The organism is Collinsella sp. HCP28S3_B9 (assembly GCF_052066095.1).
Taxonomy (GTDB): Bacteria; Actinomycetota; Coriobacteriia; order Coriobacteriales; family Coriobacteriaceae; genus Collinsella.
The window spans coordinates 1-42,983 of record NZ_JBQHST010000019.1; the positions used below are offsets into that span (position 1 = coordinate 1).

Sequence of the window (42,983 nt, forward strand, 5' to 3'; positions counted from 1 at the left end):
CCGATACAATACGGAGAGGCGCAGCGATGCGCTCGGCGGCCGCACGCCGGCCGAGTTCCGCGCCGCGCTGGGAAGGGCCGCGTAACGGTCCAAGAAATCGTCCGCAGTCCCAAGCCCCAATGGGAAAGCGTGTCCCGTTCCGAGAGCTCATTCCGGGATGCAGTTTCCGGTTGAGGGCTGATCCGGAAAGCGCGTCCCATTCCGAGCGGCAATTCCGGGTCACAGTTTCCGCAGATACAAGACGACGATCCACAGCCCTTATCACATGCCTTCAAATATGCGATCCAGAAACACGAAACAGTAGATAGAATGCTCTTTTTCAAAAAAGTACACGTCCCGAAACTTACCAAGGCTTCAAATCTAGCTACCGTTCAAGGTCGCCGATTACCTCCCACCGATTCGGACGTAAAAATGCCGCCGAAAACAGGCCATCTACCTGCATGGTTAGATTTTGGCCAGCTTTTGGTCAGCTGAGCGGCAAGTTCCAGCTGATACGTTTTTGCTACCCAAAAGGAGGCGGTAGCTCATGACCCATTGCAATGACCAACTCATCGACCAACTGCTGACGCAAGCCGAACAGGAAGGACGATGCCTGATTCCCCCGAGCACGGCGATCCGAAAAGCGCTCCTTCGGCGCATCGGTAGCACGGTCGTCTCCCCCATGCCGGGACTGTTCGCGCGCAAAATGCACTGGGATGAACTCAACCGAGCGCAGCGTCATTGCGAAATCCTCCGCGCCCTTGCGATCATCCACCCCGATTGGACGTTCTGCTCGTTTTCGGCCGCCTGCCTGCTGGGGCTCGAGGTCTCGTGGCGACACCTGAATGTCGTGCATGTTTGCAGCTCGACAAAGCCGTCGGCTCGTCCGGGCGCGCATATTCAGCGGCACCAGATTGAGCCGGCCGGAGCAATCCGTCTATCCGGCATATCGGTAACGACGCCCATCAAAACGGTCACAGATTGCCTGCTGCAAACTGGTTTTGCCGACGGTATGCCCATTGCCGATTCGGCGATCTTAAAGCTCGGCCTTGCGCGGGAACAGCTGATGGAGGCCGTTGAGCAACGAGCGACTGCCCGCAATGGTCGCGCGATTCGTACCGCCCTCACAACGCTTCGATATGCCGACGCTCGCGCCGAGAGCGGCGGAGAATCGGTCGCCCGAGCCGTCATGATCGAGACGGGCTTTGCGCCCGACTGGCTTCAATACGAGTTGACGGACCCCTTCGATTCGGCCAAGCCTATACGAACGGACTTTGCCTGGGAGCACCAGGCACGGGAGCTCACGTTGGGAGAACTCGACGGGTTCGTCAAATATACCGACCAGGCCATGCTAGCCGGGCGTACCACCGCCGAGGCACTCGTTGCCGAACGGCAGCGCGAGGCGCACCTGTCGCTCTACGGTCACCCTCTGCTGCGCTTTACCATGAGTGAAGTCCGCTCGGCAGGAATGCTCGGCAAAAAGCTGCAGACGGCAGGCATCCGGCAGACCGCACTGCCGACATGGCTCAACGATATTGAGCTGTAGGAGCTGCTGAGCTTATGCCCACCTGCCCACCAAACTGGGACACACTTGCCGGTTGGCAGCACCTGCGGAAACCATGTCCCAGATTGAGCACTCAAAACGGGATGCGCTTTCCAGATGGCATGCCTAGCGGAAACGGCATCCCAGAATCAGGCCTCAGAACGGAACAGACTTTCCGGATGAATCGCCCAGCGGAAACTGCACCCCGGATTAGACGCTCAAACTGGGACGCAGTTTCCGCTGAGATTCCATCCGGAAACCGTTTCCCACCCCGAGCGTCAATTCTGGGATGAACTTTCCGCCAGAGGGTTCAGCCGGAAACGGCATCCCACTCTGGAGCGAAATTCTGGGACGCAGTTTCCGGTTGAGGCCCGTTCCGGAAAGTGCGTCCCATTCCAGGCGCGGATTCCGGGATGCGCTTTCCGCTAGAGGCTCTACCGGAAAGCACGCCCCATTCTGAGCGCCAATTCTGGGACGCAGCTTCCGCATGCGGAGGCGCTCCAAACAAAAGGCCCCGGCTCGCGATGGAGCCGGGGCCAAAGATGCAGCGTACGCAGTTGGACTGCTGCTCAAGATTCTCCAGGAAGTTGGTGGGGTTGCAGCCCTTAATGGCAAGGCCGCGGGCCAGACCCGAGTAGATGTGGGTGTGGCAGTTGATAAGTCCGGGCATGATGAGGTTGCCCTGGGCGTCGACGTACTCGGCATCCGGGTACTTGACCTTGAGCTCGCGCTCGGGGCCCACTTCGACGATCGTATCTCCGTCAATGGCGACCGCACCGTTTGGAATGAACGGGGTCTGAGCGTTGCGGGTAAAGACGGAACCGTTAGCGACCAGAAGCATAAATGCTCCCTTCAACATCAGGGGCGGGGTTTGACACCTCTGACATGGCGGAGTGCGAAGCGCCGGCCTACACCGGAAACGGGCCCTCTCCCGTCAACGCTTCACCAAAGGGACAAACCCTTTGAAGTGCGGCTTGGCGCCGCATGACGTCGGCGGACGAGGCGATACGTCCGCCGACGAATAGCACCAAATTGGTTACTTCTTGCTCTCGGGCAAGACCAGATCCACGGCAGCATCCTTGGCGGCATCGATGTGCTGAGCCACGACCGGCGTCTGCGGAAGGATCAGGTTGAGCGCGATGGCCATGATGGCGGTGGGGGTTACGGCATTGGAGCCGATGACGGTGGACACCCAGGTGGGCATGCCCTCGCCGGCAAGGCAACCGCTGGCCATCCAGATACCCAGGCCAAAGACGACGGAGGTGCCGACGATGGTGGTGGTGCGCTGCGTAAGGCCCTCGCGGGTGAACATGCGCACGCCATTCATGGTGATGGTGCCAAAGACGCCGACGGTCGCGCCGCCGATGACAGGCTGCGGGATGGCGGAGAGCACGGCAGAAAGCTGCGGGAACAGGCCGGCGATGGCAAAGACGGACGCGATGATCACAAAGACCCACTTGTTGACGACCTTGTTGGAGCAGATGATGCCCACGTTCTGGCCAAGGGCGCTGGTGGGAAGACCGCCCAGCAGGCCGCCGGCCATAGAGGTGAGGCCCTGAGACACGATAGCGCCGGAGAGCTCGCGCTCGGTGGGCATGCGGTCGATGGAGCCCAGGCAGGCGGCGGAGACATCGCCGATAACCTGGATGGCAACCATGGGGAACACGACGGCGAGGGTGATGCAGACCTCGGGATCAAACTCGAGTGCGTAGGGCATGAGCTTGGGAAGGGCGAAGACCTGAGCGGTGGCGACGCTGGAGAAGTCGATCATGCCAAAGGGAATGGAGACGATCATGCCAACGATCATGCCAAAGAACACAGATCCCAGCTTGAACGTACCCTTGCCAAAGTTGGCGAGCGCGAAGACCACGGCGAAGGTGATAAGAGCGACGCACCAGGCCTGCGGGGTGCCCCACAGCGGCGTGCCCATACCGCCGGCCATATACTTGACGGCCGTGGGATACAGGGAGACGCCGATGGAGAAGATGACCGTACCGGTCACGACGGGCGGGAACAGCCACTTAATCTTGCTGTAGGCCAGACCAAAGAGGACCGCGACGGCACCGCCGACAATCTCGCCGCCCAGCAGCGCACCAAAGCTAAAGCCCGAAGCACCCATAGCCTGCAGGGCCGGCAGGAACGCGAACGAGACGCCCATGACGATGGGCAGGCCGCCGCCGATGCGACGGAAGGGAGCGAAGGCCTGAAGGGCCGTGTCGATTGCCGAAAGAATGAGCGCCACCTGAATGATGTCGGTGCTCTGCTGGCTGTTAAAGCCGTAGACGCCGGCCATGATGACCGCCGGGGTAATGATGCCGGCAAACGATGCCAGTACGTGCTGAAGGGCACACGGAATCATTTCCTTAACGGGCGGCATGCCTTCGCGAGTGAACAGGGCTTCAGTGCCGTTCGTAACCGTCTCCTGGGCCATTTGACCACCAATCCTCGAAGTAGTTGTTTTCGCATCTAGCGCTCTATTGTGACGCAGTGCGGGGTTGAGGTTGTGCCTTCGGTGAATATCGTATTAAAGAATTTTCTCATTCTCAATAATAATTTTTTGTTATCAGACTATTTTTCAGCTTAGACAACGCATTTCCGCAGGTCAGGAAAGTGTCTGGTCAAAATAACATCTAACTTTTCTTTTGGTCGACCGCTTACCGCCAAAATCCTACCGTTCGTCTGTATTACGCAATGTACCTGCGAATATACGAGTCAATAGACACCGTGTTACCATGAGAAAAAATTGTTATGAAACTTCCGATTTCATCCAAAGGAGTTGCCCGTGAACGAGACTGTACGTCGCTTTTTGCCGATGGTCGATTTCCTGGAGCAGATACTCGGCAAAAACAGCGAAATCGTGCTGCACGATTTCTCGGATCCCGACCACGCCATCGTCGATATCCGCAACGGCATCGTGAGCGGCCGCAAGGTCGGCGGTCCCGCCACCGATCTGGCACTCAAGATCATGCACGATCCCAAGTATCGCGACCTGCCGTTTATTACGGGCTACGAGGGGCGCGGTGCCGGTGGCAAGACGTTGGAATCCGCAACGTACTTTATTCGCGAGGATAACGAGATCGTCGGCATGCTCTGCGTCAACACCGATCTTTCCACGGTACGCTCCATCAACGCCATGGCTCAGCAGCTCATGGCCTGCTTCGACGCCGCGCCGGTCCGCACGGAGCCCTCCCCCATCGAGATCGAAAGCCTTTCGGAGTCCACGCAGGAGCTCATCGACCACAGCATTTCCGAATTGCTCGAAAGCCGCGGCCAGGATGTCGCCTCGCTTGGGCAGGCCGATCGCGTGGACGTTATTCGCCACCTTAACGGCAACGGCGTATTTATGCTCAAGGGCGCTGTTGCCTGCGCTGCCACCTCGCTGGGCATCTCGGAGCCCAGCGTCTACCGCTACCTGCAAAAAGTTCGCAAGGAGGGCTAACGAGCAAAATGGAGCGCGGGCAGTCTTTTTGGGACGGGGCTCTTTTAGCTACCCTCCCTCTGCCCACGATTTCGATGAGCCGCAAGTAAAATCAATCCTGCATATAGGGGTAGCTAAAATGGCCCCGTCCCAAAAAGACTGCCCTTGGTGGCTCCGCAAGCGATCCGTCACGTGACAAAAGACCCTGCAGCTCACACGCGCTGCAGGGTCTTTTTGCATGTCATGTTTAGTTGTTGCCAACGCCTTAGAGAGCGGCGACGACCTCGATCTCGACCAGACCGCCAGCCGGAAGAGCGGCAACCTGGAAAGCGCTGCGCGCGGGGAACGGGGCCTCAAACTTGGAGGCATAAATCTCGTTCACGGCGGCAAAGTCTGCGATGTCAGCCAGGTAGACCGTGGTCTTGACGACATCGGCAAACGTAGCGCCGGCAGCGGTCAGCAGGGCCTCGACGTTAGCGAGGGACTGCTTGGCCTGGGCCTCGATGCCCTCGGGCAGCTTGCCGGTCGCGGGATCGATGCCCAGCTGGCCGGACAGGAACACCATGTTGCCGGACTGGATACCGGGAGAATACGGGCCGATGGCTGCGGGCGCGTTATCGGAAGACACGACGGTCTTGCTCATGTTTTTCTCCTTACGATCAAATAGAGAGCGTGAGCGCGGCGTTCGCACCGGGAGGCACAGTTCGGTCTGAACACCACGCTTGATTGGGATAGTAGGGGATGATTTTGCCCGATGCAAGATAATTATCAGATTGCGATAATATTTTATCGCCCAACGGTTTCCCCGAACCGCCGAACGGTTCTCCACCGGGTCAGCCAGCCCAGGCTACTGAAGACTTTGTCCTGCTTAGACTGCGGGCATCGCCCATCGCGACGGTGCCACTATACTTTTGTGTATCTGAGCATTTTGAAAGGCAGGATATGACCGCAACCGCCAGCCGAACCACCAACCGCAGGCCCGAGCTTCTGGCCCCCGCCGGAGGCCCGGAGCCCTTTGCCGCCGCGCTCGCCGCCGGGGCAGACGCCATCTACTGCGGCATGGGCAGCTTCAACGCCCGCCGCAAGGCCACCAACTTTACCGATGAGGCCTTTGAGCAGGCCTGCCGCGCTGCGCACCTGGCCGGCTCGCGCGTCTACGTCACGGTCAACATCGTCATCAAGCAGTCCGAGATGAGCGATGCACTGCAGCTCATCCACCGCTGCTCCACGCTGGGCGCCGACGCCTTTATCATCCAGGACTGGGGCCTGTTCTTTGAGGTCAAGCGCACCATGCCCGGCATCGAGACCCATATCTCGACCCAGGCGAACATCCACGATGACCGTGGAACCATCTGGTGCCGCGAGCAGGGCGCCGACCGCGTGACCCTCTCGCGCGAGCTTTCCATCGACGAGATCGCCGCCATCCACGACGCCGCGCCCGACGTTGACCTGGAGGTCTTTAGCCACGGCGCCATCTGCTTTTGCTACTCGGGCCTGTGCCTGCTCTCGAGCTTTGCCATGGCGGGCCGCTCGGCCAACCGCGGCATGTGCGCTCAGCCCTGCCGTCTGCCCTACGAGCTGATCGACGAGAACGGCCGCACGCTCTCCCCCGCCGGTCGCGAGCGCGCGCTATGCCCGCGCGACACCAACACTTCACAGCTTGTTCGCCGCCTGTATGACGCCGGCGCCGCATCGCTCAAGCTCGAGGGCCGCATGAAGGCGCCCGATTACGTGTACTCCATTGTCGATGTGTATCGTCACCAGATCGATGACATGCTGGCCGGGGCCGTCGTAGATAAGGACGAGGACGCCGCTCGCCAGCGCCAACTCAAGCGCTGCTTTAACCGCGACTTTACGCACGCCTATCAGGACGGCACCTCGGGCGACGAGATGATGAGCTACGAGCGCTCCAACAACCGCGGCCAGATCGTGGGCACGGTGCTGGGCAGCCGTATGGCCAACCGCGACGTGCGCGGGCTCAAACCCGACGACCGTCGTCGCCGCGCCGCCATCGCCCGTATTGAGCTGTTTGAGCCCGTGGGCAAGGGCGACTTGTTGGAACTTCGCCACGACGACGAGTTCGACCAGTTCCTGACTACCATCGCCGCCGATGATGCCGCCGCCGGCGACATCATCGAGTGCCGCGTTCCCCGCAGCATGCCCGAGGGCTGCCGCGTGCGTGTGATTCGCAGCCAGCGCGCCATTGACGCTGCCGGCGCTGCGCTCAAGCGCGACGTGCTACGCCGCCGCGCCGTAGACGTGTCCGTCGTGGCGCGTCTGGGCGAGCCGTTTACCGTCACGCTCACCTGCTGCGACGACCCCACGCTCACCGCCACCGCCACCGGCTTTACCGTCGAGGCCGCCAAGACCCGCGCGGTTGAGGCGTCCGATCTGGTGGAGCACGTGGGCCGCATGGGTTCCTCGCCCTTTGAGGCCGCGAGCTTTGACGTGGCGCTCGATGAGGGCTGTGGCATGGGTTTCTCCGCTGTGCACAAGGTGCGCGCCGCCGCTTGCAAGGCGCTCGAGGAGGCCATTCTGGCGCCTTACGAGGAGCACGCGAAAACGCTCGAGCTGCCGGCGATTGTCACCAGTGATTCCCGCCCCGTGCCCGAGCACTACCGCGATGAGCCGCAGATCTGCGCCACCGTCACCTCGCTCGACGCCGCCGAGGCAGCGCGCGCGGAGGGAGCCGCGCGCATCTACATGACCACCGACGCGCTCGATGCGGCCGAGCTCTCCCCCGCCGATGCGTTTGAGCAGGGTATTGTTCCCGTGCTCGATGAGGTCTGCCGCGCCGTCGACCACGCGCGCGTCGACCCGTGGGTCGTTGCCGGTGCCACGGTCGCTATTGGCAACATCTCTGAGCTTGCCCTGGCCGCCCAGGTTGGTGCCACGGCCGAGATTCGCTCTTGCCTGCCCGTGCACAACACGCCTTGCATGGAGGCACTCGCCGAGCGCGGAGCCGGGGCGTTTTGGCTCTCGCCCGAGATCACGCTCGACGAGATTATCTCGCTTGGTACCTCCGCGCCCGCGGCCCTGGGCATCACCGTTTTCGGCCGCCCGCGCGTTATGACGAGCGAGCACTGCATCCTGCAGGTGGCCAATGGCTGCACCCACGATTGTGCCCACTGCCGTCTGCGCGCCCGCAAGCTGTCGCTCAAGAATATCGACGGCAAGGTCATGCCGGTGCGTACCGACATCCACGGCCGCTCGCGCCTGTACGACGCCTACCCCATCGACCTCACACCGCAGGTTCCACAGCTGCTCGACGCCGGCGTGCGCCGTCTCATGGTCGACGGAACCCTGCTCGAGGCCGATGAGATTGGCCGCGCCGTCGCACGCGTCCGTCGCGCCGTCGAGGCCGCGCAGGCCGGCCGTAAGCCCGCCGCCCGCCTGCGCGGCGCCACTTCGGGCTGCATGTTTGTGGGAATTAGCTAACCGAAAGGCTTACACGTGAACGAAGAACCCCAAGTCCTCTACTGCGACGCCTGGCTCATGGCCATCGATAAGCCCGCCGGCATGATCGTCCACGGCGACGGCACCGGCGAGCGCACGCTTACCGACTATGCCAGCGACCTTTTGCTGGCGATGGGCGACGGCTTTGCCGCGACCGACATGCAGCCGCTCAACCGCTTGGACCGCGACACCACCGGCGTGGTGCTGTTCTCGCTCGACAAGCAGACGCAGCCCGCCTTTGACCAGATGGTCATCGACCACGCCTTCGAAAAGCACTATCTGGCGCTCGCCGAGGGCAAGATCGATTGGAACGAAAAGCTCATCGACAAGCCCATCGCCCGCGACCGCCACGATAGCCGCAAGATGCGCGTCGGCGCCAGCGGCAAGCCGTCGCAGACGCGCGTCAAGGTGCTCAAGCGCCTTAAGAGCCGCCGAGGCCTGCCCACCCGTTCGTATATCGATGTTGAGCTGCTCACGGGCCGCAAACACCAGATCCGCGTGCACCTGGCAAGCGAGCGCCATCCCCTGGTTGGCGACGACCTGTACGGAACGCCGCGCCCCTGTGGCCTCATGCTCCACGCCCACAGCGTATCCTTTACCCATCCCGTAACCGGCGAGCACATCCACATCGAAGCCCCCTGCCCCTGGGAGCCCTAAAACCTGCCAAAAAGGGACAGGTTTATTTTGGCAGGTTTTATCTGGGCAAACGTCAAGCAGCCACGATGGCTCAGCCGCGGCCCCAAAACATCTCGATCTGTAACAGTTAGAACCCATTTTCCGGTCTTTCTGTTACAGATCGAGACATTCAAATCCCCCTCAAGGGAAAATCTCGATCTGTAACAATAACTCGGCAAAATCGGTCCCAGATGTTACAGATTGAGACAAAGGGATGGCGCGGTTCGGAAGTATCTCAATCTGTAACATCTAACCCACTTTTAACGGTCCAGTTGTTACAGACTTAGACAAACCGGCGGACAACGAAAGCGGCAACGCCTGTGATGGACGTTGCCGCTTTTCTATTGAGAAAACTACTCGGTTTTCGTTACGAACCACCACAATGGGGACAGGCACCTTTGTGATGGTTTTGGCCTTGTCCCGTCGCTAGACCGTGATGACGTTGTCCATTGCCCGATACTTGGCGGGCACCTCGCCTGCGGTAATAATCGTTGCGTCGCGAAAGTCCGCGAACTTGACGGGCGCCACCATGCCAAATTTACTGGCATCCGAGATTACAAAGCGCTTGGCCGTATGGCGCATCGAGATGCGCTTTACTTGCGCCTCCTCGATATCGGGCGCCGTGAAGCCCTGCTCGGCGGCAATGCCGTTAGAACCCCAAAAGCCACAGTTGAAGTTGTAGCGGTCTAAGGTTGCCAAGGCATCGGGGCCAACGAGTGCTTCGGTCTCGGGCTTGAGCTCGCCGCCCAGCACCACGGTACGCATGCCGCGCAAAGCGAGGTGCTGAGCATGGAGCACGGAATCGGTCACATAGGTGACATCTTCTAGGTGTGGAAGATGCTCGATGAGCTTGAGCGTCGTCGAGCCCGAGTCGATGTATACAAAGCTCTCGGGCTCCACCAGCGCCGCGGCGCGGGCGCAGATACGCTCCTTATCGTCGTTATGGAGGTCGCTGCGCTCATTGAGCGTTAGGTCGCGCGTCACGTGTGCGCGCTCAAGACTCGTCGCTCCGCCGTGGACCTTGGCGATACGGTGCGCTCGATCGAGCGTCTGCAGGTCGCGCCGAATGGTAGACGCCGTTACGCCCAGGGTATCGGCAAGCTCTTGCACAGTAACCGAGCCAGCCTGCTGGACCATTGACACGATCGCGTTGAGCCTATCCTCCGCAAGCATCGCTTACTCCTCCTCGGGGTACACGACTCCCCAGTCGGCGCGGAGCTTGGTCATAAGCTCCATAACATCAGAAGCGTAATCCAGAAGCGCGCGCTTCGAATCATCGCCGGCAACGGCCTTCTCCAGGTCGGCCATCTCGTAGCACAGGGCGTATGCCTCGGTGCCGGTGTGGACCTCCTCACGGTGCCCGTCCTCAGTCCACACGATGGTCGCGTGATCGGCGCGGGGATACTCGTTGACCTCGATATAGCACTTGTCAAAGCTGATGACCGAGCGCTTGGGCTGCTTGGAGTGAAGTGTAAGGCTCACCACGCCCAACTGCTGCTCGGCATTACGGCAGACAATGCCGCTCGCAACGTCAACGCCGGTCTCACAGGTGTTGTCGAGCGAAACGACCTCAACAGGCTGGCTTGCCATAAAGAGGCGCATGACGGACAGGGCATACACGCCAATATCGAGCATGGCACCGCCAGCAAGGTTGCGATTGTAGAAACGGTTGGTCAGGTCGCCGTATTCCTTGTAGCTGCCAAAGTTGAGCTGAGCGAGGTTCATGCGGCCAAACTCGCCGGCATCCATGCGGCGGCGCAGCTCCCGATACAAGGGCATGTGGAGCACCGTGGTGGCGTCCATAAGGACCACGTTATGCTCGTCGGCAATGGCACGTGCTTCGTCGAGCTCGGCGGAGTTGAGGGTGATGGCCTTTTCGCAGAGCACGTGCTTGCCAGCTGCCAGAGCGGCGCGCAGGTAGGTGATATGCGTGTTATGCGGCGTAGTGATATAAACGGCGTCGATGTCGGGATCGGCGTAGAGGTCCTCAACCGTCTCGTACACCTTCTCGACGCCATACTGCTCGGCAAAAGCCTGGGCCTTGGACAGCGTGCGGTTGGCGACGCCCGCAAGCTTGCGACCGGCAAGGGCGAGAGACTGGGCCATCTGATTGGCGATAACGCCGCATCCGATCACAGCCCAACGAAGCTCGGGAGCCGTAAAGATGTCGTTAGGGAACGGCTTGTCCTGGACCGAGGCAAACGCCGCCTTAGCGGCTGCTTCGGCGTCGAGCGGAGCCTGTTTGGAATCTGTCATCATGTGCCTCCTGAGTCATCGGAAGTTCTTCATTTCCAACAGCCTTATATTCGCACAAATTTGCGCGTATTTGCTTGTATTTGCGTGTTTATTTGTTTATCGGTTATTAATAAACCATAATTAGCAGATATTTGCGCGGCTATGCGCATTATCGCGCAAGGCTCTGTGCGTAAATACGCATGCATCGATCGTTATGATGCAGAAAAAGGCGGAACACCAAAACCCCTAAAGGCAAAGCAGGCTGTCTTACTCTGCCCCCGAGGGGCATCAGACATCAAAAGATCATCCCTAACTGCCGGCACATAGGGACTGTCCCAGGCTGCCGAAACCTGGGGGCATTCCCCGTACGACGCTTTCGTGGCAAGACTGTCCCCATCAACTAGCCGTTAAAGAACGTCCCCAACGGCTAGTCATTTAAGTCTGTCCCCAATGAGTAGGGATAGAAAAAGGCCCGGGTGCCGTGGCATCCGGGCCTTTGCTAGCAACTTAGATGTTGCGGGCAGCTTAGAACTTGTGGCCGCACTTCTTGCAGACACGCAGCTTGTTCTTGCCGTCCTTCTCGTGACCGACGCGGGTAACCTTACCGCACTCGGGGCAAACGAGATTGACGTTGGAGGCATCGATGGGAGCCTCCTGCGAAACGATGCCGCCCTGCTGGTTGGCAGCGTTGGGCTTAACGGCCTTCTTGACGACCGAAACGCCCTCGACAACGACCTTGTTCTCGGCAGGGAGAGCACGCAGGACAACGCCCTGCTTGCCGCGATCCTTACCAGAGAGAACCTGGACCTTATCGCCCTTCTTGATATACATATATCTCCCCTAACTACAGGGTCTCGGGAGCGAGCGAGACGATCTTCATGTACTTCTTGTCACGAAGCTCGCGAGCGACGGGCCCGAAGATACGGGTGCCGACGGGCGAACCATCGTTGTTGATGACAACGCAGGCGTTATCATCAAAGCGAATGTAGGAGCCATCCTTGCGGCGGATCTCCTTAACGGTGCGAACGACGACGCAACGGACAACGTCCTTCTTCTTGACGTTGGCGCCAGGGGTAGCCTCCTGGACAGCACCGATGAACACATCGCCGATGCCTGCATAACGACGCTTGGAACCGCCAAGCACCTTGATGCAGCGAATCTTGCGAGCGCCGGAGTTGTCGGCGACGTTCAGCATGGTTTGCATCTGAATCATGGTAGATGTTCCTCCGAACTAAGAACCGAAGAGAGGTGCGCAGCCTTTATGCGGCCCGTGGTATGCAAGCCAGGCATACGCACATCTTCGGAAACGTACAAGTCGTAAGAGCGACTGCTTATTTAGCGCGCTCGACGACCTCGATGAGGCGCCAACGCTTCATCTTGGACATAGGACGGGTCTCCATAACGCGGACGGTGTCGCCCACGCCAGCCGTGCACTCCTCGTCGTGAGCGTGCAGCTTCTTGGAGCTGGTCATCATCTTGCCGTACTTGGGGTGACGCTTGCGCTCGGTGATGGTGACAACGATGGTCTTGGCACCGGAGACGGAGGTAACGACACCCGTACGGACCTTACGCGAGTTACGCGAATCAGTCATGTTCTCTCCTTAGGTCCTACTCGGCGACAGCGGACTTCTCCGCTGCGATCTCGCGGGCGCGCTGCTCCGTGAGGACGCGAGCGATGTCCTTCTTCACGGTGTTGACGCGAGCGGTGTTGTCCAGCTGGCTGGTGGCCATCTGGAAACGAAGGTTAAAGAGCTCGGCGCGCATTTCCTTCAGCTTCTCAACGAGCTGAGCGTCCGAGAGCTCACGAATCTCTGCGGGCTTCATTAGTTCTCCTCCTCGGCCGTCTCTGTAGCGGCAGGCTTAGCGACGATCTTGGTCTTGATGGGGAGCTTGTGCTGCGCCAGACGCAGAGCCTCGCGAGCGACCTCCTCGGGCACGCCCTTGACCTCGAACATGATGCGGCCGGGCTTGACGACGGCCACCCACTCCTCGGGGTTACCCTTACCAGAACCCATGCGAGTCTCGGCAGGCTTCTTAGTGATGGGCTTATCGGGGAAGATCGTGATGTAGACACGACCGCCACGCTTCATGTAGCGGGTCATGGCAATACGAGCGGCCTCGATCTGACGGTTGGTGATCCAATGGGCCTCGAGAGCCTGGATACCAAACTCGCCGAAATGCAGCTCGGTATTACCCTTGGCCTGGCCCTTCATGGAGCCACGCTGCACCTTGCGGTGAAGAATACGCTTAGGGGCAAGCACTACTGACCCCTCCTCTCGGAGTTACGACGACGAGGACGGGAAGAGCCCTCGAGTGCAGGGTTGGGAACAGGCTGGCCCGGGAGCTTCTCGCCCAGGTAGATCCAGACCTTCACGCCGCAGGCACCCATGGTGGTGCTGGCGACAGCCGTGCCGTAGTCGATCTTGGCACGGAGGGTGTGCAGAGGCACGCGACCCTCACGGTACCACTCACGACGGCCCATCTCGGCACCGCCGAGACGACCGGAGCACTGGATACGGATGCCCTTGGCGCCGGCCTTGCGGGCGGACTGGACAGCCTTGCGCATAGCGCGACGGAAGGCAACGCGGCCCTCGAGCTGCTCAGCGATGGACTGAGCAACGAGGTTGGCGTCGAGCTCGGGGCGCTTGATCTCGACAACGTCGACGGAGAGCTGGCCCTTGGAGACGCCAGCGACCTTCTCGAGCTCGGTACGGAGGGTATCGATCTCGGCACCCTTCTTACCGATAACAACGCCGGGGCGAGCGGTGAAGATGATGACCTTCACCTTGTCGCCAGCGCGCTCGATCTCGACGCGGGAGACAGCTGCGCGGGAGAGACGCTTCTCGAGGTACTTGCGGATCTCGAGATCGTTACCGAGGGTCTTAGCGTAATCCTTCTCTGCGAACCAGCGGGAGCGCCAGTTCTCGGTGATGCCAAGACGGAAGCCGGTGGGGTAGACTTTCTGACCCATACAGCTTTACGCCTCCTTTCGAGGAGCAACGACGACGGTGATGTGGGAAGTACGCTTCAGAATGCGAGAAGCGGAACCCTTGGCGCGGGGACGGATGCGCTTAAGCGTCGGACCCTCGTCAACATAGGCAGCAGCGACAACCAGGTTGTCGGCACGCAGACCGTTGTTGTTCTCGGCGTTCGCAACGGCGGAACGGAGAACCTTCTCGACATCCACGGCGACGGCGCGGTCGCAGAAGTGGAGGATGTCGAAGGCCTGAGCGACAGGCTTGCGGCGGATCAGATCGACCACCAGGCGGGCCTTGCTGGGGGAAACACGCACGTACTTAGCGACGGCGCGAACCTCGGTGGCCTCAGTTTCAATAGACTTAGTTGCCATTTACGGTTAACCCCCTATTTGGCCTTGTGGCCACGGAACGTACGAGTCGGCGCAAACTCGCCGAGCTTGTGACCAACCATGGACTCGGTAACATACACGGGCACATGCTTGCGGCCGTCGTGGACGGCGATGGTGTGACCAACCATCTCGGGGAAGATGGTGGACGCGCGGGACCAAGTCTTCACGACGTCCTTCTTGCCAGCCTCGTTCATCGCGGTGATACGCGAGAGAAGGCGAGTCTCCACGAACGGGCCCTTTTTGAGACTTCTGCTCATAAGTGCTTTCTCCTAAAACTCGGTATCCGAAATTACTTCTTACGGCGACGAATGATGTGCTGGTTCGAGACCTTCTTCTTCTTGCGCGTACGAAGGCCCTTCGTCGGCTTACCCCAGGGGGTAACAGAGGGACGACCAGAGGTGTGGTTCTTGCCCTCGCCACCGCCGTGCGGGTGGTCGACAGGGTTCATAACGGTACCGCGGACGGTCGGGCGCACGTTCATGTGACGCTTACGGCCGGCCTTGCCGATGACGATGTTGGCGTGATCGGCGTTGCCGACCTCACCGACGGTGGCGCGGCAGGTAACGAGGATGCGGCGCATCTCGGAGGAAGGCATACGGACGATGGCGTACTTGCCCTCCTTACCCATCAGCTGGCAGGAGTTACCGGCGGAACGGGCGATAGCGGCGCCCTTGCCCGGCTGGAACTCGACGGCGTGGATGAGCGTACCGACGGGGATGTCGGCGAGGGGCAGAGCGTTGCCCGGCTTGATGTCGGCGTCAGAACCGGACATGACGGTCTGACCGACCTCGAGGCCCTTGGGGGCCAGGATGTAGCGCTTCTCACCGTCAGCATAGTGCAGCAGAGCGATGCGAGCGGAACGGTTCGGATCGTACTCGATCGTGGCAACCTTGGCGGGCACGCCGTCCTTGTTGCGCTTGAAGTCGATCACGCGGTAACGACGCTTCACGCCGCCGCCCTGGTGGCGGGTGGTGATGCGGCCGTTGTTGTTACGACCGGCCTTCTTGGGCAGGGGCTCGAGAAGAGACTTCTCGGGCTTGGTGCAGGTGATCTCGGAGAAGTCGGAGATCGTCTGCCAACGCCTACCAGCGGAGGTCGGCTTAAGGTGCTTTACAGCCATTACAATCCCTTTCAATAGGTATCCGTTAGCCATCGCAGACAGGGATTCGAGGTTCTGCCTCGGGTGCGATGACACCGGACGTATACACGGTTCCGGGCGTGTCCATTTTATACGCCCAAAACCTTGAGCTCTCGCCTCCCCTATTTGGGAGGCATGAGCTCACTCAACAGCAGCGAGTCTTAGGCCTGGTTGCCAAAGACCTCGATGGTGTCGCCCTCGGCCAGCGTAACGATGGCCTTCTTCCAAGAACGGGTCTTGCCGGCGACATAGCGCACGCGCTTGGTCTTGGGCTTGACCGTCAGGGTGTTCACGCGAACGACCTTGACGCCGAAGATCTCCTCGACAGCGTCCTTGATCTGATACTTGTTAGCATCCTTGGCGACCTCGAACGTGTACTTGTTCTGCTCCATGCCGGAGAAGGAACGCTCGGACACGATCGGACGGATGATGATCTCGTGGGCGGTCATTTATGCAAGCACCTCCCCGAAGTGAGCGGCGATGTCGGCGGGCATCAGCACAGCGTTGTTGTTGACGAGATCATAGGTGTTGGCCTCGTCGGCAGTGATGATGAACGTCTTGGGAATGTTGCGGAACGACAGGTAGGCGTTGACGTCCTCATCGCGAACGATGATGGTCAGACGCTTGCCCTCAAGGCCAAGAGCCTTGAGCATGGCAACGGCAGCCTTGGTGGAAGGCTTCTCGAAGCCGTAGTCGTCGACGAGCACGAGCTCGCCATCGGCCAGCTTGGCGGACAGCGCAGAGCGCATAGCCAGCTTGACCTCCTTGTTGTTCATACGCTTAGCGTAGGAACGGGGCTTGGGGGCGAAGACAACGCCACCGTGACGCCACTGGGCAGCACGGATGGAACCCTGGCGGGCACGACCGGTGCCCTTCTGACGCCAAGGCTTCTTGCCGCCACCGGAAACCTCAGAGCGGCCCTTAGCGGACTGGGTGCCCTGACGCCAAGAGGCCATCTGGCACTTGACGATGTGGTGCATAACGTGGATGTTCGGCTCGATGCCGTACACCTCAGCGGCGAGCTCGGCCTCGGCGACCTTCTTGCCCTCGCTGTTCTTTACTTCAAACTTTGCCATTTAAGTGTTCTCCTTGGTATGACGCTGGGCTAAATGGGCTGGGCCCTTAGGCCATACGGATGGCGACGAGACCATTCTTGGCACCCGGGACAGCGCCCTTGACCAAGATGAGGTTCTGCTCGGCATCGATGCGGACAACGGAAAGGTTCTTGACGGTAACGCGCTCGTTACCCATGTGGCCGGCCATCTTGACGCCCTTGAGGACGCGCGCAGGATAGGCGCACTGACCGATAGAACCGGGGTGACGCTGGAAGTGAGAACCATGCGTCATAGGACCGCGGCGCTGACCCCAGCGCTTGATGCGACCCTGGAAGCCCTTACCCTTGGAGGTACCGATGACGTCGACCTTCTCGACATCAGCGAAATCAGCGACGGTGACGACCTCGCCGACCTTGTGCTCCTCGCCGTTCTCGACACGGACCTCACGAAGGAAGCGGACAGGCTCGACGCCGGCCTTGGCGAAGTGACCAGCCATGGGCTTGTTCACGTTCTTGGCCTTGATGTCGCCGAAACCGATCTGGACGGCGTCATAGCCGTCGGTTGCCTGAGTTTTAACCTGCGAGACAGCGCAGGGGCCAGCCTGGATGACCGTGACGGGAACGACGTTGTCGTTCTCGTCCCAAACCTGGGTCATGCCAATCTTGCGGCCGAGAATCATGCTGATCAAGATATGATCCCAACTCTCGCGTGGTCTTGGGACAATGCGTACACCACCGAGCGTACGCCCCTAGAGGACCACTACTTACACGACGTGCTCCCCAGCCTTGTATTGCGTCCGGACTACCTGACAACCCTATTAAGCAGGCATTTTGTCCAGCCAGAATACTCCCCTGGTTTCACACAGCTGTTTAGTATACACGGCTGCGGGCGTATCCATCGAGATTCATATTTCACCCACATTGTTTACGCAGGTAAAGTGCGTGGCACGTCTCCCGAGCACGGCGGAGGGCCGGAGAAATATATTAAGGTCCCTGCTCTACAGTCCTGCGCAAGACGAAGGCCACATTAAGTGGCCTTCTTTGCGTGCGGAACTCGCGATGACCTTAATATATTTCTCCGGCCCTCCGCCGTGCTCGGGAGACGACACGTTGATGTCTGCTTAACTCTGCTCGCTCAGGCTAATGACTTTGTTGGGGATCAACTATTTGCTGAAGGGTGAACCTACATTGCATTGGCTCGCCTTCTGCTTGTGGCTTTGCCTCATCAAAATCGAAGATCATGATGGCGCAGTTGGGGAGTTTTGCTGGGAGCTCGAAGCCCTCTGGAGCTGCAGCCTTGATGAATTGGCGGCTGGCGCTGCCGTGGCTTACTGCTAGGAGGGTTTCGATGCCCTCGGCGCCCATGATATTGGTGAGGGTGTCTACCATGCGTTCTTGCAGCGTGCGGCTTCCTTCTCCTCCAAAGGGGACCAAATCCTCGCCCGGATCCCAAACGTCGGTAGGCAATGCGTCGTGCGGGCCTTCCTCGAAGGTCCCATAGCCGCGCTCGATGATGCCTTCGCAGGGTTCGACAGTGGCATCCGGACCGAAGATCTCGCATGCGACGAGACTTGCCGTGTCCATGGCTCGGCCTAAAGGCGATGAGACCACTTTGTCGGGGACAACGCCGTGGGCTTTGAGCCATTCGGCTGCCGCTTGGGCCTGTTGACGGCCCAAATCGGTAAGCGGTGAATCACAGCGACCCTGGACGAGCTTAATTACGTTGAATTCCGTCTGGCCGTGGCGGAGCAGATACAGCCTCTTCATATTCTCCCCTTCTGTATAACGTGCTTTGCCGGCGCAGACCTACTCGTGGGTATGCCCTACGTAGTCATCGTCGATCGTAATCTTGGCAATCGACTTGGGAAATTCCGATTCGACCCTCTGGGCCAACGCGTGCTTGAGCTCATCGGGCCCCATGCCCAAATCCGAGGGACGCACGCAGTCAAAGATTACGTTGGTGTGCGTAGGACCCGGCACACAGCGCAGGTCATGAATCGAAAGGCGGCTATCGATCTGTTGGGCCATGGCGTGAATGCGCAAGCGCATGCTCGCCACCTTGGGGTCATCGGTCACGATGGGATCGTAGTGAAGCGTGACAATCATGTCGTCTTCGTCCCTAAATGCCTGTTCAATGTTATCGAGCGTGTCATGACTTTCCAGCGGGCTGGCCTCGGCCGCCATCTCGGCGTGAGCGCTTGCGAACTTCCTGCCCGGGCCGTAGTCGTGAACCATTAGGTCATGAACGCCCAAAACGCCAGGGTAGCTCATGATCTTGCCGCGAATATATTCGACCAGCTTGGGATCGGGCGCCTGACCCAAAAGCGGGCTCACCGTATCCTGGATGAGCTCAAAACCGCTCCAGCCAATATAGGCGCCAACGGCAAGGCCGACCCAAGCATCAAGATTGATATGCGTCACCTGCGAAACAATTGCGCACGCTAACACGGCGCCAGTGGCAAGGACATCGTTCTTGGAATCCTGCGCGGTCGCATGCAGCGTCTCAGACTCAATACGGTCACCGAGCTTTTGGTTGAGGGCCGCCATCCACAGTTTAACAACCATCGAAAGCGCCAAGACTGCCACCAGGGCAAGCGAGAACTCGACGGGTTCGGGGTGGACGATACGCTCAAACGAGGACTTCACCAGTTCGAGGCCGATGAGCAGCACGAGCGCCGCCACGACCAGACCCGAGAGATACTCGTAGCGGCCATGGCCGTAAGGATGCTCGGGGTCTGCCGGCTTGCCAGCCAGCTTAAAGCCAAGCACGCTCACGATGTTTGAGCTGGCATCGGACAGGTTGTTCATGGCGTCCGCCACAATCGAAACCGATCCCGACAGCACGCCAATTGCACCCTTCGCAGCGCATAGCGCCACATTGGCGAGAATACACACCACGCCCGCCAACGTGCCCACGCGCGCACGGTCACCCTGCGCACGACGAACGATCCACTCGACCATCTATATCTGCCCCCAACAGTTTTACTCATACACTCGTTTGTCGAATAGCTCAGTAGTGTAGACCCTTTACCCCATCGATACAAAAAAGGCCGCAACCCTTAGGGCTGCGGCCTTACAAATCGCACTATCGAGCAAAAAGCTTAGAGCTTGATGTCGATGTCGACGCCAGCGGGGAGGTCGAGACGCATGAGCGAATCAACGGTGCCCGAGGTGGGGTCGAGGATGTCGATGAGGCGCTTGTGGGTGCGCATCTCGAACTGCTCGCGGGAGTCCTTGTCCTTGTGCGGCGAGCGGATGACCGTGTAGAGGTTGCGCTCGGTGGGCAGGGGGACAGGACCGGAAACGCGAGCGCCGGTCTTCTGAGCGGTCTCGACAATGAGCTTCGCGGACTGATCGACGACCTCGTGATCATAGCCCTTGAGGCGAATGCGGATCTTCTGGGTAGCCAACTTAAACCTCCAAAGAGTGCGAGAGATGTTCTCGCGGATTACGTAACAGGGAGCTCGAACTTAGGCGTTCTTGCTCATGACCTCGTCCACGATGGACTTGGGCGCAGGCTCATAAGAGTCGAACTGCATCGTGTAGGATGCACGGCCCTGGGTCTGGGAGCGAAGGTCGGTAGCGTAACCGAACATCTCGCCCAGCGGCACCTTGGCACGGATGAGCTTGGTGTTCTTGCGATCCTCCATGCCCTCGATCTTGCCGCGGCGACCGGAGAGGTTGCCCATAACGTCGCCCATGTACTGCTCGGGGGTCTCGACCTCGACAGCCATGATCGGCTCGAGCAGCTGCGGATCGGACTTCTTGAGGGCGTCCTTGATAGCCATGGAACCGGCGATCTTGAAGGCGGCCTCGGAGGAGTCGACCTCGTGGTAAGAACCGTCGAACAGGGTGACCTTAACGTCGAGGACCGGGAAGCCGGCGATAACACCGGTGTTCAGGGCCTCCTGGATGCCCTTGTCGATGGACGGGATGTACTCCTTGGGCACGACGCCGCCGACGATAGCGTTGACGAACTCGTAGCCGAAGCCCTCCTCCATCTTCTCGAGCTTGATGACGGCGTGGCCGTACTGACCGCGACCGCCGGACTGACGGACGAACTTGCCCTCAGCCCTCTCGACGTCGTGACCAGCGGTCTCGCGGTAGGCAACCTGGGGCTTACCGACGTTAGCGTCAACCTTGAACTCACGGAGCAGACGGTCAACGATGATCTCGAGGTGCAGCTCGCCCATGCCGGCGATGATGGTCTGGCCGGTCTCGTGGTTGGTGGACACCGTGAAGGTCGGGTCCTCCTCGGCGAGCTTGGTCAGAGCCAGGGACATCTTGTCCTGCTCGGCCTTGGTCTTGGGCTCGATAGCAACGTCGATAACGGGCTTGGCGAACTCGATCTTCTCGAGGACGATCTCCTTGCCCTCGGCGCACAGGGTGTCACCGGTGGTGGAGTTCTTGAAGCCAACGCAGGCGACGATGTCACCGGCGCAAGCGTCGTCACGGTCGATACGCTCGGCGGCGTTCATCTCGAGGATGCGGCCGAGGCGCTCGCGCTGACCGTTGGAAGCGTTGACCACGTAGGAGCCGGACTCGGCGCGACCGGAATAAACGCGGACGTAGGTGAGCTTACCGACGAACGGGTCGGTCATGATCTTGAAGACCAGGCCGGAGAAGGGCTCGTCGAAGGAGGGATGACGCACGATCTCCTCGCCGGTTTCCGGATCGGTACCGGTGACGGCCTCAACGTCGAGCGGGCTGGGCAGGTAGTCGACGACAGCGTCGAGCAGCTCCTGAACGCCCTTGTTCTTGTAGGCGGAGCCCACAAAGACGAGGTTGAGCTCGTTGGCCAGAACGCCCTTGCGCAGAGCAGCCTTGAGCTCCTCGACGGTGAAGTCCTCCTCCATGAGGATCTTCTCCATGAGCTCGTCGTCAAAGCTGGCAGCGGCGTCGAGGAGCTCCTCGCGCTTGGTGGCAGCGATGTCGGCGAACTCAGCCGGGATCTCATCCATCGGCTCGGGGTAGGTCATGCCCTTCTCGTCGGCCTTGAAGTCCCATGCAGTCATGGTGACCAGGTCGATGACGCCCCAGAAGTTGTCCTCGGCGCCCATCGGGACCTGAGCGGCCACGGCGTTAGCGTCGAGACGATCCTTCATGGTCTCGATAGCGTTGAAGAAGTCAGCGCCCACGCGGTCATACTTGTTGATGAAGGCGATGCGGGGAACGTTGAAGGTAGAAGCCTGACGCCAAACGGTCTCAGACTGGGGCTGGACGCCGGCAACGGCGTCGAAGACGGCGACAGCGCCATCGAGGACGCGCAGGCAGCGCTCGACCTCGGCGGTGAAGTCAACGTGGCCCGGGGTGTCGATGATCTGGATGCGGTAGTCCTTACCGTCCTTGTTCCAGAAGCACGTGGTAGCAGCGGAGGTAATGGTTACGCCGCGCTCCTGCTCCTGAACCATCCAGTCCATGGTGGCAGCGCCCTCATGGACCTCACCGATCTTGTGGGTCTTACCGGTGTAGTAAAGAATACGCTCGGTCGTGGTGGTCTTACCGGCATCGATGTGGGCCATGATGCCGATGTTACGGGTATCGGAAAGCTTGTGCTTAGCCTTAGCCATGTTAGTTCCTTACCTTAACTTACCAACGATAGTGAGAGAACGCGCGGTTGGCCTCGGCCATCTTGAAGACGTCCTCACGCTTCTTGACGGAAGCGCCCAGGCCGTTGGAAGCGTCCAGAATCTCGTTTGCGAGACGCTCAGCCATGGTCTTCTCCTTGCGAGCGCGGGAGAAGTTGACGATCCAGCGGATGCCCAGAGCGGTGGAACGACGGGAGTTGACCTCCATCGGGACCTGATAGGTAGCGCCACCGACACGCTTGGGCTTAACCTCGAGCGTGGGCTTGACGTTGTCCATAGCCTTCTTGAAGGTAGCGAGAGCGTCGCCACCCTCGGACTTCTCGGCAACGATCTCGAAAGCGGTGTAAACGATGCGCTCAGCGGTGGCCTTCTTGCCGTCAAGAAGGACCTTGTTGATGAGCTGAGTCACCAGGCGGTTGTTGTAAACGGCGTCAGGCTGAACCTCACGACGATTAGCTGCTGCACGACGCGGCATGTGAAATCTCCTTAAGTGTCTACCGTGCGGCGCTTAGGCGGCACACGGCGAAAGTATCAAAACGTTATCTGGCTTATTTGGCCTTGGGGCGCTTAGCACCGTACTTGGAACGGGCCTGCATACGGTTCTGGACCGGAGCAGCATCGTAGGCGCCACGGATGACGTGATAACGGACACCAGGGAGGTCACGAACACGACCGCCGCGGACGAGCACGATGGAGTGCTCCTGCAGGTTGTGGCCCTCACCCGGAATGTAAGCAGTAACTTCGATGCCGTTGACGAGGCGAACACGGGCAACCTTACGAAGAGCCGAGTTCGGCTTCTTGGGGCTCGTGGTGAAGACGCGGGTGCACACGCCGCGCTTCTGGGAGTTGTGCTGCAGAGCAGCGTTCTTGGACTTCTTGGGCGCGGAACGACGGCCCTGGCGAACCAGCTGGTTAATAGTAGGCAAAGCGTACTCCTTCTCGAATGATTCCAGCTTTCTGTAAAGTGCAACGGCTTGAATCGAGGGGTCAGCATCCCCCTACGAAACACGCAGTTCGATAGGATACGTGCCGTTAGCTGTGTCGTCAACAGACCACGCCGCCGGGCGTATCCTAAAATAGCCACATTTCCGCAAAGCCTACACAAAAGGAATCCCCTCCTGTGCGCGAGGGCGGATTTCCGGGACGGGCGGCCCAGGGGTTAAGTTTGCTGCTCTACAGTCCTGGCTCGCACGGAGGCCACATTAAGTGGCCTCCGGCTCGTGCGGAACTCGCGACAAACTTAACCCCTATGCCGCCCGGACTGGAAATCCTACGTGCTCGTCAGGACAACGTTCCTCAACAAAAAAGACCCGCTTCCCTGTTGGGAAACGGGTCTTTGGAAGGGCGGTTAACGTACTGGGAAATTACTCCCCGTCGTTGTCCTTGGCCTCTTCGGCGTCGTCGGTGTCCACGAGCTGGTTGAGCAGCTCGTCGAGGGAAGCCATGTCCTCGTTGATGGCACCGTTGGCGGAAGCCTTCTTGTCGTCGATCGGGGCGCCCAGGAGCTCCTCGTCGGCATCGGCGTGATGCGTCGGAGCGGAGGTGCCCAGCAGGATGTCGTCCGGACCGTCGGGGCTAAAGACCATCTGCAGCAGCTGCGAGAGGTCTTCCTCGTCGGCAACGTCGTCGTTGTTCTCGAGGATGTAGAGCAGGTCGTGGGCCTCGAGGCCGTCACGGAGCTCCTCGATCGCCTTGGCACCGATGCCATCGATGCGCAGCAGATCCTCCTCGGACTTGCCAACCAGGTCGCCGACCGTCTCGATGCCGACCTCGCTGAACTTGTTGGTCCAGCGCTGCGACACGCCCAGGTCGTCGAACAGGTACAGGCGAGCCTTCTCGGCGGAGATGGTGTGGCCGTTGCGGGTGAACGAACCGTCGGCACCGCCAAACTCGTCGTAGCCGGCCCAGTCGAGCTGCTGTGGGAGCCGCTCGTCCAGGTCCTTGAGCTCCACGGGAGCCCACTCGGGCAGTGACTTGGCGTTGGGCGAAGCCGGACCATCGATGTCCACGTAGCCGTCGGCCGTGCGATACGTCAGCTTGGCGTTAGCGTACGGCTTGAGGCCGGTACCAGCCGGGATCTTCTTACCGACGATGACGTTGGACTTAAGGTCGAGCAGGTGGTCGACCTTGCCCTCAATAGCAGCCTCGGTAAGGACGCCGGCGGTACGGATGAACGAAGCGCTCGACAGCCAGGAGTCAATGTTGGACGCAACCTTGAGCGTACCCAAGATGACGGGCTCAGCCACGGGAGCCTGACCGCCCAGACGGGCAACGCGCTCGACCTCGTCGGCGAACTCGTAGCGGTCGACGTACTGACCAAGCAGGTACTTGGAGTCGCCGGGGTTGGTGATCTGAACGCGACGCAGCATCTGACGTGCGAGCACCTCGATGTGCTTGTCGTTCAGGTCGACGCCCTGGCTGGTGTAGACGTCCTTGACGCTCTCGACGAAGGTGTGCATCGTCGACTCGATGTCGGTCAGCTTGCGCAGGTTGCGGAAGTTGACGAAGCCCTTGGTGATCTGGTCGCCGGCGCGAACCTCGCAGCCGTCCTCGATCTCGGGCATAAAGCGCACCGAAGCGGGGACGCGACGCTCGTCGAGGACACGGGTGTGATCCTCGGAGTCGGTGATCGTCAGCACGTACTCGGACTTCTCGGGCTTAATCGAGAGGTGGCCGGAGTACGGAGCCAGCTCGGCCTCGCGACCCAGGATCTTCTCGTTGACGTTGCCGACGATATCGAACATACGGCTGACCGTAGGCAGACCCTGCGTAATATCGTCGACGCCAGCGACGCCGCCGGAGTGAATGGTACGCATCGTAAGCTGCGTACCGGGCTCGCCGATGGACTGGGCGGCAATAATGCCGACTGCGGTACCGATGGCGACCGGACGACGGGTGGAAAGATCCCAACCGTAGCACTTCTGGCACACGCCGTACTTGGAGCGGCAGGTGAGCAGCGCGCGAAGCTTGACCTTCTTAAGGCCCGCATCGACCATCTTCTGGATGTCGGCGACCTTCTCGATATAGCCGTCCTGCTCAAAGAGCACGGTGCCATCGGGAGCCACGACGTCCTCAATAAAGCAACGGCCGACAAGATCGGTGTTGAGGTCGGTGGTGCCGGGAATGATGAGGTTGTAGGTGACGCCCTCGTGCGTACCGCAGTCCTCCTCGCGGACGATGACGTCCTGGGCCACGTCGACCAGACGACGGGTCAGGTAGCCAGAGTCCGAGGTGTGGGATGCGGTATCGACCAGGCCCTTACGGGCGCCGTAGGTCGAAATGAAGTACTCGAGCGGCAGCAGGCCCTCGCGGAAGTTCGCCTTAATGGGAAGGTCGATCGTCTCGCCGGACATGTCTGCCATCAGGCCACGCATGCCGCCGAGCTGACGCAGCTGGGTCTTAGAACCACGGGCGCCGGAGTCGGCCATCATGTACAGCGGGTTCTCCTCGTCGAACATGTCGAGCATGAGCGCTGCAACCTTGTCGGTACAAGCGGTCCACTCGTTAACGACTTCGATGTGGCGCTCCGTCTCGTTGATGAAGCCCTCCTCGAAGTACTCGTTGATCTGGTCGACGTTGGCCTGGGCGCGGTCGAGCAGCTCCTGCTTCTCGGCAGGGATGAGAGCGTCCCACACCGAGATGGTGAGGCCGGCGCGGGTAGCGTAGTGGAAGCCGGAGTACTTGATAGAGTCGAGGATCGGGCCGACCTTGGCCTCGGGGTAACGATCGCAGCAGTCGGCAACCAGCTTGGCCACATCGCCCTTGACCATCTTGTAGTTCATGAACTCGTAGTCTTCGGGCAGGCACTGGCGGTTGAAGATGATGCGGCCGATAGAAGTCTCGAAGCGTGCGGTCTTGTTACCGGTGACATCGTAGTCGACGAACTCGTTCTTGCCGTTCTTGACGCGGAAGATACGGGTACCGTCCTCGTTGATGACGTTGGCGTTCTCGGCGGACACGCGGACCTGAATCTTGGCCTGCATGTCGACTTCGGAGCGGCAGTCATAGGCGTGCAGCGCGTCGTCGAAGCTCGAGAACACGTGGTTCTCGCCCGGCAGACCGTCGCGGACCTGGGTCAGGTAGTACACACCAATGATCATGTCCTGCGAGGGGATGTTGACCGGCTTGCCGGATGCCGGCGAGCGCAGGTTGTTCGCAGAGAGCATGAGCACGCGGGCCTCGGCCTGAGCCTGGCTGGACAGCGGCACGTGGACAGACATCTGGTCGCCGTCGAAGTCGGCGTTGAAGGGCGCGCAGACCAGCGGGTGCAGGTGGATAGCCTTACCCTCGACCAGCACCGGCTCAAAGGCCTGGATGGACAGACGGTGCAGGGTCGGTGCACGGTTGAGCAGCACGACACGACCGTCGATGACCTCTTCGAGGATGTCCCACACAAAGGTGGCACCGCGGTCGATAGCGCGCTTGGCGCCCTTGATGTTCTCGACCTTGCCAAGCTCGACCAGGCGCTTCATGACGAAGGGCTTGAAGAGCTCCAGCGCCATGGTCTTGGGCAGACCGCACTGGTGCAGCAGCAGCTTGGGGTCGGTAACGATTACCGAACGGCCGGAGTAGTCGACACGCTTGCCCAGCAAGTTCTGGCGGAAACGACCCTGCTTGCCTTTGAGGGCCTCGGCGAGCGACTTGAGCGGGCGACCACCACGGCCAGAGACCGGGCGCCCACGGCGGCCGTTGTCGAACAGGGCGTCCACGGACTCCTGGAGCATGCGCTTCTCGTTGTTCACGATGATCGCAGGGGCGTCCAGGTCGAGCAGGCGCTTGAGTCGGTTGTTACGGTTGATCACGCGACGATACAGGTCGTTGAGATCGGACGCGGCGAAGCGGCCGCCGTCGAGCTGGACCATCGGGCGCAGATCGGGCGGAATGACCGGGATGACATCCAGAATCATGTTCGCGGGGCTGTTGCCGCCCTTCAGGAAGGCGTCAACGACCTCGAGGCGCTTGACGGCCTTCTCGCGCTTCTGCTTCTGGGAGTCCTCGTCGGCGATGATGGCCTTGAGCTTCTCGGCCTCGGAGGGGAGGTCGATGGCAGCGAGCAGGTCGCGGACGGCCTCGGCACCCATGCCACCCTTGAAGTACATGGAGTAGTAACGGGTCATCTCGCGGAACAGCGGCTCATCGGAGATGAGGTCGCGCTCGGTGAGCTTCATGAAGGCGTTGAAGGCGTCCGTGCGGAGCTGCTTCTCGTCCTTGCACTCTTCCTCGATGTCGACGATGCCGGAGGCGATCTCCTCGGGGGTCAGCGGCTCCTCGTCGGAGAACTCGTCAAAGTTCTCGGGGTTGCCCTGCTCCTTGAGGGACTCGATCTGGCGGGCGCACTCGGCATCGATCTCTTCCAGATCGGCGGCGAGCTCCTCGCGCAGATCGTCAGCGTCGGCCTCGCGAGCCTCGTAGTCGACCTCGGTGATGATGTAGCTGGCAAAGTACAGAACCTTCTCGAGGTCCTTGGACTTGATGTCGAGCATACGGCTCATCGGGAAGCTCGTGGGGCTCTTGAAGTACCAGATGTGGGACACGGGAGCGGCGAGCTCGATATGGCCCATGCGGTCGCGACGCACCTTGGCCGAGGTGACCTCGACGCCGCAGCGCTCGCAGACGATGCCCTTAAAGCGGATGCCCTTGTACTTGCCGCAGGAGCACTCCCAGTCCTTGGCGGGACCGAAGATCTTCTCGCAGAACAGGCCGTCCTTCTCGGGCTTGAGGGTACGGTAATTGATGGTCTCCGGCTTCTTGACCTCACCGTGCGACCAGGAACGGATCTGGTCGGCGGAGGCAAGGGAGATCTTTACCGAGTCAAATTCAGTAGCTTCGAAATCTGCCACAGTCAACTACTCCTTATCAGTGGTCGTGGCGGCGACAGCCTCGGGTGCCTCGGCGGTCTCGGCATCCTGGGCCTCGACGTCGGCGTCAACGCCGGCGAGCGCAGCCAGGTCATCGAGGGCAGAGGTCTCCTCGGCGGTCACGGGGGCGGAGGCGTCCTCGTCGGCATCGCGCATGGGCTCGATGTCCAGTGCGAGGGAACGGATCTCCTTGACGAGAACCTTGAAGGACTCGGGGATACCCGGAACCGGGACGTTCTCGCCCTTGACGATGGACTCGTAGGTCTTGACGCGGCCCACGGTATCGTCGGACTTGACGGTCAGGATCTCCTGCAGGACGTTGGAAGCACCGTATGCGTACAGTGCCCAAACTTCCATCTCGCCGAAGCGCTGGCCGCCGAACTGGGCCTTGCCGCCCAGCGGCTGCTGGGTAACCAAGCTGTAAGGGCCAGTCGAACGGGCGTGGATCTTGTCGTCGACCATGTGACCGAGCTTGAGGATGTAGGACGTACCCACGGTAATGGGCTCGCGGAACTCCTCGCCGGTGCGGCCGTCAAACAGGCGGGTCTTTCCGCGCTCGTCAAGCTGGGTGACAAACTCGGGGCGCATGTGATCGCCAAAGGCAGCGGTGGCCTTGTTGAGCATATTCTTGTTGGCACGACGGATGACCTCGGCGATCTCGTCCTCCTTGGCGCCGTCGAAGACGGGCGTCGCGGTAAAGAACGGACCGGGGACGTACTTGTCGGAATCGGCATCCTCGGTATCCCAACCGCAGGCAGCAGCCCAGCCAAGGTGGCACTCGAGCAGCTGGCCGACGTTCATACGCGAAGGAACGCCCAACGGGTTGAGGATAACGTCGATCGGGGTACCGTCAGCCATGTAGGGCATGTCCTCGACCGGCAGAACGTTACAGATAACACCCTTGTTACCGTGGCGGCCGGCAATCTTATCGCCCTGCTGGATCTTACGACGCTGGGCGACGTAGACGCGCACCTGCTCGTTGACGCCGGGGGCCAGGTCGTCGCCGTTCTCGCGGCTAAAGCGGACGACGTCGATGACACGGCCGTAAGCGCCGTGAGGCATCTTAAGGGAAGTGTCGCGAACGTCGTGAGCCTTGGCACCGAAGATGGCGCGCAGCAGGCGCTCCTCGGCAGTCAGAGCGCTCTCGCCCTTAGGGGTAACCTTGCCGACCAGGATGTCGCCAGGGCCGACCTCAGCGCCGATGCGGATGATGCCGTCCTCGTCGAGGTTGGCAAGCATGTCCTCGGAGAGGTTCGGGATCTCGCGAGTGATCTCCTCGGGGCCGAGCTTGGTATCGCGGGCGTCGATCTCGTGACGGGTGATGTTGATGGTCGTCAGCAGGTCCTCGGCCACCAGGCGCTCGGACACGACGATACCGTCCTCGTAGTTGAAGCCTTCCCACGGCATGTAGGCCACGGTGAGGTTCTGGCCCAGTGCGAGCTCGCCGTGATCGGTCGAAGGACCGTCGGCCAGAGGCTCACCCTGCTCAACGGTGTCGCCGACGCGCACGAGCGGGCGGTGGTTGATGCAGGTGGACTGGTTGGAGCGCTGGTACTTGGCCAGGTGATACTCGTCCATGCCGCCGGCATGCTTGACGATAATCTTGGAGGCGTCGGCAAAGATGACCTCGCCGGCGTTCTTGGCCAGGGTGACCTCGCCAGAGTCCAGGGCGGCGCGACGCTCCATGCCGGTACCGACATAGGGAGCGGCGGGGTGAACCAGCGGCACGGCCTGACGCTGCATGTTGGCGCCCATGAGCGTACGCTTAGCGTCGTCGTGCTCGAGGAACGGGATCAGCGTGGCTGCGACGGAGAGCATCTGGCGCGGCGAGACGTCCATGTAGTCGACGTCCTCGACAGGCACGTCGGCGGGAGCGCCGAAGGAGCCGTCGAAGTCGCGGGTACGGGCGATCACGGAATGCGGACGGACGATCTTGCCCTCGGCATCGGTCGTGATGAACTCGTTGGTCTTGGGATCGAGCGGCGTGTTGGCCGGCGCGATAACGTGCTTCTCTTCCTCGTCAGCGGTCATCCAGTCGATCTGGTCGGTGGCAACGCCGTTCTCGACGCGGCGGAACGGGGCCTCGATGAAGCCATACTCGTTGACGCGGGCGTAGAGGGCAAGCGAGCCGATCAGGCCGATGTTGGGGCCTTCGGGGGTCTCGATCGGGCACATGCGGCTGTAGTGCGAGTTGTGAACGTCGCGGACGGCCGTCGGCACGTTGGTGCGGCGGCTGGAGCCCGACTTGTGGCCGGCAAGACCGCCAGGGCCGAGTGCGGACAGACGGCGCTTGTGGGTCAGACCGGTCAGGGGGTTCGCCTGGTCCATGAACTGCGAGAGCTGCGAGGAACCGAAGAACTCCTTGATGGAGGCCACGATCGGGCGGATGTTGATGAGCGACTGCGGGGTAATCTCGTCGATGTCCTGGGAGCTCATGCGCTCACGGACGACGCGCTCCATACGGCTCATGCCGATACGGAACTGGTTGGCGACGAGCTCGCCGACGGTGCGGATACGGCGGTTGCCAAAGTGGTCGATGTCGTCAACCTTGAAGCCCTGCTCGCCGGCAGCGAGGGACAGGAGGTAGCGCAGCGTCGCGACGATATCCTCGTCGGTGAGCACCGTGACCTCTTCCTCGGTGGTGAGGTTGAGCTTCTTGTTGACCTTGTAGCGACCGACGCGGGCCAGGTCGTAGCGCTGCGGGTTGAAGAGCAGGCCCTCGAGCAAGCTGCGGGAAGCATCCACGGTGGGAGGCTCGCCCGGGCGCAGGCGACGGTAGATCTCGATAAGAGCATCCTCGCGGGTAAGGGCGGTATCGCGCTCGAGGGTGCGCTTGATCACATCGGAGTTGCCGAGCAGCTCGATGATGTCGTCGTTGGTGACGGCGATGCCAAGGGCGCGCAGGAACATCGTGGCGCTCTGCTTGCGCTTACGGTCGATGGAGACCATGAGCTGGTCGCGCTTGTCGACCTCAAACTCAAGCCAGGCACCGCGGGACGGGATGATCTGAGCCTTGTAGATCTGCTTGCCCGAATCCATCTCGGAGCTGAAGTACACGCCCGGGGAACGGACGAGCTGCGAGACGACGATACGCTCGGTACCGTTGATGATGAAGGTGCCCTGATCGGTCATCATGGGGAAGTCGCCCATAAAGACGAGCTGCTCCTTGATCTCGCCGGTCTCCTTGTTGGTGAGACGGACGTCGGTCAGAAGCGGAGCCTGATAGGTCATATCCTTCTCGCGGCACTCCTCGACGGTGTGCGCGGGGTCGCCAAACTGATGCTCGCCGAAGGTAACCTCGAGAACATGGTTCTGGCTCTGGATGGGGCTGGATTCCTTAAACGCCTCACGAAGGCCCTCGTCCTTAAAACGCTCAAAGGATTCCCTTTGAACAGAGATAAGGTTGGGGAGCTCCATGGCCTCCGGGATTTTCCCGAAGCTGACGCGCTTGCGCTCAGTGGCAGTGTATGCGTAGGTCACCAGGTTTTTCCTCCTTCACGGAAATGCTCGGTGGGTTGGCGAGGCATAGCTTCGCCAGTTATCGCAACCTAATAGTTTATCAGGTACCGACCGTTGGGCAAGAAAAGCCTTGACGCGATTGAGTTTTTGGAGTAGCAAATTTTTTCGACAGAAAATACGCAGGTAGATGTGCTTATATCGAACATATGTTCATATATTTTCTGTGAACAGAGTTACTGATGCGCGTCGCTGAATGGCGGAATGGCGGCGAAGGCTGATCGGGCGGAAACTGTGTCCCGTTTTGAGGCCTCAAACTGGGTCGTAGTTTCCGATTGAGCCCTGTTTGGGAAACTGTATCCCGTCCTGAGCCGATATTCTGGGATGCGCTTTCCGCTAGGGTCCTCAGCCGGAAAGCGCATCCCAGAATTCGACCAAATTGTGGGTCGCACTTTCCGGAGCTAAGCGGCAGTTCGCAAAAAAACGGGTGCAGACCGAAGTCCGCACCCGTAAGCGCTGTTTACTTGCGCATCAAGCCGCCGCGCTCGTCGATGGCGTCCCAGAAGGCATCGGCAAAGCGAGGATCGCTTGCGGCCATAAGGGCGTTGGTGGCCATCCAGCCAGAAGGCGTGCCGGTGTCGTAGCCCGACAGAGGATCGATGACGACGGCGTACATGGCCTCGCGGTCGAGCGAACGGGCCATGGCGTCGGTCAGCTGGATCTCGCCGCCCTTGCCGGCCTGCTGGTCGGCAAGCAGCTCCATGACCAGCGGGCTCAGCAGATAGCGTCCAACGATGTACAGGTTGGACGGAGCCGCCTCGGGAGCAGGCTTCTCCACCAAGCCGCCGATACGCCACACGGCGCCAGGCTCGGCATCGCCAACGCCCTCAGCGCCCTCGAGGGAGCCCACGCGCTCGCCGGCGATAACGCCATAGCGGCTGACCTCCTCGGGAGCACACGCGGCAACAGCGATAACCGAAGCGCCGCCATGCTCCTTGGAGACGGCAAGCATCTTGTCGCAAATGTCATGGTTGGGCACAACATAGTCGCCCAGAAGAACCAGGAAGTTCTCCCCCGCCACAGCATCGGCCGCCGAGCGAATGGCATGGCCGAGGCCCTTGGGCTCGTACTGATAACGGAAGTCAACCGGCATACCGCCAGCGTGGGCGACGGCATCGGCATAGGCGTTCTTGCCGCGCTCGCGCAGCAGGTTCTCGAGCGAACGGTCGGGCTGGAAGTAGCTCAGCAGCTCGGGCTTACCGGGAGAGGTAACGATGATGGCGTCGTCGACCTCCTCGGGGTCGAGTGCCTCCTCAACGACATACTGAATGACCGGCTTGTCGAGCACCGGCAGCATCTCTTTGGGCGTGCACTTAGTGCCAGGCAGAAAACGCGTGCCTAGACCGGCGGCGGGGATGATTGCCTTCATATTATTCAAGGATCCTTTCGCAGGCGCAAAGCGCCCCAAGCGTGCGGCACGGCGGCCGCAGACCAAATTGCGATACCGAAGTATCTTACCGCCGGAGACATACGTCGCCGTAAGGCAAACGCAATTCTTCAGCAGGTCAACGCAAATTATTGCTCGAATGGTGCAACTTTATGCCCCAGCGGTAACGGGATTGGCACGGCGAAGACAGCGGTGTTCTGCGTGCCGAGCAATGGGAATGAGGGGCCAAAACAAAAAAGACGGGGCTCGCAATGCGAACCCCGTCTGCAAAGAAATCTGGCGAGAAAGCCTGATTACTTGAGGGTGACAGCAGCGCCAGCAGCCTCGAGCTTCTCCTTGGCAGCCTCGGCGTCCTCCTTCTTGGCGCCCTCGAGAACAGCCTTGGGAGCGCTCTCGACGACCTCCTTGGCCTCCTTCAGGCCAAGGTTGGTGAGCTCACGGACGGCCTTGATGACCTGGATCTTGTTGTCGCCGAAGCCCTCGAGCACGACGTCAAACTCGGTCTTCTCCTCGGCCTCAGCAGCGCCAGCAGCGGGAGCGGCGACAACAGCGGCAGGAGCAGCGGCGGAAACGCCGAAGGTGTCCTCGATAGCCTTAACGAGCTCGGAAGCCTCGAGAAGGGTCATTTCCTTAAGAGCATCGATGATCTCATCGGTGGTAAGCTTAGCCATTTCTAAGTCCTTTCGGTTTCCGTGTCTGTGCACGGAGATCAGTTAAAACACGGCGCGAATGCGCCAGGGGTGCGGCGTTGCCGCCGCGGGTGAAAACAGCGACTAGGCTGCCTTCTGCTCGGAGACCTGCTGGATCGAACGAGCGAGACCAGAGGAAACGCCGTTGACGCAGACAGCGATGTCGCGAGCGAAACCGGAGATGAGACCGGCGATCTGGCCGAGAAGCTGGTCCTTGGTGGGCAGCTCGGCGATAGCCTTAACATCATCAGCGGAAACGGCCTTGCCGTCGGAGATACCGCCCTTGATCTCAAGGACGCCCTTGGACTTAGCGGAGAAGTCCTTAAGGGTCTTAGCGGCCTCGACCGGCTCGGTCTCGTAGAACACATAAGCGACGGGGCCGGCGAGGATCTCGTCGAGCTCGGGCTGCTCCTGGTTCTTGAGAGCGATCTTGACCAGGTTGTTCTTGTAGACCTTCATCTCGGCGCCGCACTCGCGAAGCTGATGACGCAGCTCCTGAGCCTGCTTAACCGTCAGACCGTTGTAGTTGACGACGAACAGACCGGCATTCTCGGCGATACGGGACTCGATCTCTGCAACCTTGTCGATTTTGTACTGCTGGGGCATGAATTACACCTCCTCGAATTCTTTCCGGGCACGGTCCGCCACAAGGACGTGACGGGGGCATGTCCAAAAAGAAAGCCCCCGCGCTGCATGAGCGACGGGGGCGAGAAGACATATCTACTCGACCACCTCGGCTGGCGGGATATCCCATTGAGCTCGCGGGCAATGCCCGTTTGCACCGGCTGTCTCTGGCAGCGGATTCGTGCGTGAACCGAAAGTATTATGGCGGGGACCCCGGCGTCGGTCAATGGAAAACCGGGCTGCACACAATTCCACCATCCGGCACGCTCCGCCGAAGGCCAGGCGCAAGGTTTCCGCTCGGTCAGGTCCTGGGCTCGCTCGGAAAGCACATTAAGTGCTTTCCGGCTCGTGCGGAATCTACGGAAACCTTGCGCCTGGCCTTCGGCGGCGCGTGCCTGCGTCAACTATGGGGCAGCCCGGTTTTCCGTTGAGCGACGCCCCCACGCATAACCCTTATGTCGGTGGGCTGATGTGTTGCGTCCCTGATGGTTATAGGGTTGAGACGAAGGTGGACAGGCGGCGGAGGCCTTCGTCCAGATCTTGGTCGGAGACGCAGTAGCTTAAGCGGACGTGGCCTTCGGTGCCGAAGCAGTCTCCGGGGACTAGGGCTACGTTGGTTTCTTTGATGGCTTTGATGCAGAAGTCTTCGCTTGTTAGGCCGAATTGTTTGATGCTGGGGAAAGCGTAGAAGGCGCCGGCTGGTTCCACTACGTCGAGGCCCATGGTGTCTAAGGCTGCGAGCACGCGTTCGCGGCGGGCTCGGTAGACTTTGAGCATGGGGGTTGGGTCGACGGTCAGGGCTCGGGCCGCGGCGTCCATCTCAAAGGAGACGGCGCTCGATACTAGGTATTGGTGAGCTTTTGCGATCTCGGCGATGACGGGGGCTGCAGCTGCGAGCCAGCCCAAGCGCCAGCCGGTCATAGCCCATGGCTTGGAGAAGCTCTCGATGACCACCGTCTGCTCGCGTAGCTCCGGGTGGCGCTGGGCAAAGCGCTCATAGCCATCCACATAGACCAGGCGGTTATATACGTCGTCGCAGATTACGTAGATGCCCGCTTGCTCTGCCACGTGTGCCACGGCGTCGAGCGATGCCGCGTCGAGGATACAGCCCGTAGGATTGTTGGGCGTGCAGATGACGATGGCCTTAGTCGCCGGGGTCACGCAGGCGCGAAGCGCTTCCTCGTCAATCTGAAATTGCGCGGGCTCCGTATCCAAAAAGACCGCTTTGGCGTGGTTGGCCACGACGATGCTCTCGTACAGGCCAAAGGCCGGCGTGGGGATAATAACCTCGTCGCCGGGGTTGAGCATGGCCATAAATGTTGCCGACAGGGCCTCGGTCGCGCCGTCGGTTAGGATGACCTCGTCGGCCGAAAACGTAAGGCCCGCGTCTCCCATGTAGGTAGACAGCGCCTCGCGCAGGGCGGAACGGCCGTTGTTGGGCGGATAGTGCGTGTCACCGCGGCCCAGCGCAGCGGTCACCTCGGCGCTAATCACATCGGGCGTGGGAAAATCGGGCTCGCCAAGCGCGAGCGCAATGCACCCCGGGTGCTGGGCGGCGAGCGCGTTGATCCGGCGAATGCCGGAGGGCTTGAGCGTGGCAAGCGAGGTGTTCATGGGCAGTCGCATGGCATTCCTTTCGTAAGGGTTGCACTAGGATAGCGCGCCCGCGCGCCACCAGACGGTGTAACCTAAACGGAAACCAACCGGAAAGGAGGCGGCATGGAGACGACCGCGCGCGGCGATGTACCAAAAACGCTGCAAACCATTGCGTATATCAGTATTCCCGAGAGCGCCGATCTTGAGTTTTTACTCTGGGACCTGCAGGATGCCATCGCCGCCTATGCTCAGCTTTCCGGCACCGCGCTCCCCCGTTCGGTCGATTTGGAGGCGGATGATGCCGGTGTAGTCGATGGCATGGTGTTCGCTGTTGATGATGCATTTGATGATGAGGCGATGATCGCTGTCGAGCAGATACTCGATCGCTTCGGGGATACAGAGACACGCGTCTATGTCGTCGTCCAGGCCCTGTCAAAAAACAACAAGCAGGCGGACGAAGTCCTCGACCACCTGTACCGGGCATGTATTCTACGTGACCTGCCATGGTGCGGTGGCGTTGTCATCTGCGCCGGCAGCGGTATTGCGGCGCTCCGCCATTCCCCACGCATGGGCCTCTTACGCCGGCCATTTTCCGAAGCGATGGATAAGCTTGTAGGCGCTGTGCGCATGGGCTGTTCCATTGAACATGCGCAGCTGCTTGGCGGCGGCGATGCCGATAGTGTCGATGTCGACGGCATGGTGCGCGTCAAGCCCGCCGTGCCCGCACCAATCTGGCATGCCATCATCAAACGCCTCGGCGCCCATGCTCAATCAAGGATCTAGATTACCGTGCGGTCCAGTCAACTGCCTCGCGCCAGCGCTCGACAAGCCGCTCCAGGCGCCAGGCCGCGTTAGCGGGACTAGTTGACGGCAACACGACAGCGGACAGACCCGTCCGCTCCTGTAGATAGCGCTTATAGAGGCGCCCCGCCGTACCTCCGTTGCATACCACCCGCTCGATGGGCGCAGCTCCAGTGATGCGTTCGATATATGCCGGCACAACGTTTTTGATGCTCGCGTCGCTCGACCCCTTAATGTCGCAGCTCTCGACCACATCCCACAGGGCCACACCACCGTTCAACAGCATGGATCGCTTGGCGGCAATAGAGGCGTCGAGCGTCGCGGGCTCGCCGCCCACCAAAGGGTCGCCCTCGTTGGGTGGTACAGGCACACCAAGGCACGCGGCCATCACGCGCCAAAAGCGATTCTGAGGGTTGCCGTAATAAAAGGCATTGGCGCGCGAAAGCACCGAGGGAAACGATCCCAGCACCAAAACGCGCGAGCGCTGGTCGAACACGGGATCAAACCCATGCTCAATATGTTGATAGCCCTCGTCAGACGCTGCCATGACCTAGGCCCTCAACAGATAGCGCACCTCGTAGGGCGCAAGTTCAAGCGCACCCGTCAGCTCGACCGTGGGTGCATCGTCGGCAAGTAGGTCGACGAAGGAACCGTTGAGTTCGCCGGCTCCAAAGGTATAAGGCTCGTTCACGGCATTGACCGCCACGAGCACCGTCGCGTCGTCGCAGGCGCGCTCGAACAGCAGCTGTTTGTTCTGAATCATCACGTTGCGATACGCACCGTAGTTGAGGGCACGGGCCGCCGCGTCGTCGGCCGAGCGCAGGTGCGTAAGCTGTGTGATGAACGCCGTCAGCTCGTTGGGCGCAGGCTCATCGAGCGCAGGGCGCAGCGCCCAGTCGCCATCGGGGCCGCCCTTTTCGCCAGCAATTCCCCACTCGCTGCCATAGTAGATGCACGGGATGCCCGGCATGCCAAAGAGCATGCCATAGGCGGGACGCAGGCACGACTTGTCGGTAAGGATGCTCGCCAGGCGTGGCACGTCGTGGTTGTCGACAAACGACAGCAGGTGCTTGCCGCGGTAGATGCACCACGGGTCGCCGCCAAACTGACGGTGCAGCGAGTGGGCGATCTCGAACATGTTGATCGAGTTAAAGCTGGAGTACAGTCCCTTGTAACACTCGTAGTTGGTGCAGGAGTCGAGCATCTCGTCGTTGACGATCTGGTTGTAGTCGCCGTGGAGCGTCTCGCCGATCAGCACAAAGTCGGGCTTGAGCTCACGGGCAAAGGCGTGCAGGCGGCGCATAAAGTCGCGGTCGAGCATATAGGCGACGTCCAGGCGCAGACCGTCGACGCCAAAGACATCGGCCCAGCGGCGCACGGACTCGAGCAGGTAATCGACCACGGCGGGGTTTTGCAGGTTAAGCTTCACGAGCTCAAAATGGCCTTCCCAGCCCTCGTACCAAAAGCCATCGCCGTAGCACGAGTCGCCGTCAAAGCTGATGTGGAACCAGTCCTTGTAGGGCGAGTCCCACTTGCGCTCCTGCACATCGCGGAAGGCCCAAAAGCCGCGACCGACGTGGTTGAAGACGGCGTCGAGCACCACGCGGATGCCGTGGGCATGCAGCGTCTCGCACACGGCGGCAAAGTCGGCATCCCCACCCAGGCGACGGTCGATGTGGCGCAGGCTGCGCGTGTCGTAGCCATGGCTATCGGACTCGAGCGGTGGGTTGATGAGCACAGCGCCAATACCTAGTTCCTGCAGGTAGTCGGCCCATTGGGCGATTTTCATAATGGGGGCATCGGGGTTGGGCGCGTCGTTGGCAGCCAGGGCAAGCTCATCCTCGGCAACGGGCGCGGCGTTTTCGCGCGGAGCTCCACAAAAGCCCAGCGGATAGATCTGATAGAACGTCGTCTCGTATGCCCACATAGCAACCTCCCGGTAAGCCAACACAACGACACCCATTGTATGCCCAGCTTGCATCCTCTTCCCCAAAATAAGTTGCGGTGGAATAGTTCCTGCTTGGGCCTTCAGAGGCCTTAAACAGGAACTATTCCACCGCAACTGATGAGGGGACGTGATTAGGCGACGGGCTTTGCGCGGCGTATGGCCGGGAACATCACCGTGATGGCGAGGATGACGCCCACGACGGCAATCGCCCCGCCCACAAAGCCGATCCAGGCGATACCGGGACCCGAAACCACGGCACCGCCGATCGCGGTGCCCGTGCCGATACCCAGATTAAACAGGCCCGAGAAGATCGACATGGCGACAGCCGACGAATCCGCGGGCGTGTACTTGATAAGCTCGGCCTGGAACGCCACGTTAAAGGCCGTGGCGCAGCAGCCCCACAGCACGCAGACGGCAAGCACTGCTGCGAGCGACGATGCGGCCGAACCCATGAGCAGCAGGGCCGCTGGCACGCCGGAGAGCGTGATAGCCAAAAACGGGAAGCGGTGCCCGTCGAACAGGCGGCCAAACAGCCAGCTGCCCACCAGACCGGAGCAGCCAAACGCCGTCAGCGTCATGGTAATGGCGCCCGCGTCGACGTGCGCGACCTGCGCCAGGAAGGGCTCGATATAGCTGTAGCCTGTGTAATAGCCGGTCGCCATAAAAACCGTGACCGCGTAGAGCGCGATGAGGAACGGGTTCTTGAGCAGCTCGGGCAGCTGTTTGACGGCAAAGCGCTCTCCCGCCGGCATGGCCGGGAACACCGCTGCCTGGTACACCACCGCGGCGGCAGAAAAGGCCCCGACCACGGCAAACGTCATGCGCCAGCCCACGGCCAGGCCGATGGCGCGGCCGATCGGCAGGCCAAAGATCTGCGCGATGGACGAGCCCGTGGCGATCATGCTGATGGCGAGCGCCCCGTGACGGGTGTCGACCAGGCGCGAGGCCATAATCGAGGCGACCGACCAAAACACGGCATGTGCGCAAGCGACCACCAGGCGTGCACAGACCAAAATAGGGTAGGTGGGCGCCACGGCGGACAGGAACTGACCCAGAGAGAACACGGCGAGCACGCCGAGCAGCATACGCTTGAACTCAAAGCGCGAGGCAAACACCATAAGCGGCAGCGACAGCAGCATGACGCCCCAGGCGTAGACCGAAATCATGATGCCTGCCTGGGCCTCGGTGAGCGAGAACGATACGGCAATATCAGTCAGAAGGCCGATGGGCATGAACTCCGATGTGTTGAACACGAACGCGCAGCAGGCGAGCCCGATAAGCGGGAGCCACTGCTTGAGCGAGATGCCATCTTGTCTTGCCTGAGTCATGTAGGAAACCTCTCCGATTGTCTTGGGCGGTGGGCGATTATATAGCAACGGCCCCGCATCCGTCAGCACAGATGCGGGGCCGCAATCAACAACTCAATACACAGAGGTTGCGCCGTCAATAAATAGCTAAGCCAACCCCAGCAATATGCCCACCGAATGCACGACAAACGCCACGATCCAGGCGACCGTCACCTGAAACGCAAACACGGCAACGGCATAGCGCGCGCCCAACTCGCTCTTGACGGCACCGATTGCCGCCACGCAGGGCGGGTACAGCAGCGTAAAGACCAAGAACACGTAGGCGGTAAACGGCGAAAACATGGTCGACAGCGCCGCGGGTGACGTTGCATCCAAAAGCACGGTGAGGGTCGAGATGACGCTCTCCTTGGCGATAAGTCCGGTGACGAGCGCCGTGGATGCACGCCAGTCGCCAAAGCCAAGCGGCGCCAACGCCGGCGCGATGATGCTACCCAGACCGGCAAGTAGACTCTGCGACTGATCGGCGACCACATTAAAGCGGATGTCAAACGTCTGGAGGAACCAGATGACCACGGTGGCGGCAAAGATGATGGTAAAGGCCTTGGTAATAAAGTCCTTGGCCTTATCCCACGCCAGCATCACCGTCGTCTTGATGCTCGGCAGGCGGTAATTGGGAAGCTCCATGATAAACGGCACCGGGTCGCCCTTAAATGCCGTGCGGTTGAGCACCAAAGCCGCGATGCAACCGACCGCAATGCCAATCAAATAGAGCGAGACCATGGCGGGGACCGTCGCCTGCGGGAAGAATGCTCCGCACAGCAAGCCGTAAACCGGCAACTTGGCCGAGCAGCTCATGAACGGCGTGAGCATGACCGTCATCTTGCGATCATGCTCGGATGGGAGTGTACGGGTCGACATGATAGCCGGCACGGTGCAGCCAAAACCGACGAGCATGGGCACAAAGCTGCGGCCCGACAGGCCAAAGCGACGCAGCACCTTATCCATGACAAAGGCCACGCGCGCCATGTAGCCGGAGTCTTCCAGAATGGAGAGGAACAAGAAGAGCACGACGATAATCGGCAGGAAGGTCAGCACGCTGCCCACGCCCGTAAGCACGCCGTCGACAGCCAGCGAGCGCACCACGTCGTTGGTTCCGAACGCCTTGAGACCCGCATCGGCCGAGGCGATGATGACAGCGATGCCGTCCTCCATAAGTCCCTGCAACGCCGCGCCGATCACGCCAAACGTCAGCCAAAAGACGAGGCCCATGATCACCAGAAACGCCGGGATGGCCGTGTAGCGACCCGTCAGGATGCGGTCGATCTTAACGGAGCGCACGTGCTCGCGGCTCTCGTGCGGCTTGACGACGCAGCGCCCACACACGTCGCCGATAAAGCTAAAGCGCATATCGGCCAGCGCGGACAGGCGGTCGGTGCCAGCCTCGCCCTCCATCTGGGTAATGATGTGCTCGATAGCGTCAAGTTCGTTGCGATCCAGGTGAAGTGCCTCGGTCACCAGCTCGTCGCCCTCAACCAGCTTGGTCGCCGCAAAACGCACCGGAATGCGGGCCGTCACGGCATGGTCCTCGATCAGGTTGGCAATGCCGTGGATGCAGCGATGCAGCGCACCGCCGTCCGGGCCATCGGGCGCGCAGAAGTCCAGGCGACCGGGGCGCTCGCGGAACCGCGCCACATGCAGAGCGTGATCCACCAGCTCGCCGATACCCTCGTTGCGGGCAGCGCTAATGGGGACAACAGGCACGCCCAACAGGCTCTCGAGCAGGTTGACGTCCACGGCGCCGCCGTTGGCCGTCACCTCGTCCATCATGTTGAGCGCGATGACCATGGGGCAGTCGAGCTCCATAAGCTGCAGCGTCAGGTAGAGGTTGCGCTCGATATTGGTGGCATCGATGATGTCGATGATGGCGTCGGGATGCTCGTCAAGGATGAATTGACGGCTGACAATCTCCTCGCCCGTGTACGGCGACAACGAATAAATACCGGGCAGGTCGGTAACGCTCGCCTCGGGGTGGTTACGGACAGTACCGTCCTTGCGGTCGACCGTCACGCCGGGAAAGTTACCAACATGTTGGTTGGAACCCGTCAGCTGGTTGAACAGCGTGGTCTTGCCGCAATTTTGGTTGCCGGCGAGGGCAAAGTGCAGCGGCGCGCCCTCGGGCACGGCCGTTTTTGCCGCGCGGGGCGAATACGTCCCCTCACCGAGCGCCGGGTGCTCCGTCGTGCCGATTGCGGCGTTAACGCGCGGGCTCGTATCGGTGTCGTGAATACCCACGAGCTCAATGCGAGCAGCATCGTCTTTGCGCAGCGTCAACTCGTAGCCACGCAGGCGAATCTCGAGCGGGTCGCCCATGGGGGCGTACTTCATCATGGTGACTTCGGTGCCCGGCGTTAAGCCCATGTCCAAAATATGCTGTCGGAGTGCCTGGTCGTCCGATGCCACCGATGCGACAACGGCGTCCTTTCCAATCTCGAGTGTATCGAGCTTCACGTCCGTGTTCCTCCCCCGACGCCCACAGGGCGTTGCATTTATGTTCACCATTGCTAACCGTTTGCCATGGCTAACCAATTTTAACCATGCATGATAGCGCGAACATGCAGCGACGTTCAATCAACAGATTGTTGCAATGGGCCTTGATTATCAACTTCATCCGAACACCTCCCACATTCATCCGCACATGTGCGGATGAATGTGGGAACCCGATACCCTGAGGGCCGGATCGGCCGGCCCCGGGAGATCGGAGGACGGCATGTCCGGAAAGAAGAAGAGCGGCTCCGCAAGGGCGG

General features: G+C 60.7%; 38 protein-coding genes. 5 read left to right on the top strand and 33 right to left on the bottom strand.

Annotated features, from left to right (window positions below; translation table 11 throughout):
• Nucleotides 1-526 precede the first annotated feature (526 nt).
• Nucleotides 527-1,525, top strand: coding sequence for a hypothetical protein (locus ACTNBB_RS05835; protein ID WP_441057182.1), 999 nt, complete (start codon nt 527-529; stop codon nt 1,523-1,525).
• 307 nt (nt 1,526-1,832) lie between these two features.
• On the opposite strand, the gene ACTNBB_RS05840 is transcribed toward ACTNBB_RS05835, so the two are convergent.
• Together ACTNBB_RS05840 and ACTNBB_RS05845 are read right to left on the bottom strand one after the other, a co-directional pair.
• Nucleotides 1,833-2,363, bottom strand: coding sequence for an imidazolonepropionase-like domain-containing protein (locus ACTNBB_RS05840; RefSeq protein ID WP_441057184.1), 531 nt, complete (start codon nt 2,361-2,363; stop codon nt 1,833-1,835).
• Nucleotides 2,364-2,558: 195 nt separating this feature from the next.
• Nucleotides 2,559-3,953 carry a uracil-xanthine permease family protein gene (locus ACTNBB_RS05845; RefSeq protein ID WP_441057186.1) on the bottom strand — a complete coding sequence of 465 codons (1,395 nt, stop codon included), beginning with the start codon at nt 3,951-3,953 and terminating at the stop codon, nt 2,559-2,561.
• A gap of 351 nt (nt 3,954-4,304) precedes the next feature.
• On the opposite strand from ACTNBB_RS05845, the gene ACTNBB_RS05850 reads away from it, so the two are divergent.
• Nucleotides 4,305-4,961, top strand: a complete 657-nt coding sequence (locus ACTNBB_RS05850) for a helix-turn-helix transcriptional regulator (RefSeq protein ID WP_441057188.1) — start codon at nt 4,305-4,307, stop codon at nt 4,959-4,961.
• 244 nt (nt 4,962-5,205) lie between these two features.
• Here the strand turns inward: ACTNBB_RS05850 and ACTNBB_RS05855 are convergent, their stop codons facing one another.
• Entirely contained in the window at nt 5,206-5,583 is a 378-nt protein-coding gene (locus ACTNBB_RS05855) for a RidA family protein (protein ID WP_154514683.1), read from the bottom strand.
• 299 nt (nt 5,584-5,882) lie between these two features.
• Between ACTNBB_RS05855 and ACTNBB_RS05860 the strand changes: the two genes are divergently transcribed.
• Nucleotides 5,883-8,378, top strand: coding sequence for a DUF3656 domain-containing U32 family peptidase (locus ACTNBB_RS05860; protein WP_441057190.1), 2,496 nt, complete (start codon nt 5,883-5,885; stop codon nt 8,376-8,378).
• 15 nt (nt 8,379-8,393) lie between these two features.
• Nucleotides 8,394-9,053, top strand: a complete 660-nt coding sequence (locus tag ACTNBB_RS05865) for an RluA family pseudouridine synthase (RefSeq protein WP_233509079.1) — start codon at nt 8,394-8,396, stop codon at nt 9,051-9,053.
• A gap of 444 nt (nt 9,054-9,497) precedes the next feature.
• Here the strand turns inward: ACTNBB_RS05865 and ACTNBB_RS05870 are convergent, their stop codons facing one another.
• The 26 genes from ACTNBB_RS05870 to ACTNBB_RS05995 form a co-directional block, all read right to left on the bottom strand.
• Entirely contained in the window at nt 9,498-10,244 is a 747-nt protein-coding gene (locus ACTNBB_RS05870; protein WP_427717633.1) for a DeoR/GlpR family DNA-binding transcription regulator, read from the bottom strand.
• Between the two features lie 3 nt (nt 10,245-10,247).
• On the bottom strand, nt 10,248-11,327 hold the full coding sequence (locus ACTNBB_RS05875; RefSeq protein ID WP_441057192.1) for a Gfo/Idh/MocA family protein: 1,080 nt from the start codon (nt 11,325-11,327) through the stop codon (nt 10,248-10,250).
• 504 nt (nt 11,328-11,831) lie between these two features.
• A complete protein-coding gene (gene rplX / locus ACTNBB_RS05880) occupies nt 11,832-12,137 on the bottom strand; it encodes a 50S ribosomal protein L24 (protein WP_006235043.1) in 306 nt (101 codons plus the stop codon).
• Between the two features lie 13 nt (nt 12,138-12,150).
• Nucleotides 12,151-12,519: a 50S ribosomal protein L14 gene (rplN, locus tag ACTNBB_RS05885; protein WP_117734331.1), complete on the bottom strand. Its 369-nt coding sequence runs from the start codon at nt 12,517-12,519 to the stop codon at nt 12,151-12,153.
• A gap of 118 nt (nt 12,520-12,637) precedes the next feature.
• On the bottom strand, nt 12,638-12,898 hold the full coding sequence (gene rpsQ / locus ACTNBB_RS05890; RefSeq protein WP_006235040.1) for a 30S ribosomal protein S17: 261 nt from the start codon (nt 12,896-12,898) through the stop codon (nt 12,638-12,640).
• A 16-nt stretch (nt 12,899-12,914) separates the two neighbouring features.
• Entirely contained in the window at nt 12,915-13,130 is a 216-nt protein-coding gene (rpmC, locus tag ACTNBB_RS05895) for a 50S ribosomal protein L29 (RefSeq protein ID WP_006235039.1), read from the bottom strand.
• Entirely contained in the window at nt 13,130-13,567 is a 438-nt protein-coding gene (rplP, locus tag ACTNBB_RS05900) for a 50S ribosomal protein L16 (RefSeq protein ID WP_370450531.1), read from the bottom strand. The genes rpmC and rplP overlap by 1 nt, the downstream gene beginning before the upstream one ends.
• Nucleotides 13,567-14,277, bottom strand: a complete 711-nt coding sequence (rpsC, locus tag ACTNBB_RS05905; protein WP_154514689.1) for a 30S ribosomal protein S3 — start codon at nt 14,275-14,277, stop codon at nt 13,567-13,569. The genes rplP and rpsC overlap by 1 nt, the downstream gene beginning before the upstream one ends.
• A 6-nt stretch (nt 14,278-14,283) precedes the next feature.
• Nucleotides 14,284-14,655 (bottom strand): 50S ribosomal protein L22, encoded by a 372-nt coding sequence (gene rplV / locus ACTNBB_RS05910; RefSeq protein WP_006235036.1) that lies wholly within the window; start codon nt 14,653-14,655, stop codon nt 14,284-14,286.
• A gap of 14 nt (nt 14,656-14,669) precedes the next feature.
• Nucleotides 14,670-14,930 (bottom strand): 30S ribosomal protein S19, encoded by a 261-nt coding sequence (gene rpsS, locus ACTNBB_RS05915; protein WP_006235035.1) that lies wholly within the window; start codon nt 14,928-14,930, stop codon nt 14,670-14,672.
• A gap of 32 nt (nt 14,931-14,962) precedes the next feature.
• Nucleotides 14,963-15,793 (bottom strand): 50S ribosomal protein L2, encoded by an 831-nt coding sequence (gene rplB / locus ACTNBB_RS05920; RefSeq protein ID WP_117583062.1) that lies wholly within the window; start codon nt 15,791-15,793, stop codon nt 14,963-14,965.
• A 179-nt stretch (nt 15,794-15,972) separates the two neighbouring features.
• Nucleotides 15,973-16,260: a 50S ribosomal protein L23 gene (rplW, locus tag ACTNBB_RS05925; RefSeq protein ID WP_006235033.1), complete on the bottom strand. Its 288-nt coding sequence runs from the start codon at nt 16,258-16,260 to the stop codon at nt 15,973-15,975.
• The gene (gene rplD / locus ACTNBB_RS05930; RefSeq protein WP_006235032.1) at nt 16,261-16,887 is read right to left on the bottom strand and encodes a 50S ribosomal protein L4; all 627 of its coding nucleotides are present in this window, start codon (nt 16,885-16,887) and stop codon (nt 16,261-16,263) included.
• Nucleotides 16,888-16,933: 46 nt separating this feature from the next.
• A complete protein-coding gene (gene rplC, locus ACTNBB_RS05935; RefSeq protein WP_089572481.1) occupies nt 16,934-17,554 on the bottom strand; it encodes a 50S ribosomal protein L3 in 621 nt (206 codons plus the stop codon).
• Between the two features lie 451 nt (nt 17,555-18,005).
• Nucleotides 18,006-18,632: a histidine phosphatase family protein gene (locus tag ACTNBB_RS05940; protein ID WP_441057196.1), complete on the bottom strand. Its 627-nt coding sequence runs from the start codon at nt 18,630-18,632 to the stop codon at nt 18,006-18,008.
• A gap of 39 nt (nt 18,633-18,671) precedes the next feature.
• Nucleotides 18,672-19,826, bottom strand: a complete 1,155-nt coding sequence (locus tag ACTNBB_RS05945; RefSeq protein WP_441057198.1) for a cation diffusion facilitator family transporter — start codon at nt 19,824-19,826, stop codon at nt 18,672-18,674.
• Nucleotides 19,827-19,966: 140 nt separating this feature from the next.
• Nucleotides 19,967-20,275 carry a 30S ribosomal protein S10 gene (gene rpsJ / locus ACTNBB_RS05950; RefSeq protein WP_427717612.1) on the bottom strand — a complete coding sequence of 103 codons (309 nt, stop codon included), beginning with the start codon at nt 20,273-20,275 and terminating at the stop codon, nt 19,967-19,969.
• 60 nt (nt 20,276-20,335) lie between these two features.
• On the bottom strand, nt 20,336-22,435 hold the full coding sequence (gene fusA, locus ACTNBB_RS05955) for an elongation factor G (protein ID WP_154514697.1): 2,100 nt from the start codon (nt 22,433-22,435) through the stop codon (nt 20,336-20,338).
• A 19-nt stretch (nt 22,436-22,454) separates the two neighbouring features.
• Complete coding sequence (gene rpsG / locus ACTNBB_RS05960) at nt 22,455-22,928, bottom strand: 30S ribosomal protein S7 (protein WP_006235013.1); 474 nt, start codon at nt 22,926-22,928, stop codon at nt 22,455-22,457.
• Nucleotides 22,929-23,001: 73 nt separating this feature from the next.
• On the bottom strand, nt 23,002-23,379 hold the full coding sequence (gene rpsL, locus ACTNBB_RS05965; protein WP_154514699.1) for a 30S ribosomal protein S12: 378 nt from the start codon (nt 23,377-23,379) through the stop codon (nt 23,002-23,004).
• A 438-nt stretch (nt 23,380-23,817) separates the two neighbouring features.
• The gene (locus tag ACTNBB_RS05970) at nt 23,818-28,293 is read right to left on the bottom strand and encodes a DNA-directed RNA polymerase subunit beta' (RefSeq protein WP_441057200.1); all 4,476 of its coding nucleotides are present in this window, start codon (nt 28,291-28,293) and stop codon (nt 23,818-23,820) included.
• Nucleotides 28,294-28,299: 6 nt separating this feature from the next.
• On the bottom strand, nt 28,300-31,728 hold the full coding sequence (gene rpoB / locus ACTNBB_RS05975; RefSeq protein ID WP_229770619.1) for a DNA-directed RNA polymerase subunit beta: 3,429 nt from the start codon (nt 31,726-31,728) through the stop codon (nt 28,300-28,302).
• A gap of 559 nt (nt 31,729-32,287) precedes the next feature.
• A complete protein-coding gene (locus ACTNBB_RS05980; protein ID WP_368136490.1) occupies nt 32,288-33,196 on the bottom strand; it encodes a UTP--glucose-1-phosphate uridylyltransferase in 909 nt (302 codons plus the stop codon).
• Nucleotides 33,197-33,507: 311 nt separating this feature from the next.
• Entirely contained in the window at nt 33,508-33,885 is a 378-nt protein-coding gene (gene rplL / locus ACTNBB_RS05985; protein ID WP_154514707.1) for a 50S ribosomal protein L7/L12, read from the bottom strand.
• A 102-nt stretch (nt 33,886-33,987) separates the two neighbouring features.
• Nucleotides 33,988-34,509 carry a 50S ribosomal protein L10 gene (gene rplJ / locus ACTNBB_RS05990; RefSeq protein WP_117646079.1) on the bottom strand — a complete coding sequence of 174 codons (522 nt, stop codon included), beginning with the start codon at nt 34,507-34,509 and terminating at the stop codon, nt 33,988-33,990.
• A 507-nt stretch (nt 34,510-35,016) separates the two neighbouring features.
• A complete protein-coding gene (locus tag ACTNBB_RS05995; protein WP_441057202.1) occupies nt 35,017-36,153 on the bottom strand; it encodes a pyridoxal phosphate-dependent aminotransferase in 1,137 nt (378 codons plus the stop codon).
• 93 nt (nt 36,154-36,246) lie between these two features.
• Between ACTNBB_RS05995 and ACTNBB_RS06000 the strand changes: the two genes are divergently transcribed.
• The gene (locus ACTNBB_RS06000; protein WP_441057204.1) at nt 36,247-36,906 is read left to right on the top strand and encodes a hypothetical protein; all 660 of its coding nucleotides are present in this window, start codon (nt 36,247-36,249) and stop codon (nt 36,904-36,906) included.
• Between the two features lies 1 nt (nt 36,907).
• Here the strand turns inward: ACTNBB_RS06000 and ACTNBB_RS06005 are convergent, their stop codons facing one another.
• From ACTNBB_RS06005 to feoB, 4 genes are all read right to left on the bottom strand, one after another.
• A complete protein-coding gene (locus tag ACTNBB_RS06005) occupies nt 36,908-37,471 on the bottom strand; it encodes a uracil-DNA glycosylase family protein (RefSeq protein ID WP_117820793.1) in 564 nt (187 codons plus the stop codon).
• Between the two features lie 3 nt (nt 37,472-37,474).
• Nucleotides 37,475-38,851, bottom strand: a complete 1,377-nt coding sequence (locus tag ACTNBB_RS06010) for an alpha-amylase family glycosyl hydrolase (RefSeq protein WP_441057206.1) — start codon at nt 38,849-38,851, stop codon at nt 37,475-37,477.
• A 152-nt stretch (nt 38,852-39,003) separates the two neighbouring features.
• Nucleotides 39,004-40,200, bottom strand: a complete 1,197-nt coding sequence (locus tag ACTNBB_RS06015; protein WP_441057208.1) for an MFS transporter — start codon at nt 40,198-40,200, stop codon at nt 39,004-39,006.
• A 126-nt stretch (nt 40,201-40,326) separates the two neighbouring features.
• Entirely contained in the window at nt 40,327-42,738 is a 2,412-nt protein-coding gene (feoB, locus tag ACTNBB_RS06020) for a ferrous iron transport protein B (protein WP_427718402.1), read from the bottom strand.
• Nucleotides 42,739-42,983 lie beyond the last annotated feature (245 nt).

Coding starts and splice junctions, on each gene's coding strand:
- ACTNBB_RS05855 (WP_154514683.1), bottom strand. CDS start 5,583: ATGAGCAAGACCGTCGTGTCTTCCGATAACGCGCCCGCAGCCATCGGC.
- rplJ (WP_117646079.1), bottom strand. CDS start 34,509: ATGCCCCAGCAGTACAAAATCGACAAGGTTGCAGAGATCGAGTCCCGT.
- rpsC (WP_154514689.1), bottom strand. CDS start 14,277: ATGGGTCAGAAAGTCTACCCCACCGGCTTCCGTCTTGGCATCACCGAG.
- ACTNBB_RS05875 (WP_441057192.1), bottom strand. CDS start 11,327: ATGACAGATTCCAAACAGGCTCCGCTCGACGCCGAAGCAGCCGCTAAG.
- ACTNBB_RS05870 (WP_427717633.1), bottom strand. CDS start 10,244: ATGCTTGCGGAGGATAGGCTCAACGCGATCGTGTCAATGGTCCAGCAG.
- ACTNBB_RS05940 (WP_441057196.1), bottom strand. CDS start 18,632: ATGAAGAGGCTGTATCTGCTCCGCCACGGCCAGACGGAATTCAACGTA.
- ACTNBB_RS05995 (WP_441057202.1), bottom strand. CDS start 36,153: ATGCGACTGCCCATGAACACCTCGCTTGCCACGCTCAAGCCCTCCGGC.
- ACTNBB_RS05860 (WP_441057190.1), top strand. CDS start 5,883: ATGACCGCAACCGCCAGCCGAACCACCAACCGCAGGCCCGAGCTTCTG.
- ACTNBB_RS06015 (WP_441057208.1), bottom strand. CDS start 40,200: ATGACTCAGGCAAGACAAGATGGCATCTCGCTCAAGCAGTGGCTCCCG.
- rplW (WP_006235033.1), bottom strand. CDS start 16,260: ATGACCGCCCACGAGATCATCATCCGTCCGATCGTGTCCGAGCGTTCC.
- ACTNBB_RS05835 (WP_441057182.1), top strand. CDS start 527: ATGACCCATTGCAATGACCAACTCATCGACCAACTGCTGACGCAAGCC.
- feoB (WP_427718402.1), bottom strand. CDS start 42,738: ATGGTGAACATAAATGCAACGCCCTGTGGGCGTCGGGGGAGGAACACG.
- rplN (WP_117734331.1), bottom strand. CDS start 12,519: ATGATTCAGATGCAAACCATGCTGAACGTCGCCGACAACTCCGGCGCT.
- ACTNBB_RS06010 (WP_441057206.1), bottom strand. CDS start 38,851: ATGTGGGCATACGAGACGACGTTCTATCAGATCTATCCGCTGGGCTTT.
- ACTNBB_RS05980 (WP_368136490.1), bottom strand. CDS start 33,196: ATGAAGGCAATCATCCCCGCCGCCGGTCTAGGCACGCGTTTTCTGCCT.
- ACTNBB_RS05840 (WP_441057184.1), bottom strand. CDS start 2,363: ATGCTTCTGGTCGCTAACGGTTCCGTCTTTACCCGCAACGCTCAGACC.
- rplV (WP_006235036.1), bottom strand. CDS start 14,655: ATGGCAACTAAGTCTATTGAAACTGAGGCCACCGAGGTTCGCGCCGTC.
- rpsS (WP_006235035.1), bottom strand. CDS start 14,930: ATGAGCAGAAGTCTCAAAAAGGGCCCGTTCGTGGAGACTCGCCTTCTC.
- ACTNBB_RS05845 (WP_441057186.1), bottom strand. CDS start 3,953: ATGGCCCAGGAGACGGTTACGAACGGCACTGAAGCCCTGTTCACTCGC.
- rplD (WP_006235032.1), bottom strand. CDS start 16,887: ATGGCAAAGTTTGAAGTAAAGAACAGCGAGGGCAAGAAGGTCGCCGAG.
- rplB (WP_117583062.1), bottom strand. CDS start 15,793: ATGGCTGTAAAGCACCTTAAGCCGACCTCCGCTGGTAGGCGTTGGCAG.
- rpoB (WP_229770619.1), bottom strand. CDS start 31,728: ATGGAGCTCCCCAACCTTATCTCTGTTCAAAGGGAATCCTTTGAGCGT.
- ACTNBB_RS06005 (WP_117820793.1), bottom strand. CDS start 37,471: ATGGCAGCGTCTGACGAGGGCTATCAACATATTGAGCATGGGTTTGAT.
- rpsG (WP_006235013.1), bottom strand. CDS start 22,928: ATGCCGCGTCGTGCAGCAGCTAATCGTCGTGAGGTTCAGCCTGACGCC.
- ACTNBB_RS06000 (WP_441057204.1), top strand. CDS start 36,247: ATGGAGACGACCGCGCGCGGCGATGTACCAAAAACGCTGCAAACCATT.
- rpmC (WP_006235039.1), bottom strand. CDS start 13,130: ATGAAGCCCGCAGAGATTCGTGAGCTCTCGGACGCTCAGCTCGTTGAG.
- rpsQ (WP_006235040.1), bottom strand. CDS start 12,898: ATGACTGATTCGCGTAACTCGCGTAAGGTCCGTACGGGTGTCGTTACC.
- rplL (WP_154514707.1), bottom strand. CDS start 33,885: ATGGCTAAGCTTACCACCGATGAGATCATCGATGCTCTTAAGGAAATG.
- fusA (WP_154514697.1), bottom strand. CDS start 22,435: ATGGCTAAGGCTAAGCACAAGCTTTCCGATACCCGTAACATCGGCATC.
- ACTNBB_RS05945 (WP_441057198.1), bottom strand. CDS start 19,826: ATGGTCGAGTGGATCGTTCGTCGTGCGCAGGGTGACCGTGCGCGCGTG.
- rplX (WP_006235043.1), bottom strand. CDS start 12,137: ATGTATATCAAGAAGGGCGATAAGGTCCAGGTTCTCTCTGGTAAGGAT.